Annotated in this window: 54 protein-coding genes and 1 pseudogene (1 of these 55 running past the window's edge); 26 read left to right on the top strand and 29 right to left on the bottom strand. The window is 70.2% G+C overall.

From position 1 onward, the window contains the following. Positions 1 to 513 carry the 3' portion of an ATP-binding protein gene (locus ACIBI9_RS27630; RefSeq protein WP_397225697.1) on the top strand. The gene continues 900 nt to the left of window position 1, outside the view, so only the last 513 of its 1,413 coding nucleotides appear in the window; its start codon lies off the left edge, out of view; the stop codon is at positions 511 to 513. A 128-nt stretch (positions 514 to 641) separates the two neighbouring features. Beyond that, complete coding sequence (locus ACIBI9_RS27625; RefSeq protein WP_397225695.1) at positions 642 to 1,130, top strand: hypothetical protein; 489 nt, start codon at positions 642 to 644, stop codon at positions 1,128 to 1,130. On the opposite strand, the gene ACIBI9_RS27620 is transcribed toward ACIBI9_RS27625, so the two are convergent. The 12 genes from ACIBI9_RS27620 to ACIBI9_RS27565 all read right to left on the bottom strand — a co-directional run bounded on the left by ACIBI9_RS27620 (position 1,131) and on the right by ACIBI9_RS27565 (position 12,790). After that, a complete protein-coding gene (locus tag ACIBI9_RS27620; RefSeq protein ID WP_397225693.1) occupies positions 1,131 to 2,450 on the bottom strand; it encodes a PhoH family protein in 1,320 nt (439 codons plus the stop codon). It abuts the gene before it with no gap. 207 nt (positions 2,451 to 2,657) lie between these two features. Next, the gene (locus tag ACIBI9_RS27615) at positions 2,658 to 3,419 is read right to left on the bottom strand and encodes an isoprenyl transferase (RefSeq protein WP_364844543.1); all 762 of its coding nucleotides are present in this window, start codon (positions 3,417 to 3,419) and stop codon (positions 2,658 to 2,660) included. A 51-nt stretch (positions 3,420 to 3,470) separates the two neighbouring features. Then, entirely contained in the window at positions 3,471 to 3,971 is a 501-nt protein-coding gene (locus tag ACIBI9_RS27610; RefSeq protein ID WP_397225691.1) for a hypothetical protein, read from the bottom strand. Positions 3,972 to 4,093: 122 nt separating this feature from the next. Then, the gene (locus ACIBI9_RS27605) at positions 4,094 to 4,498 is read right to left on the bottom strand and encodes a hypothetical protein (protein ID WP_397225689.1); all 405 of its coding nucleotides are present in this window, start codon (positions 4,496 to 4,498) and stop codon (positions 4,094 to 4,096) included. Then, positions 4,495 to 5,340 carry a DUF692 family multinuclear iron-containing protein gene (locus tag ACIBI9_RS27600; RefSeq protein WP_397225687.1) on the bottom strand — a complete coding sequence of 282 codons (846 nt, stop codon included), beginning with the start codon at positions 5,338 to 5,340 and terminating at the stop codon, positions 4,495 to 4,497. Before ACIBI9_RS27600 ends, ACIBI9_RS27605 begins: the two co-directional genes overlap by 4 nt. Before the next feature lies 1 nt (position 5,341). Further along, positions 5,342 to 6,235: a TIGR04222 domain-containing membrane protein gene (locus ACIBI9_RS27595; protein ID WP_397225685.1), complete on the bottom strand. Its 894-nt coding sequence runs from the start codon at positions 6,233 to 6,235 to the stop codon at positions 5,342 to 5,344. A 102-nt stretch (positions 6,236 to 6,337) separates the two neighbouring features. Then, entirely contained in the window at positions 6,338 to 7,324 is a 987-nt protein-coding gene (locus tag ACIBI9_RS27590; protein ID WP_397225683.1) for a TIGR04222 domain-containing membrane protein, read from the bottom strand. Positions 7,325 to 7,390: 66 nt separating this feature from the next. Beyond that, complete coding sequence (locus ACIBI9_RS27585) at positions 7,391 to 9,184, bottom strand: phosphoenolpyruvate carboxykinase (GTP) (RefSeq protein WP_397225681.1); 1,794 nt, start codon at positions 9,182 to 9,184, stop codon at positions 7,391 to 7,393. A 249-nt stretch (positions 9,185 to 9,433) separates the two neighbouring features. After that, positions 9,434 to 9,955, bottom strand: coding sequence for a hypothetical protein (locus tag ACIBI9_RS27580; RefSeq protein WP_397225679.1), 522 nt, complete (start codon positions 9,953 to 9,955; stop codon positions 9,434 to 9,436). 520 nt (positions 9,956 to 10,475) lie between these two features. Continuing rightward, on the bottom strand, positions 10,476 to 11,639 hold the full coding sequence (locus ACIBI9_RS27575) for a C40 family peptidase (RefSeq protein ID WP_397225677.1): 1,164 nt from the start codon (positions 11,637 to 11,639) through the stop codon (positions 10,476 to 10,478). Positions 11,640 to 11,761: 122 nt separating this feature from the next. Next, positions 11,762 to 12,262, bottom strand: coding sequence for a transcription elongation factor GreA (greA, locus tag ACIBI9_RS27570; protein WP_148437100.1), 501 nt, complete (start codon positions 12,260 to 12,262; stop codon positions 11,762 to 11,764). A 108-nt stretch (positions 12,263 to 12,370) separates the two neighbouring features. Beyond that, on the bottom strand, positions 12,371 to 12,790 hold the full coding sequence (locus ACIBI9_RS27565) for a DUF4307 domain-containing protein (RefSeq protein ID WP_397225675.1): 420 nt from the start codon (positions 12,788 to 12,790) through the stop codon (positions 12,371 to 12,373). Positions 12,791 to 12,925: 135 nt separating this feature from the next. On the opposite strand from ACIBI9_RS27565, the gene mca reads away from it, so the two are divergent. From mca to ACIBI9_RS27550, 3 genes are read left to right on the top strand one after another with little or no spacing between them, the layout of a single operon-like run. After that, positions 12,926 to 13,810, top strand: a complete 885-nt coding sequence (gene mca, locus ACIBI9_RS27560) for a mycothiol conjugate amidase Mca (RefSeq protein ID WP_397225673.1) — start codon at positions 12,926 to 12,928, stop codon at positions 13,808 to 13,810. Between the two features lie 34 nt (positions 13,811 to 13,844). After that, positions 13,845 to 14,009 (top strand): hypothetical protein, encoded by a 165-nt coding sequence (locus ACIBI9_RS27555; protein WP_364844576.1) that lies wholly within the window; start codon positions 13,845 to 13,847, stop codon positions 14,007 to 14,009. Then, on the top strand, positions 14,010 to 14,306 hold the full coding sequence (locus ACIBI9_RS27550) for a GNAT family N-acetyltransferase (protein ID WP_397225671.1): 297 nt from the start codon (positions 14,010 to 14,012) through the stop codon (positions 14,304 to 14,306). Here ACIBI9_RS27550 and ACIBI9_RS27545 read toward each other — a convergent pair. After that, the gene (locus tag ACIBI9_RS27545) at positions 14,289 to 15,437 is read right to left on the bottom strand and encodes a hypothetical protein (RefSeq protein WP_397226069.1); all 1,149 of its coding nucleotides are present in this window, start codon (positions 15,435 to 15,437) and stop codon (positions 14,289 to 14,291) included. The genes ACIBI9_RS27550 and ACIBI9_RS27545 overlap by 18 nt on opposite strands. Before the next feature lie 195 nt (positions 15,438 to 15,632). Here ACIBI9_RS27545 and ACIBI9_RS27540 point away from each other — a divergent pair, with 195 nt between their 5' ends. Next, positions 15,633 to 17,585: a thioredoxin domain-containing protein gene (locus tag ACIBI9_RS27540; RefSeq protein ID WP_397225669.1), complete on the top strand. Its 1,953-nt coding sequence runs from the start codon at positions 15,633 to 15,635 to the stop codon at positions 17,583 to 17,585. On the opposite strand, the gene ACIBI9_RS27535 is transcribed toward ACIBI9_RS27540, so the two are convergent. Together ACIBI9_RS27535 and ACIBI9_RS27530 are read right to left on the bottom strand one after the other, a co-directional pair. Then, on the bottom strand, positions 17,582 to 19,579 hold the full coding sequence (locus ACIBI9_RS27535) for a transglycosylase domain-containing protein (protein WP_397225667.1): 1,998 nt from the start codon (positions 19,577 to 19,579) through the stop codon (positions 17,582 to 17,584). The genes ACIBI9_RS27540 and ACIBI9_RS27535 overlap by 4 nt on opposite strands. Before the next feature lie 255 nt (positions 19,580 to 19,834). Next, on the bottom strand, positions 19,835 to 20,314 hold the full coding sequence (locus ACIBI9_RS27530) for an Lrp/AsnC family transcriptional regulator (RefSeq protein ID WP_397225665.1): 480 nt from the start codon (positions 20,312 to 20,314) through the stop codon (positions 19,835 to 19,837). 103 nt (positions 20,315 to 20,417) lie between these two features. Between ACIBI9_RS27530 and hppD the strand changes: the two genes are divergently transcribed. The 5 genes from hppD to ACIBI9_RS27505 all read left to right on the top strand — a co-directional run bounded on the left by hppD (position 20,418) and on the right by ACIBI9_RS27505 (position 24,837). Then, on the top strand, positions 20,418 to 21,527 hold the full coding sequence (hppD, locus tag ACIBI9_RS27525; RefSeq protein WP_397225663.1) for a 4-hydroxyphenylpyruvate dioxygenase: 1,110 nt from the start codon (positions 20,418 to 20,420) through the stop codon (positions 21,525 to 21,527). A 34-nt stretch (positions 21,528 to 21,561) separates the two neighbouring features. Beyond that, positions 21,562 to 22,002, top strand: coding sequence for an RDD family protein (locus ACIBI9_RS27520; protein WP_397225661.1), 441 nt, complete (start codon positions 21,562 to 21,564; stop codon positions 22,000 to 22,002). 45 nt (positions 22,003 to 22,047) lie between these two features. Then, positions 22,048 to 23,460 (top strand): M1 family metallopeptidase, encoded by a 1,413-nt coding sequence (locus ACIBI9_RS27515; RefSeq protein WP_397225659.1) that lies wholly within the window; start codon positions 22,048 to 22,050, stop codon positions 23,458 to 23,460. Between the two features lie 100 nt (positions 23,461 to 23,560). Next, a complete protein-coding gene (locus ACIBI9_RS27510) occupies positions 23,561 to 24,175 on the top strand; it encodes an RNA polymerase sigma factor (RefSeq protein WP_397225657.1) in 615 nt (204 codons plus the stop codon). After that, the gene (locus ACIBI9_RS27505; protein ID WP_397225655.1) at positions 24,172 to 24,837 is read left to right on the top strand and encodes a hypothetical protein; all 666 of its coding nucleotides are present in this window, start codon (positions 24,172 to 24,174) and stop codon (positions 24,835 to 24,837) included. The genes ACIBI9_RS27510 and ACIBI9_RS27505 overlap by 4 nt, the downstream gene beginning before the upstream one ends. 58 nt (positions 24,838 to 24,895) lie before the next feature. Here the strand turns inward: ACIBI9_RS27505 and ACIBI9_RS27500 are convergent, their stop codons facing one another. After that, complete coding sequence (locus tag ACIBI9_RS27500; protein WP_192793806.1) at positions 24,896 to 26,065, bottom strand: FIST N-terminal domain-containing protein; 1,170 nt, start codon at positions 26,063 to 26,065, stop codon at positions 24,896 to 24,898. A 171-nt stretch (positions 26,066 to 26,236) separates the two neighbouring features. Between ACIBI9_RS27500 and ACIBI9_RS27495 the strand changes: the two genes are divergently transcribed. The 4 genes from ACIBI9_RS27495 (at position 26,237) to ACIBI9_RS27480 (ending at position 30,944) form a co-directional block, all read left to right on the top strand. After that, positions 26,237 to 27,628, top strand: a complete 1,392-nt coding sequence (locus ACIBI9_RS27495) for a sigma 54-interacting transcriptional regulator (RefSeq protein ID WP_397225653.1) — start codon at positions 26,237 to 26,239, stop codon at positions 27,626 to 27,628. A 94-nt stretch (positions 27,629 to 27,722) separates the two neighbouring features. Next, positions 27,723 to 28,436 carry a hypothetical protein gene (locus ACIBI9_RS27490; RefSeq protein WP_397225651.1) on the top strand — a complete coding sequence of 238 codons (714 nt, stop codon included), beginning with the start codon at positions 27,723 to 27,725 and terminating at the stop codon, positions 28,434 to 28,436. 30 nt (positions 28,437 to 28,466) lie between these two features. Next, a complete protein-coding gene (locus ACIBI9_RS27485; RefSeq protein WP_397225649.1) occupies positions 28,467 to 30,443 on the top strand; it encodes a VWA domain-containing protein in 1,977 nt (658 codons plus the stop codon). Positions 30,444 to 30,476: 33 nt separating this feature from the next. Beyond that, positions 30,477 to 30,944, top strand: coding sequence for a GNAT family N-acetyltransferase (locus tag ACIBI9_RS27480; protein WP_397225647.1), 468 nt, complete (start codon positions 30,477 to 30,479; stop codon positions 30,942 to 30,944). A 10-nt stretch (positions 30,945 to 30,954) separates the two neighbouring features. Here ACIBI9_RS27480 and ACIBI9_RS27475 read toward each other — a convergent pair whose 3' ends face one another. Further along, a complete protein-coding gene (locus ACIBI9_RS27475; RefSeq protein WP_397225645.1) occupies positions 30,955 to 31,323 on the bottom strand; it encodes a hypothetical protein in 369 nt (122 codons plus the stop codon). Positions 31,324 to 31,399: 76 nt separating this feature from the next. Here ACIBI9_RS27475 and ACIBI9_RS27470 point away from each other — a divergent pair, with 76 nt between their 5' ends. Next, positions 31,400 to 32,005 carry a GNAT family N-acetyltransferase gene (locus ACIBI9_RS27470; protein WP_397225643.1) on the top strand — a complete coding sequence of 202 codons (606 nt, stop codon included), beginning with the start codon at positions 31,400 to 31,402 and terminating at the stop codon, positions 32,003 to 32,005. Here the strand turns inward: ACIBI9_RS27470 and ACIBI9_RS27465 are convergent. Then, on the bottom strand, positions 31,996 to 32,949 hold the full coding sequence (locus ACIBI9_RS27465) for a hypothetical protein (RefSeq protein ID WP_397225641.1): 954 nt from the start codon (positions 32,947 to 32,949) through the stop codon (positions 31,996 to 31,998). The genes ACIBI9_RS27470 and ACIBI9_RS27465 overlap by 10 nt on opposite strands. Positions 32,950 to 33,064: 115 nt before the next feature. Between ACIBI9_RS27465 and ACIBI9_RS27460 the strand changes: the two genes are divergently transcribed. After that, entirely contained in the window at positions 33,065 to 33,766 is a 702-nt protein-coding gene (locus tag ACIBI9_RS27460) for a hemerythrin domain-containing protein (RefSeq protein WP_397225639.1), read from the top strand. Here ACIBI9_RS27460 and ACIBI9_RS27455 read toward each other — a convergent pair. The 3 genes from ACIBI9_RS27455 to ACIBI9_RS27445 form a co-directional block, all read right to left on the bottom strand. Continuing rightward, a complete protein-coding gene (locus ACIBI9_RS27455) occupies positions 33,751 to 36,996 on the bottom strand; it encodes a BTAD domain-containing putative transcriptional regulator (protein ID WP_397225637.1) in 3,246 nt (1,081 codons plus the stop codon). The two genes, ACIBI9_RS27460 and ACIBI9_RS27455, sit on opposite strands and share 16 nt — an antisense overlap. Positions 36,997 to 37,487: 491 nt before the next feature. Beyond that, positions 37,488 to 37,709 (bottom strand): DUF397 domain-containing protein, encoded by a 222-nt coding sequence (locus ACIBI9_RS27450; RefSeq protein WP_397225635.1) that lies wholly within the window; start codon positions 37,707 to 37,709, stop codon positions 37,488 to 37,490. A 12-nt stretch (positions 37,710 to 37,721) separates the two neighbouring features. Continuing rightward, positions 37,722 to 38,615, bottom strand: coding sequence for a helix-turn-helix domain-containing protein (locus tag ACIBI9_RS27445; RefSeq protein WP_397225633.1), 894 nt, complete (start codon positions 38,613 to 38,615; stop codon positions 37,722 to 37,724). A gap of 284 nt (positions 38,616 to 38,899) precedes the next feature. Here ACIBI9_RS27445 and ACIBI9_RS27440 point away from each other — a divergent pair, with 284 nt between their 5' ends. Together ACIBI9_RS27440 and ACIBI9_RS27435 are read left to right on the top strand one after the other, a co-directional pair. Then, positions 38,900 to 39,199, top strand: a complete 300-nt coding sequence (locus ACIBI9_RS27440; RefSeq protein WP_397225631.1) for a hypothetical protein — start codon at positions 38,900 to 38,902, stop codon at positions 39,197 to 39,199. Then, complete coding sequence (locus ACIBI9_RS27435) at positions 39,196 to 39,675, top strand: ATP-binding protein (protein ID WP_397225629.1); 480 nt, start codon at positions 39,196 to 39,198, stop codon at positions 39,673 to 39,675. The genes ACIBI9_RS27440 and ACIBI9_RS27435 overlap by 4 nt, the downstream gene beginning before the upstream one ends. A gap of 1,183 nt (positions 39,676 to 40,858) precedes the next feature. Here ACIBI9_RS27435 and ACIBI9_RS27430 read toward each other — a convergent pair. Next, positions 40,859 to 41,281 (bottom strand): DUF6292 family protein, encoded by a 423-nt coding sequence (locus tag ACIBI9_RS27430; RefSeq protein ID WP_397225627.1) that lies wholly within the window; start codon positions 41,279 to 41,281, stop codon positions 40,859 to 40,861. Between the two features lie 139 nt (positions 41,282 to 41,420). On the opposite strand from ACIBI9_RS27430, the gene ACIBI9_RS27425 reads away from it, so the two are divergent. Beyond that, positions 41,421 to 41,546, top strand: coding sequence for a hypothetical protein (locus ACIBI9_RS27425; protein ID WP_397225625.1), 126 nt, complete (start codon positions 41,421 to 41,423; stop codon positions 41,544 to 41,546). A 10-nt stretch (positions 41,547 to 41,556) separates the two neighbouring features. Further along, positions 41,557 to 41,988, top strand: a complete 432-nt coding sequence (locus ACIBI9_RS27420) for a hypothetical protein (RefSeq protein WP_394496136.1) — start codon at positions 41,557 to 41,559, stop codon at positions 41,986 to 41,988. 15 nt (positions 41,989 to 42,003) lie between these two features. On the opposite strand, the gene ACIBI9_RS27415 is transcribed toward ACIBI9_RS27420, so the two are convergent. Beyond that, positions 42,004 to 43,143, bottom strand: coding sequence for a cystathionine gamma-synthase (locus ACIBI9_RS27415; RefSeq protein ID WP_397225623.1), 1,140 nt, complete (start codon positions 43,141 to 43,143; stop codon positions 42,004 to 42,006). A gap of 123 nt (positions 43,144 to 43,266) precedes the next feature. Then, positions 43,267 to 43,455, bottom strand: coding sequence for a hypothetical protein (locus tag ACIBI9_RS27410; RefSeq protein WP_397225621.1), 189 nt, complete (start codon positions 43,453 to 43,455; stop codon positions 43,267 to 43,269). Between the two features lie 108 nt (positions 43,456 to 43,563). Here ACIBI9_RS27410 and ACIBI9_RS27405 point away from each other — a divergent pair. Beyond that, positions 43,564 to 44,670 (top strand): annotated as a pseudogene (locus ACIBI9_RS27405) (sensor histidine kinase); the annotation flags it as partial. On the opposite strand, the gene ACIBI9_RS27400 reads toward ACIBI9_RS27405, so the two are convergent. Beyond that, on the bottom strand, positions 44,593 to 47,688 hold the full coding sequence (locus tag ACIBI9_RS27400) for a BTAD domain-containing putative transcriptional regulator (RefSeq protein WP_397225619.1): 3,096 nt from the start codon (positions 47,686 to 47,688) through the stop codon (positions 44,593 to 44,595). The pseudogene ACIBI9_RS27405 and the gene ACIBI9_RS27400 overlap by 78 nt on opposite strands. Positions 47,689 to 47,752: 64 nt before the next feature. Between ACIBI9_RS27400 and ACIBI9_RS27395 the strand changes: the two genes are divergently transcribed. Further along, positions 47,753 to 48,610, top strand: a complete 858-nt coding sequence (locus ACIBI9_RS27395; RefSeq protein ID WP_397225617.1) for an NAD(P)-dependent oxidoreductase — start codon at positions 47,753 to 47,755, stop codon at positions 48,608 to 48,610. On the opposite strand, the gene ACIBI9_RS27390 is transcribed toward ACIBI9_RS27395, so the two are convergent. Further along, a complete protein-coding gene (locus tag ACIBI9_RS27390) occupies positions 48,607 to 49,977 on the bottom strand; it encodes a cystathionine beta-synthase (protein ID WP_397225615.1) in 1,371 nt (456 codons plus the stop codon). The genes ACIBI9_RS27395 and ACIBI9_RS27390 overlap by 4 nt on opposite strands. Positions 49,978 to 50,123: 146 nt before the next feature. Between ACIBI9_RS27390 and ACIBI9_RS27385 the strand changes: the two genes are divergently transcribed. From ACIBI9_RS27385 to ACIBI9_RS27375, 3 genes are all read left to right on the top strand, one after another. Beyond that, positions 50,124 to 51,131 carry an SGNH/GDSL hydrolase family protein gene (locus tag ACIBI9_RS27385; RefSeq protein WP_397225613.1) on the top strand — a complete coding sequence of 336 codons (1,008 nt, stop codon included), beginning with the start codon at positions 50,124 to 50,126 and terminating at the stop codon, positions 51,129 to 51,131. A gap of 88 nt (positions 51,132 to 51,219) precedes the next feature. After that, positions 51,220 to 52,578, top strand: coding sequence for a PQQ-binding-like beta-propeller repeat protein (locus tag ACIBI9_RS27380; protein WP_397225611.1), 1,359 nt, complete (start codon positions 51,220 to 51,222; stop codon positions 52,576 to 52,578). A 45-nt stretch (positions 52,579 to 52,623) separates the two neighbouring features. Next, complete coding sequence (locus tag ACIBI9_RS27375; protein ID WP_397225609.1) at positions 52,624 to 53,838, top strand: acetyl-CoA C-acetyltransferase; 1,215 nt, start codon at positions 52,624 to 52,626, stop codon at positions 53,836 to 53,838. A 204-nt stretch (positions 53,839 to 54,042) separates the two neighbouring features. Here ACIBI9_RS27375 and ACIBI9_RS27370 read toward each other — a convergent pair whose 3' ends face one another. From ACIBI9_RS27370 to ACIBI9_RS27360, 3 genes are all read right to left on the bottom strand, one after another. After that, positions 54,043 to 54,450: a PPOX class F420-dependent oxidoreductase gene (locus ACIBI9_RS27370; RefSeq protein ID WP_397225607.1), complete on the bottom strand. Its 408-nt coding sequence runs from the start codon at positions 54,448 to 54,450 to the stop codon at positions 54,043 to 54,045. 66 nt (positions 54,451 to 54,516) lie between these two features. After that, on the bottom strand, positions 54,517 to 54,750 hold the full coding sequence (locus ACIBI9_RS27365) for a DUF4287 domain-containing protein (protein WP_185068609.1): 234 nt from the start codon (positions 54,748 to 54,750) through the stop codon (positions 54,517 to 54,519). Positions 54,751 to 54,918: 168 nt separating this feature from the next. Then, on the bottom strand, positions 54,919 to 55,710 hold the full coding sequence (locus tag ACIBI9_RS27360) for a Bax inhibitor-1/YccA family protein (RefSeq protein WP_397225605.1): 792 nt from the start codon (positions 55,708 to 55,710) through the stop codon (positions 54,919 to 54,921). Positions 55,711 to 55,845: the final 135 nt, after the last annotated feature.

Genomic DNA, 55,845 nt, shown 5'->3' with positions numbered 1-55,845 from the left:
CTCCGGGAGATCGAGCGCCTGCGCGAGCTGGTCGAGCACCTCATCGAGATCAGCCGCTTCGACGCGGGCACGGCCACGCTCAACGTCGAGCCGGTGAACGTGGCCGACGCCATCGCGGACTGCCTGGAGGTACGCGGCTGGACCGACCAGGTCGAGGTGAAGGCGTCCCAGGGCTTGACGGTGAACCTCGACCCGAGGAGGTTCGACGTCATCGTGGCCAACCTGGTCGGCAACGCGCTCAAGCACGGGCAGCGCCCCGTCATGGTGAGCGCCAGAGGCACGGAGAACGGCCTGGAGGTGAAGGTGCGCGACCACGGCAAGGGCATACCGCGCGAGGCGCTGCCGCACGTCTTCGACCGCTTCTTCAAGGCCGGCGCGGGCCGGGCCCGCAGTCAGGGCAGCGGCCTCGGCCTCGCCATCGCCCGGGCGAACGTCCACCTCCACGGCGGCACGATCTCCGTACGCCCGCAGAATCCCGGCACGCTCTTCACGGTCTGGCTCCCACACTCATGACCGCTTCCCTGTTCATGGCCTCCACTCCGCGGAGGCGCGCTCGGTCGCCTCGATGCCGCCGCCTTCCCCCGCTCTGGTCGCTGCGCTCCCGCCGCTCCTCCAGGCGACGGCACTCCCTCGCGGTGTTCATGGCGCTCGCTCTAGCGCTTACCCTGACGGCCTGCGGCATCTCGCCCACGGACGTCCAGGACCGGGGGAACGCGCCCACCATCAAGATCCCGCCGCCGTCCAAGACGATCTTCCTGATCAGGAACGGCAAGCTCGCCCTGGAGGCGGCCGACGTCGAGAACGACACCGTCGCCAGCCTGCTCGGCGCGCTCTTCGCGGCCTCCTCGCAACCTCTCGACGGCGGCCGGGACACCGCGCTGCGCGGGTTCACGTACCTGGGGATCAAGGACTCGCTGAACCCCGTGCAGCGCGACGAGGTCCAGCTGCCGCGCACCTCGACGCTGACCGTCTACATCAGGGGCGAGGGCACGCTCACCAGGCTCGGCATGGCGCAGATCGTCTGCACGGCCCAGCAGGACGCGGCGTACGAGATGGTGAAGATCGTCCGGGAGAACGTGAACCGCCCCTCCAGGTCGGAGGGGCAGCACACCTGCGGCGAGCTCAAGTGATCACATCGTGATGTCCTCGAGCATCTCCGTCACCAGCGCCGCGATCGGAGAGCGCTCCGACCTGGTCAGCGTGACGTGTGCGAAGAGCGGGTGGCCCTTCAGCTTCTCCACCACCGCGACCACGCCGTCGTGCCGGCCGACGCGGAGGTTGTCGCGCTGGGCCACGTCGTGGGTGAGCACCACCCGCGAGTTGGCGCCGATCCGGCTCAGCACGGTCAGCAGCACCCCGCGCTCCAGCGACTGGGCCTCGTCCACGATCACGAACGCGTCGTGCAGCGACCGGCCCCGGATGTGCGTCAGCGGGAGCACCTCCAGCATGCCCCTGTCGAGCACCTCCTCGATCACCTCGGGTGAGGTGATGGCGCCGAGCGTGTCGTAGACCGCCTGCGCCCACGGGCCCATCTTCTCGCCCTCGGTGCCCGGCAGGTAGCCGAGCTCCTGGCCGCCCACGGCGTAGAGGGGGCGGAAGACGACCACCTTGCGGTGCTGGCGGCGCTCCAGGACCGCCTCCAGGCCCGCGCAGAGCGCGAGCGCCGACTTGCCGGTGCCTGCCCGGCCGCCCAGCGAGACGATGCCGATCTCCGGGTCCATCAGCAGGTCGAGCGCGATGCGCTGCTCGGCGGAGCGGCCGTGCAGGCCGAACACCTCGCGGTCGCCGCGTACGAGCTTGACCGACTTGTCCGGCTGCACCCTGCCGAGCGCCGAGCCCTTGGCCGACAGCAGCCGCAGGCCGGTGTGCGCAGGCAGTTCCCTGGCCTCCTCGACGTCGGCGCTGCCCTGCTCGAAGAGCACCTCGACGTCCTCCGCGGTCACCTGGACCTCGGCCATCCCCGTCCAGCCCGACTCATGGACGAGCTCGGCGCGGTATTCCTCGGCCGCCAGGCCGATCGAGGCCGCCTTGACCCGCAGCGGCAGATCCTTGGAGACCAGGACCACGTCGCAGCCCTCGGCGGCCAGCGAGCGGGCCACGGTCAGGATGCGGGTGTCGTTGTCTCCCAGGCGGAACCCGACCGGCAGGATCGACGGATCGCTGTGATTGAGCTCAACCCTGATCGTGCCGTCCCCCGTGGGCATCGCCTCGTCGAGCCTGCCGTACTGGATCCGCAGGTCGTCGAGGTAGCGCAGGGCCTTCCTGGCGAAGTAGCCGAGCTCGGGATGATGCCGCTTCCCCTCCAGCTCGGTGATGACCACGATCGGAAGAACCACGTCGTGCTCGGCGAAGCGCGTCATTGCCGCCGGGTCGGCCAGCAGGACCGACGTGTCCAGCACGTACGTACGCTTGGCCGACAGGTGAGTAGGGTTGCTCGAGGACACTGCCACACGTTCTCCCCCGGGCGCCCATAAGCGCGAGCGCCCTGCAGACGAGGCGGGATTCGGACCGGACCCGCATCCCCGACCGCGAGCTGCCGTCGGCGCCGGGTACCGGCCCCCCTCGGCAGATCTTGGTGCAAAGGCGGGCCCTCTCCGAAATGTCCGGCCTGCGGTCGGACATTTACTACGTTACGTTCTGAATGCCCCGTTGTCGCGTCATGAACCGTAACGTCGGTGTCTCGCAGCGTAGTCGCGCAGCGCCCGCAGGAAATCCACCCTGCGGAAGTCAGGCCAGTAGGCCTCGTGGAAGTAGAACTCGGAGTGAGCGCTCTGCCAGAGCATGAAGCCGGACAGGCGCTGCTCGCCCGAGGTCCGGATGAGAAGGTCCGGGTCGGGTTGGCCGCGAGTGTAGAGATGCTCCGCGATGTGCTCCACATCGAGCACCTCAACGAGGTCCTCGATGCTCGCCCCTTTGCTCGCTTGCTCCTGGAGCAGTGAGCGCACCGCATCGGCAATCTCACGCCTTCCTCCATACCCAACTGCAACGTTCACAATCAGGCCTGGACGGTGTGATGATGCTTCCTTTGCGTTTTTTAGGACATTCGCCGTTCGGTCCGGCAGCAGATCCAGCGCGCCGACCGGGCTGATCCGCCAGCCCTCCTCCACCAGCTCCTGCGTCACGTCCTCGATGATGCGCAGCAGGGGCTCCAGCTCCTCCTTCGGCCGGTTGAGGTTGTCGTTGGACAGCATCCAGACCGTGACGACCTCGACGCCCGTCTCACGACACCAGTTGAGCAGCTCCGAGATCTTGTCCGCGCCCTTGCGGTGGCCGCTGGCGACGTCACGCATGCCCATCGCGCGTGCCCAGCGGCGGTTGCCGTCGATGATCACCCCGACGTGCCGGGGGATGATGTCCTTCGACAGCTTGGACTCCAGCCTGTGCTCATACAGCCGGTAGACCAGATCGCGCAGGCCCACGGAGTGCCTCCCCAGCGGTTGCCTTCGGTCGCATGACCCAACAGGCAATTATCACCGCGAATCGCCCGTGCCTGCTCCCTCTAGCGGATTCCTCGCCAGATCTCTACCTTCTAGACATCCTTCCGCCTCATCCACGAGGCTCCGGACGAACACCGACAGCTCCGACGACGTCAGCACCGCCCGCATGCCCACGCCCGTCGAGCCCCACGCCTCCACGTACGCCCTTCTGGTCAGCCGCCACTCGCCCTTGGCGGCCTGCCACACCGGGATGGTCCTGAGCTGGCAGCGCAGCTCCCCGCCGCCCACCAGGCCCGCTCGGGTGCGGTAGCGGAAGGAGAACAGCTCGCTGTCCGGCTCCTCGTCGGGGAACCTGTCGTCGGGATCGGTCCACCGCCTGGCCGCTCCGCGTCCCCGCCGGGCCTCGTCCACGCCGCGCGCCAGGCGCGCGAGCAGCCAGCCGCACCGCTCTCCGACGCTCCCGTACGGCGTGCCGTCGCGATGCAGCTCAAGGGTCACCTCGTACGGCGTGCCGACGCTGTCCTTGCATGCCACTGGCGTGACGGTCAGATAAGACCCGTCGACACAACGCAATCCCCCCATTCTCTGACGGTTTCCGGCCGAATGTCGGCTAAACCGGCTATGCCGGATCCGCCCCTGGCCGGTTGTGGCCAAGCTCAAGGCAGGAAACGCGACCACCAGCGGGGTTTGGGCGGCGGATCGGGCATGCGGCCGCGCTCGCGCAGCCAGGCGGCGAAGTCGTCCGCGTCGGTGCGATAGCCGGGCGGCGGCTCGCTGCGGGAGCGGGCGTAGGCGGCGAACTCCGCGGCCAGGTCGGGACCCGCCGCGGCGGCGGCGTCGGGCCGGATCCTGGCCACGATGCCGCGCCGCTTGGCGACCAGGCTCGACGCCTGCGCCCGCATCCGCTCCGGGTCGAACCCCCGGGGCAGCTCCGCGCCGGCGACGAGCGCGGCCACGAGGTCCCCCTGCGCCTCGGCCAGCCGCCGCCGCGCCTCCTCCACCCCCTCGGCATGGTGCCGGTCCGCCATCCGGACTCCCTCGGCATGGTGCCGGTCCGTCATCCGGACTCCCCGGCCGCGGACATCGCCGTACGGATCCTGGCCAGCTCGTTGCCCAGGGCGGCGTCGCTCGGGTACTCGTCGTCCCACTCCAGCAGCACTCCCGGCGGGGTGGCGCGGGCGCACAGCTCCGTGAGCAGGTCGAGCACCGGCTCCGGCGCGGACGTGGTGTGCGTGTCGTGCCAGATGCCGTGGTGCTCGTACCCGCCGGCCACGTGGACGTACGCGAGGTGCTCGAGCGGCAGCGCGTCGAGCGCGTCCGTGGCCGACAGCCCCAGGTTGAACTGGTTGGTGTAGAGGTTGGCCACGTCGATCAGCAGCCCGACCCCGGTGCGCTCGACCAGCTCGGCGAGGAACTGGGCCTCGGTCAGCTCGTCGTCCGGCCAGCCGAAGATGGCGGCGACGTTCTCCAGGGCGAGCGGCACGGGCAGCGCGTCCTGGGCCCTGCGCACGTTCTCGGTGATGACCTGCAGGGACTCGCGGGTGCGCGGCACGGGCAGCAGGTGCCCGGCCTCGATGCCGCCGCCCCGTACGAACGCCAGGTGCTCGCTGACCAGCGGCGAGTCCAGCGCCTCGGCGCAGGCGGCGAGGTGGGCGAGCCGGGCCGGGGAGGGCGGCTCGGCGCCGCCGACGCCGAGCGACACTCCGTGCGGGACCACCGGCAGGCCCCTGGTGCGCAGCACGCGTAACGACTCGGGGAGGTCGGCGGGCCTGATGTTCTCGGCGACGACCTCGAGGAAGTCGACGCCGGGCATCCGCTCGATGGACAGGTCCAGCTCGGCCCGCCAGCCGATCCCGACCCCCAGCTCGACCCCGGTACGCTGCCGGGCTCCCGGCTCGGCCATGTCAGCTTCCCCCTCCCCCGCAACCGCCGCCGCAGCCGCTCCCGCCGCCGCAGCCCGACGAGCCGCCGCCGTCTCCTCCGGTGCTGCATCCGTTGTTTGCGCTGTATCCGCCACCGTACGTCGGCCGCCGCCTGGACCGGCTGGCTGCCTTGGCCACACGCAGGTCGGCCTTCAACCGCGCGCTCGGGCCGTACAGCGCGGTGCGCACCCGCCCGTCCCCCGAGCCCAGCGTGTGCGTCTTCCTGGCGTTGCCGAGCCGCTCCACCCCGTGGGCGGTGAGCTTGTGCCGACGGGACTTCCTGCGGTTGGCGATCGCGGCGGCCGCGCTCGCGCCGGTGATCGCCAGGACGATCAGCGAGAACATCGGGAGCAGCTTCGTGCCCTCGGTGAGCACGGTGACCACGGCCGCCACGGCCCCCGCGAAGGCCAGCGCCGACACCACCTGAAGGCCGGCGGCCAGCCGGTTGAGCTGCCTGGCGCGGTCGTCGGGCAGGACCAGGCCGTCGTCCGTGAGGCGGCTCTTGAGCTCGCCCATCGCCAGGCTCCTGCGCACCTCGACCTTGAGCGCGGACGACGGGAGTCCGGAACGGTCGGCGACGGTGGCCAGCGCCACCTGCTCGACGGGGTCCCGCGACACCGATGGCGCGTGGACGCTGTGCACGTGCCCCCCGCGTGACACGCGCAGATCTCCCGAGCCGGTCAGGAGAGCGATGGCCGTGCCGGCCACCTGCTCCGGGCCGCCCGCCAGGTAGGCGAGCTCGTAATGGCTCAGTTTGTGGCCCATGGCGCGAGTACGGGACGTCGTCGGGACGGCGTGCTCGCGTTTGATTGTGGAGGCGGTGGTGATGGCTATCGCGGCCAGAGCCACCGAAAGGATCAGCAGGAACAGGTCCATTTAGGCCTCCCTCCGTACAGCCGAATCAGGCTGGTTATCGGAAGGACGCGTAAGGCAGAGGTAAAGGTTTCGTTCTGCTCATTTAGATTATTCGAATTTCCGTCAGCTGCTCCCGCCGCCGCAACTCGAACCGCCGCCCCCGCAACTCGAACCGCTGCCGCAACTCGACGAACTCCCGCCGCAACTCGACGATCCGCCGCCGAAGTCCATGCCGCCGAAACCGCCGGATGAATCGCTGCCGAACGTCGTGCCGTCGCCGCCGCCGTACGTCCCGCAGGCCCCGGCGCAGTCGCCTCCCGGGTCACCGGCCGACAGCTCGTCGCACAGGCTCTGGTCCCCGGCGTCCTGCAGCCCGTACAGCGCGACGGGTATCCCGACGGCCATGGCCAGGGAGCTCTGGTCGTACACGCCCCTCGGGTGGTGGCCGCGGGCCGACTGCAGGACCTCGCGCCCCTCCCTGGTGAGGACGTTGCGCAGCCTGCGACGCTGCCGGGCGAGCGCGGCGAGCGCCGAGAAGAGCGCGATCGCGGTGAAGAAGAGCACCCCGAGGAACACCGGCTCCTTCGCCGCCAGCCCGGCGGCGGCCAGCGCGACCACCAGCAACGCGAACCCGCCCGCGACGCCTATGGCCGCCTTCTGCAGCTTCCTGCGCCGCCACGCCGTCCCGAACGCCTGCTCCGGCACGATCAGGCCGCGCGCCTGGAGACTGCCGGCCAGCCCCACCAGTGCCGGATGCGTCTCCAGCGCACGCCGTAGCTCGCTCGCCCGGTAGCCGCCCGGCCGGGCGGCCAGCGTGTCCAGCACGGCCTGCTCGATCGGCACCGGCGAGGGCCGCGCGCCGTGGACGACGGTGACCTGCGACCCGCGTGACACGCGAACGGCGCCGGCCCTCGCGAGGACGGCCAGCGCCGTGTTGATCGTTCGCCGTGGCCCGCCGGACAGGTAGGTCAGCTCGTAATGGGACAGGTCGTGGCCGCGGCCGGTGGGCGCCGGCTCGCTGACGCGCCTGCGCTCCCGCTCGACGCTCTGTTCCGCCACGTTGACCAGGAAGACCACGCCCAGCGCGGCGAAGAGCAGGAAGTAATCCACGGCGGCCCCTCCTAGCGGTACGGCAGTCCGTCAAATTAGACGGAGCCGCCGTACCGCACAAGGGGGTCAGCCGAGCCGGTCCAGCAGGGCGTTGTACTCGTCCCACAGCTCCTTCGGCAGATGCGAGCCGAACTTGTCGAAGTGGGCCGGGATCAGCGACGCCTCCTCGCGCCACACTTCCTTGTCGACCGACAGGAGAGTGCGCAGGTCCTCCTCGGTGAGGTCCAGGCCCTTGGTGTCGAGGTCGGCCGGCAGCAGGCCGATCGCCGTCGGCACGGCCTTGGCCTCGCCGTTGAGCCGGTCGACGATCCACTTGAGCACGCGGCTGTTCTCGCCGAAGCCCGGCCAGATGAACTTGCCCTCGGCGTTCTTGCGGAACCAGTTGACGTAGTAGATCCGCGGCAGCTTGGCGCCCTTGCGGCGGCCGATCTCCAGCCAGTGGTCGAAGTAGTCGCCCATGTTGTAGCCGCAGAACGGCAGCATGGCGAACGGGTCGTAACGCAGCTCGCCGACCTTGCCCTCGGCCGCGGCGGTCTTCTCGGAGGCGACGTTGGCTCCGAGGAAGACGCCGTGCTCCCAGCTCAGCGACTCCGTGACCAGAGGCACGGCGGTGGCGCGGCGGCCGCCGAACAAGATCGCCGAGATGGGCACGCCCTTCGGGTCCTGCCATTCGGGTGCGATGGTCGGACACTGGGAGGCGGGAGTGGTGAAGCGGGCGTTCGGGTGGGCGGCCGGCTCGCCGCTGCCGGGCGTCCACGAACGGCCCTTCCAGTCGGTCAGGTGCGCCGGCGGCTCCTCGGTCAGCCCCTCCCACCACACGTCGCCGTCGTCGGTGAGCGCGACGTTGGTGAAGATGCTGTTGCCCCAGAGCGTCTTGATCGCATTGGCGTTGGTCACCTGGCCGGTGCCAGGGGCGACGCCGAAGAAGCCGGCCTCCGGGTTGATCGCGTAGAGGCGGCCGTCGTCGCCGAAGCGCATCCAGGCGATGTCGTCGCCGATCGTCTCGACCTTCCAGCCCGGGATCGTGGGCTGGAGCATGGCGAGGTTGGTCTTGCCGCAGGCGCTCGGGAAGGCGGCCGCGATGTAGCGGGTCTCGCCGGACGGCGGCGTGAGCTTGAGGATCAGCATGTGCTCGGCCATCCAGCCCTCGTCGCGGGCCATGGCGCTGGCGATGCGCAGGGCGTAGCACTTCTTGCCGAGCAGGGCGTTGCCGCCGTAGCCGGAGCCGTACGACCAGATCTCGCGGGTCTCGGGGAAGTGGCTGATGTACTTCGTCGAGCTGCACGGCCAGGGCACGTCCTGCTGACCGTGCTCCAGCGGCGCCCCGACGGAGTGGACCGCCTTGACGAACTCGCCCCGCTTTTCGATCAGGCGAAGCGCCTTGTCCCCCATCCTGGTCATGATCCGCATGGAGACGGCGACGTACGGAGAGTCGGTGATCTCGACGCCGAGCTGCGAGATCTCGCCGCCGAGCGGGCCCATGCAGAACGGCACGACGTACATCGTGCGGCCGCGCATGCAGCCCTTGAAGAGCTGCCGGAACGTCCGGCGCATCTCGTCGGGCGCGATCCAGTTGTTGGTCGGGCCCGCGTCCTCCTCGCGCTCGGAGCAGATGAACGTACGGTCCTCGACCCTGGCCACGTCGCTGGGGTCGGACTTGGCGTAGAAGCTGTTAGGCCGGGCGGCGAGCCGCGTGAACGTCCCCTGATCCACGAGCAGGTTGGTCAGGCGCGTCCACTCCTCCTCGGACCCGTCGCACCACTCGATCCGGTCTGGCTGGGTCAGGGCTGCGATCTCGTTCACCCACGCGGCCAATTCGCTATTGCTGGTCGGTGCGGGCACTTCCACGGAAACGGACACGACTGCGACTCCTCCACTCTCTCAGGGCCCAGTCATCATTAACGACGAAGCGGCATGAAAGCCAATTGGCATAGACCTGTTGGCTTTGACCGTCGCCGCAGGCAGCGGCCCTGACGATTGGGGGAGCCTACCCAGCCCGAGCAGATTTAAAAGAGAATTAACATGCAGTGGTCCAGTCCAATTCGGCTGGTCTAAACCAATTTCCCAAGTGGTTTAGTCCATTTCTGCGCCCGTTTCCGCTGCGTGGTCTCAGGAATTGACATCGGGTCCGGCGGAGCGAACGCGGTCGACGTGCTGGAGTGCGTCCCTCAGGTCGGCGAGCCAGGTGTCGGTGTGCTTGCCGACCAGACGTACGCACCAGGCGAGCGCGTCACTGCGGCTCCTGGCCACTCCCGCGGCCACGAGCGTGTCCAGAACCTGCCGCTCCGTCTGGCGCAGCCGGGTCATCACGGGCACGGAGAGTGTGGTGAACATCACAGTCTCGCCGCCGCAGACCACGCCCCAGGACACCTTCTGCCGGAACTTGCGCTCGGCCTCCCGGGCGATCTCGATCCGCCGCTCGCGCGTCTCCTCCCTGAACCTCCTGGCCAGCCCCTCGACCAGAGCGGCCCGCTCGGCCTCCGACACGTCGTCCGGGAGGTCGGGGAGGGCGCCGAGCACCGCGATCTCCTCGCGGTCCCTGACGATCTCGGGCGCACCGGTGAACCAGCCCTCTGGTAGCCGCCCGGTGAACCAGCCGTGAATCTGCGCGGTCTCGTCGTCTGTTGCCATGTAATCACCATTACACAGTTGCACGCCAAATGCACGCCTCGAAGGCCCCGTTTATGCCCCCCACCGGCCCCTTCCGCCCCATGCCCACCGCCCGCCACACGACCCCCGTGCTGAGGCAAGGGCGGCGCCCCGAGCGGCTGCAAGTACGAGCACAGCGGCGCGAGCACGGCCACAGCGGGCACGGCGCGGCGGCACAGCGCGGGTGCGCATCAGTGGCGAGCCGTCCGTCTTCTGAGCCTCGCGTGTGGGCCTGGGGGCTGCTCAGCGCGGCGCCCTCCGGAGTGCGCGCCGTCCGCTGCCCCGAGCGCGCCATGCCGCCATGCACTGCCCCATGCCGCCAACCGCCCGCAGCATCGTGGCGGGCTCCCATGCGGTGGGACGCCGTGCGCACGTCGGTGTCAGACGGCGCCAGACGGCGGGCGGCACCAGGCGGTGCGCGGCGGGCGGCCGGGCTGGGGGGCATCAGGCGGCGGGCGAGTCGGCAGGGGGCCGCCGAGGGCTGGCATGGGGCCAGCGGGGGCTAGCGGACCTTGGTGGCGGCGGCTGGGCTTACGCGGACGACGCCCGCCAGGTTGCGGGTGTGTACGGGCGAGATCTTGACGACGTCACCGGTGCGCGGCGCCTGGATCATCTTCCCGTTACCCCAATAAATCGCGACATGGGAGATGTAGTCGGGATTAGTAGGGTCAAGGCGCCAGAAGATCAGATCCCCCGGCTGGGCCTGCGACAGCGGAACCTGCGGCCCCGTCACCCACTGCTGGTGCGTCACCCGGGGCATCCGCACCCCCGCCTGCGCGAAGGCCCACTGGACCAGGCCGGAGCAGTCGAAGGTGTCGGGCCCCTCGGCGCCCCACACGTACGGCCGGCCGAGCTTGGAGGCGGCGGCCTTCAGCGCCACCGTGATCTGCTCGCCCGTCATGAACGACCCGGAAGGCCAGGTACGGGTCTGGGTCTGCGGCTGCGGGAGCACCGGGTTGACCATGGCCACCTGCGTGCCCTTGGGCAGCCGCCGGAGGATGGCCTTGCGCAGCGTCTCGGAGTTGGTGTCGGGGGCGCTCACGATGAGGGCGTTGTCGTGCGGCAGCCCCAGGGTCCGCCCCACGTTCTTGGACACGACGGCGTCCACCGCGCCGAACCCGGTGGTGGCGTACGCGCCGATCCGCAGCGTCCCCGCCGGGCTCGCCACCCGCCGGTGCAGCGCGAGCCCTCCGTCGTTGCCCAGCACGAACGACACCGCCACGTCGCCCGCCGCGACGTTCTGCCAGAGCGCGTCGGACGAAGCGGTCACCTTGGGCGTGTACGAGCGGAACGTGGACGGATTGACCGCCAGCGTCTGCACCCGCTTGCCGTCGAGCATGACGGACGCCGCGTCGGCCAGCTCCAGCGCCCGCACCCCGCGCAGCTTGGCCACCTTCCGTAACAGCTCGTTGGTGAACGGCTTGCGGGTCAGCACGAACAGGTTGGGCTTGTGCAGCTTCTTCAGCGGATCCACAGGCTGGACGCTGGTCACAGGCGGCTGTTGCTGCTGTCCTTGCTGCTGCTGTTGCGGCCGGCGCTGCTGCGCCAGCGGCGTCGGCTTGAGCGTGGCCTGGGCGCGTACGGGCCCGACGTCCTGCCCGGATCGCGCGAGCAGCAGCACGTCGGCGGTCAGCACCGCGACCAGCGCCACCACGATGAACGGCACCAGCTTGTACGTGTTGCGCCGCTTACGAGAGTTGACCAGGAAACTGAGATCCTGCCGGATCCCTGAGGCACGCGAAAAATCCGCCGGGCCAACGTGGGCCCGGCGGTCGTCCTGCGGGGGTGTCAGTTGCCGATGTACGGCACTGCCTCAAGGATCTCGACCGTGTTCTGGCGGCCGTTGGGCATGGAGTAGGTCGCCTTCTCCCCGATCTTCTTGCCGTTGATCGCCGCCCCGAGCGGGGACTTGGGCGAGTAGACGTCGATCGGAGCTCCGCTCTCCTCGCGGGAGGCGAGCAGGAAGGTGACCTCGTCGTCGTCGCCGACGAACCGGATGGTCACGGTCATGCCGGGGCCCACCACGCCCTCGGCCTTGGGGGCCTCTCCCACCTGGGCGTTGTCGAGGATCTGCCGGAGGTGGAAGATCCGGGCCTCCATCTTGCCCTGCTCGTCCTTGGCGGCGTGGTAGCCACCGTTCTCACGCAGGTCGCCCTCTTCGCGGGCGGCTTCGATCTTCTTGGCGATGTCGACGCGCCCGGGGCCAGAGAGATATTCGTACTCCGCCTTCAGGCGGTCGTACGCCTCCTGCGTCAGCCATGTGACGTTCTCATCGCGAGAGTCGGCCACGGGTTCTCCTTGCTTGCCTAGGGGGCCCTGAGATCACTTGAGGTTACGTGTGGTTGAATTGCGAAAGGCTAACAAGTCAACCGCTCCAACGCTTCCCCAAATGTCTCACTATACGAGATTGCAGTACTGGATGTGGACGGAAGTGGCCTGACCACTGGTGTCGAGGCTTTCCTTGATCTGCTTACTACCCCCGCCAGCCGAGATTCTTACTTCCTTGCTGCCCACTTCCGCGTGATAGACGTCCAGCGCCCTGATCCGGCAGACGGCCACCCTATCGTCTGGCTTGTACACCTCAAAGGTGATCTCCGCGCGATTCGCGCTGACGACGTTGAACGTCACCACCTGCGACGGCGCCTCCGAACCGCCCGCCGTCATCGACCACATCACGTAGCCCCAGCCGCCCGCGATGATGGCCACCAGCACGCCGATCACGACGTGGACGACCAGCCGCCCGCCTCGTTTGGGGCGATCGGCGAAGTCATCGGGTGTGCCGAGAACTGGCTGGTTCTCGACATCTCTGGTCGCCATGGCGGAATCTCCCTGCACTCCCTGAGCGTTATCCGAGACAATTGTCGCCCGCGGGGGGTGTGCCCTCGCGACCGCCCAGCAGAAACTAACCTCTCTGGGCGAGTGACCGGTCCCTACTGAGGAGACATCGAGCCCGTGAGTGCACCGCTGAGGCTGATGGCCGTCCACGCCCACCCCGATGACGAGTCGAGCAAGGGTGCCGCCACGATGGCGCGTTACGTGCGCGAAGGTGTGGAAGTGCTGGTCTGTACGCTCACGGGTGGTGAGCGGGGCTCCGTGCTCAACCCGAAGATGGACCGGCCCGAGATCGTGGCGAACATCGCCGCGGTGCGCAAGGCCGAGATGGACCGGGCCCGCGAGATCCTTGGCGTGCAGCAGCGTTTCATGGGCTTCGTCGACTCCGGGCTGCCGGAGAACGAGGACGAGGCGCTGCCCGAGGGCTGCTTCGCCTTGCAGAAGCTGGAGGACGCCTCGGCGCCGCTGGTGGCGGCCGTGCGGGAGTTCAGGCCGCACGTGATCATCACGTACGACGACGACGGCGGCTACCCCCACCCCGACCACATCATGACCAACAGGGTCTCGGTGGAGGCCTTCGAGGCGGCCGGCGACCCCGACCGCTACCCGGGCACGGGCGACCCGTGGCAGCCGCTGAAGCTCTACTACCAGATGGGCTTCACCAAGGAGCGGTTCGAGGCGCTGCACGAGGCGATGACCGCGCGGGGCCTCGGCTCGCCGTACGCCGACTGGATCGCCCGCTGGGAGGACCGCCCGGCCAAGTGGCCGGTCACCACGCGGGTGCCGTGCGGCGACTACTTCGAGATCCGCGACCAGGCCCTGATCGCCCACGCCACCCAGATCGACCCCGACAGCTGGTGGTTCGTCTGCCCGCGCGAGCTGCAGCAGGAGATCTGGCCGACCGAGGACTACCACCTGGCCCGCTCGCTGGTGGACACGGAGCTGCCGGAGGACGACCTGTTCGCGGGCATCCACGCCGAGGATGTCTCCCCCGCCTGCCACTGACGGGACCACGCTCCCCCAGTGGCAGACTGGAGCTGTGAACGTTCTAGCAGCAGGTGATGTGAGTCCGGGCCTGCTCGGCTTCGTCGTCGTGGCCTTCCTCGGCTTTGCCCTGTACTTTCTGATCAAGTCGATGAACAAGCAGATGTCGAAGATCCAGGTCCCCCACGAGGGCGACGTGGACGACAAGAAGGCCGAGTAGATGCCGATCGAAGTCGTCGACAACTCGACGGAAAGCCGGTTCGAGGTGCTCGTGGACGGCAAGGTCGCCGGGTTCGCCGACTATCGCCTGCTGCCCACCAAGATCGTCTTCACGCACACCGAGGTTCTGCCGGCGTACGAGGGGCAGGGGCTGGCGAGCAAGCTGGTCGCGTTCGCGCTGCAGGCGAGCGCCGACACCGGCCTGCGCGTCGTGCCGCTCTGCCCCTACGTGGCGAAGTACATCGAGCGCCACCCCGAGTTCCAGAGCCTGGTCGACAGCTCATTCGGCAGCGGGTGACCAGGCGCGTTCCAGGGCCTTGGGCAGGCCCCACCAGCCCAGCGGGGTGAGCACCTCGTCCTGGTCGACGATGCCGAGGTAGCCCCACAGGCTCACCACCGAGCCGAACAGGCTCTCGGTCGCGTTGAGGTCGTCGACGTCCTGCTCGTCGACGTCGATGTCCTCCGACTCGGCGATGAGCCGCGCCATCCGCTCGGGCGAGGCCAGCACCCCCGGGCCCAGCCTCGCCAGCGCCGCCACCCCTGCCAGCCAGTCGGCGTGCTGGATCGCGCAGAGGTTGGCCAGCGTCGCGTCCTCCAGGCTGAGCTCCCCGTCCAGGTCGACGAACTCCTCCAGCAGGTCCGCGCTCTCCGACAGGTCCGCGATCGGCCCCGCGATGCCCGCCGCCACCGCCAGCCACAGCTCGCCGTCGTCGTCCGGCATCGGGCCTTCCTCGAACCCGGCGCAGGCCCGCAGCACGTTCGCGGGGTAGCCGGGCAGGGCGAGCAGGGCGCGCAGGCGCGCCGCCGCCGCATCCAGCTCGCCGGCGGGCAGCTCGGGCTGCGTGGGCAGGCCGGCGACGATCCGCTGCAGCTCCGACAGCGCGAACGCCTCCTCCTCGTCCCAGATCGCGAACGACTCCTCGTCCTGCTCGTCGCTCACCGCGAAGCCGGGCACCCTGCCGTCGGGCAGCGGCGTGCTGAGCCAGCGCTCCTGCAGCTCCTCGTACGCGCTGCGGGCCGCCCGGTCGCCCGCCGCCAGCACGTCGGGGTCGATCTCACCGGCCTCGACCCGTTCCTCCAGGTACGCGACCAACCGGCCGAACATCTCCGTCGCCACGGGCCCGCGCTCGTCCTCCTCCGGCCAGACGAAGTAGCTGGGCGTCATGAGGATCGGCTCGGTGCCGGTTGACTCGACCCAGCGCTGCACGTCGCCGACCGTGGCGACACCCGCCTCGATCGAGCTGAGCGTGGCCTTGGCGGACTCCCAGAACGGGCGGGAGAGCGGGTTGCCCGCCGCCATCATGGCGCGCCGCAGGTCGGGCAGCGCCACCAGCGCGACCCCTGACGGGACGGCCAGCAGGGCGCGGGCCACGTCCCTGCGGGTGATGGCGCCGACCGGGCGGCCGGCGTGTGCGCAGACGAAGTCCATATCCACGCCCCGTAACCTACGCCGTCCCGGCCTCCCAAGTCAGCCGCCCCCCGTCTCTCCCGCCGCACACTGACGCCCCTTCGGGGCCGCGCGCCCGTCCGAGGCGCCTGGAAGGCACCCGGCAAGCGGTCACGGGCGGCCGGCGCCGAGGAGGTGTGTGGCGGGGGCGGACTAGGCTGATCGAGGGAGGTCCTGATGAACCGCTTGAAAGACGCCACGAGCCCCTACCTGCTGCAGCACGCGGACAACCCCGTGGACTGGCACCCATGGGGTGAGGAGGCGTTCGCGGAGGCCAGGCGGCGCGACGTGCCGCTGCTGATCAGCGTCGGTTACTCAGCGTGTCACTGGTGTCACGTGATGGCGCACGAGAGCTTCGAGGACCCCGGCACCGCGCGCCTCATGAACGAGCACTTCGTCAACATCAAGGTCGACCGCGAGGAGCGGCCGGACGTGGACGCCGTCTACATGGGCGCCACCCAGGCCATGACGCGCCAGGGCGGCTGGCCGATGACGGTGTTCGCGACGCCCGAGGGCCACCCGTTCTACTGCGGCACCTACTTCCCCCGCCCCCACTTCCAGCGCCTGCTCACCGAGGTGCACAACGTGTGGGTCGGCGACCGGGAGTCCGTGCTGCAGCAGGGCGCCAAGGTGGTGGAGGCACTCAACTCGAACACCACGCTGCCCAGCGGGCCCGTGCCCAAGGAGGAGACGCTGGCGCTGGCCGTGCGGAACCTGGGCCAGGAGTTCGATGGCGTGAACGGCGGGTTCGGCAGGGCGCCGAAGTTCCCGCCGTCCATGGCGCTGGAGTTCCTGCTGCGCTCCGGCGAGCGCGAGATGAGCGGCAAGACGCTCGAGTCGATGGCCCGCGGCGGCATGTACGACCAGCTCGGCGGCGGGTTCGCCCGCTACAGCGTCGACGCGGAATGGGTCGTGCCGCACTTCGAGAAGATGCTCTACGACAACGCGCTCCTGCTGCGCGTCTACACGCACTGGTGGAAGGCGGGTGGCGGCGAGCTGGCGCGGCGGGTGGCGCTGGAGACGGCCGACTGGCTGCTGCGGGAGATGCGCACCGAGCAGGGCGGGTTCGCCTCCGCGCTCGACGCCGACAGCGAAGGTGTGGAGGGCAAGTTCTACGTCTGGACCCCCGAGGAGCTCCGCGAGGTGCTCGGCGAGGACGACGGGCGCTGGGCGCAGGAGCTGTTCGAGGTGACCGGCACGTTCGAGCACGGCACGTCCGTGCTGCAGCTGCCGCGCGACCCCGGCGACCCGGTGCGCCACGCGAGCGTCCGCGAGCGGCTGCTGGCCGCCAGGGAGCAGCGTGTACGCCCGGGGCGCGACGACAAGGTCGTGGCCTCGTGGAACGGCCTGGCCATCGCGGCCCTGGCGGAGACCGGCGTGGTGTTCGAGCGGCCTGACCTCGTGGCGGCGGCCACGGCCGCGGCCGAGCTGCTCGCGAGCACGCACGTGGAGGACGGCAGACTGCTGCGCACCTCCAAGGACGGCAGGGCGGGCACCAACGCCGGGGTGCTCGAGGACTACGCCAACCTGGCCGAGGGCCTGATCTCCCTGTACGGCGTGACCGGCGAGGCCAGGTGGCTCCGGCTGGCAGGGTCGCTGCTGGACACGGTGCTCGACAGGTTCGCCGACGACACGGGCGGCTTCTACGACACGGCCGACGACGCCGAACGGCTCTTCCAGCGGCCGCAGGACCCCACGGACAACGCCACCCCGTCGGGCCAGTTCGCGGCCGCGGGCGCGCTGCTCTCCTACGGCGCCCTGACCGGCTCCGCGCGGCACAGGGAGGCCGCCCACGCCGCGCTCGGCACGGTGTCCGTGCTGGCCACGGGGCACGCCAGGTTCGCGGGCTGGGGGCTGGCCGTGGCGCGGGCGGCGCTGGACGGGCCCGTGGAGGTGGCCGTGATCGGCCCGGCCGACGACCCGCGTACGGCGGAGCTGCACAGGGCGGCGCTGCTGGCCGACGTGCCGGGGCTGGTGGTCGCCCGCGGCCCCGGCGACTTCCCTGAGCTGCTGGAGGGCCGCGGGCTGGTCGGCGGGGCGCCTGCCGCGTACGTGTGCAAGGGGTTCACCTGCCGCCTGCCCGTGACGACGGTCGATGACCTGCGGGCCGAGCTGGGCGCAGCGGGCTAGCCCGTCTGCGGGCGGCCCGTGTTGCCGTCGTTGATCGTGTCGCCCCCGGTCGTGGGCTGGTCGGGCGTCTGCTGCTGCGTGGACGGCGGGCCGGTCTGCTCGGGCTGCTGCTGGTCCTGCTGCTGCCCGTCGTCGCTCGGCTGATCCGTCACCGGCGGGTCATCCGTGGACGAGGGCGCGGTGATGTCGGGCTCGGGCGTGTTGTCGAACCAGTCGTCCGGGTCGGACGGCGGCGTGTACTGCTGCTGGGGAACGTCCTGGTTCTGGTCGGGCGACGAGTAGTCGGGGCCCCAGCCGTAGTCGGACGGCTCGGGGAACTCCTCGACCGGCTTGCCCGCCATGGCCTCGGTCATGAACGCCCGCCAGATCTGCGCCGGCAGCTGGCCGCCGAACTGCGTGCCGTACCCGGGGATCGTGACGGTGGCGTTGTCGTCCCTGAACATGTCGACGGCGACGGCGAGCTGCGGCGTGAAGCCGTTGAACCAGACGCTCTTCGACTTGTCCGTGGTGCCCGTCTTGCCGGCCACCGGGCGGTCGTAGAGCCGGGCGGCGGTGCCGGTGCCGTACTTGACGACCTGCTGCATCGCGTACGTGGTGTCCGCGGCGGCCTGCTCGCCGACCACCCGCGTCGAGACCGGCTCGACGGTCTTCTTCTTGCCCTCGGCGTCGGTGACCGACATCACCACGTGGGCTTCCATGTGCACGCCCTTGTTGGCGAACGTGGAGAAGCCCGAGGCGTTCTGGACGGCGCTGACCGAGGAGACGCCGAGCGGGAAGGACGCGTAGCTCTGCTGCTTCTCGAGCTGCGCCTTGGGGATGCCCGCCTTCTCGGCGACGGCGGCGACCTTGTCCAGGCCGACCTTCTGGCCGAGGTCCACGAACGCGGTGTTGACCGAGTTTTGAGTGGCCCGCACCAGGTTGATCTCGCCGTAGGAGCGGTCGCTGTCGTTGGGGATCGGCTTCGGGTCGGACGCCACGCGCATCGGCGAGTTGCCGTTGACCCTCGTGGACAGGTCGAAGCCGTTGTCGAGCGCCGCCGCCAGCGTGTACGGCTTGAACGTCGAGCCGGCCATGACCTTGGCCGAGAACGCGCTGTCGTACTGGGACTGCGCCGGACTGCCGCCGTAGAACGCGACGATCTCGCCGGTGGCCGGATCGACGGCCGCCAGCCCCGTGTGGACCTTCTTGGGCGTGGCGTCGGGCAGCACGTCCTTGACGGCCCGCTGGGCGGCCTGCATGAGCTTCTTGTCGAACGTCGTGACGACCTTCAGCCCGCCGCCGTTGATGTCCTCGTCGGTGTAGCCGCGCCGGTTGAGCTCGGCCGTCACCTGCTCCAGCATGTACTGGGCCTGGCCCTTGAGCTCGAACGGCTTCTTCGGCGCGGCGAGCTTGGGGAAGCGCTGGGCGGCGACCTGGGCGGGTGTCAGCGCGCCGGTCTGGCCCATCGCGTCGATCACCGACTTCCAGCGCTCCTGGGCCGCCGCCAGGTCGGGGCCCTGGGGATCGGCGAAGCGGCTGGGCTGCTGGATCACCGCCGCGAGGTACGCGCCCTCGGCCACGCTGAGCTTGTCGACGTCCTTGCCGAAGTAGGCGCGGGCGGCCGACTGGACGCCGTTGGCGCCGCGGCCGAAGTAGATCGTGTTGAGGTACTGCTCGAGCACCCAGTCCTTCGACTTGGACTGGTCGACCTTGATCGCGATGAGGATCTCTTTGAACTTCCGGGTGACGGAACGTTCCTGGCTGAGGCCGCTGTAGTAGTTGCGCACGAGTTGCTGGGTGATCGTCGAACCGCCCTGGAGCTGCTGCCCGGTGATGGTGGACCAGACGGCCCGCGCGGTGCCCTTGGCCGAGACGCCGCCGTCCTCGTAGAAGGAGCGGTTCTCGGCCGCGATGACCGCGTCCTGCACGTGCTTGGGCACCTTGGCCAGCTCGACGATCTTGCGGTCGATGCCTCGGCGGGCGAGCACGGTCTTGCCGTCGCGGTAATAGATCACCGAACCCTGCGCGGTGGCCTGCTTCTGCGTGGAATCGGGAATGGGGGTCAGGGCCCATGCGACCGCGAAAAGCCCGACGAGTACGAGGATTCCCGCGCCAAATGAAATCAGTAGAAGTCGGAGAACTCGCCGCTTTCGCATCCCGTTACCACCACCGCTCCGCACCCTCGACCCCCTTGTCCACCCCCGATGCGCTGGGCGAATGTCAAGGCTAAACGATCGATAACGGTGCCTCGTCCCCTAGCGATAGTACGGCTACCGGTCGCCGCGGCGCGGAACATCGGCGACCAACGGCAGCACTCGATAGGGAACCGGGGTGTCCAGGGCGATGATCGAATTAGTCCGGAGCACACCCTGTACATCGACGATTCGGTCGATAACCCGCTGCAAATCGGCATTTGTCCGCGCGACCACGCGGCAGAGAAGATCACTGTCGCCGGTGATCGTGTACACCTCCAGCACCTCCGGAATGGCGGCCAGCCGGTCGGCCACCGGGTCGTGCCCGGCGACCTGCCTTATCTCCATGCTGACGAACGCGGTGACGTCGTAGCCGAGCGCCTCCGGCGACACGTCCGGCCCGAACCCGGTGATCACGCCCCTGGCGATCAACCGGTCCAGCCTGGCCTGAACGGTGCCGCGGGCCACGCCGAGCCGGCGCGAGCACTCGAGCACCCCGAGGCGGGGCTCCTCCGTCATAAGGGAGATCAATCTGGCGTCCAGCTCATCGATCGTCATACTGTACAGATTTACCGGATATTTCCGAGGGCTGCTAGGCAGAGTGTCCACTGATTGAAGTAACTCTTGCGCACTGAGCCCAGAGATATCGAGAGTTGCCGGTATGAATGATGTCTTTCCGGTCAACGGCATGGACGCCGTCGTGTTCGCCGTCGGCAACGCCAAGCAGGCCGCCCACTACTACTCGACCGCGTTCGGCATGAGGTTGGTGGCCTACCGCGGGCCCGAGAACGGCAGCCGGGACGAGGTCGCGTACGTGCTGGTCTCGGGCGGCGCCACGTTCGAGTTCCGGGCCGCGGTGCGCCCGGGCACGGACCTGGCCAGGCACGTCGCCGAGCACGGCGACGGGGTGATCGACCTGGCGATCCAGGTGCCCGACGTGGAGGCGGAGTACGCGTACGCGGTCGCCCACGGGGCCAAGGGGCTGGCGGAGCCGTACACGATGGAGGACGAGCACGGCAAGGTGCAGGTCGCGGCCATCGCCACCTACGGCGAGACCCGCCACACGCTGGTCGACAGGTCCAACTACGGCGGCCCCTACCTGCCCGGCTACGTGGCCGCCGAGCCGCTGGTGGCGCCGCCGGCGACGAAGGGCGGGCGGCTCTTCCAGGCGATCGACCACTGCGTCGGCAACGTCGAGCTGGGCAAGATGGACGACTGGGTGGAGTTCTACCGGAAGGTGATGGGCTTCACGAACATGGCGGAGTTCGTCGGTGACGACATCGCCACCGAGTACTCGGCGCTCATGTCCAAGGTCGTCGCCGACGGCACGCGCAAGGTCAAGTTCCCGCTGAACGAGCCGGCCGTCAGCCGCAGGAAGTCGCAGATCGACGAGTTCCTGGAGTTCTACGGCGGCCCGGGGGTGCAGCACATCGCCCTGGCCACCAACGACATCCTGACGACGGTCGACCACATGCGGGCGGCCGGCGTGCAGTTCCTGGACACGCCCGACTCCTACTACGACGACCCCGAGCTGCGGGAGCGCATCGGGAAGGTGCGTGCGCCGATCGAGGAGCTGAAGCGGCGCAAGATCCTCGTGGACCGCGACGAGGACGGCTACCTGCTGCAGATCTTCACCAAGCCGGTGCAGGACAGGCCCACGGTCTTCTTCGAGTTGATCGAACGGCACGGCTCGCTCGGGTTCGGCAAGGGCAACTTCAAGGCGCTGTTCGAGGCGATCGAGCGGGAGCAGGAACGAAGGGGCAACCTTTAGTTTGTCCCGACTTAGTGGTGGTCATCAGGACATCATGGGATCACCACCGGGGCTGGCGGGACGCTGGCGACGGTTGTTCGCCGGCGTCCTCGACTGGCTCATTGTCAACGTCATCTCCGCCCCCTTCAGCTGGTCGAGCTGGGAGTACGTCTGGGACCGGAGCAGAGGTGCCTGGGACCGTTACCCGGTGGAGCACACCTTCCTGGCCGGACTCGTGGCCTTCCTGTACTTCTGGCTCCTGCACGCCTTCTGGAACGGCCAGACCCTCGGCAAGCGACTGTTCGGCATGCGGGTCGTGCAGGAGAACGGCGCGCGGATCACCGTGGCGCAGGCCGCGGTGAGGCAGCTCGTGGAGACCGCGCTCGCGTGGGTCTGCTGCATAGGCTCGCTGGTGGACCTCGGCTGGATCCTTTTCGACCCTCGGAAACAGGCGGTACACGACAAGGCCGCCAGGACGGTCGTGGTGAATGCCTGACTCAGCGTAAGATTTTGGTCACGATCCGAAGGGGGCGCGTTGCCGATGCGTATCGACAAGCGCGGGGTGGCACTGCTGGCGACGCTGAGCGTGCTGGCCTGTGCGCCCACCGATGGCCAAGCGGCGCACGCGGACGACCCGCCCGCCGTCACCGACTACCGACCGGGCGCCGCCGGCATCGGCGACGTCGACTTCCCCAAGGACGGCAACGGCGGCTACGACGTCTCTCACTACGATCTGGCCGTCGACTACACCCCGAAGACCAAGCAGCTCGAGGGGCGGACCACGATCCAGGCCGCCGCCACCCAAAACCTGTCGAGCTTCAACCTCGACCTGGCCGGCTACACCGTCCGCCAGGTCACCGTCGACAACGCGGCGGCGAGGTTCAGGCGCGAGGGCGACGAGCTCACCGTGACCCCCTCCCGCCCGCTCGGCAACCGGTCCCGCTTCACCGTCAAGGTCGTCTACGCGGGGCGGCCCAGGGCCGCTCAGGACAGCGCCAACCTGGGCACGTACGGGTTCATCCCGACCCCGGACGGCGCGTTCGTGGCCTCCGAGCCCAACGGCTCCAAGACCTGGTTCCCCAACAACGACCACCCGGCCGACAAGGCCACCTTCAACTTCGCGATCACCGTGCCCGCCGGGCTGACGGCCCTGGCCAACGGGGAGCTCCAGGGGCGGCCCACGACCACCGGCGGCAAGACCACCTACCGGTGGCGTGAGCTCCACCCGATGGCGACCTACCTGGCCACGGCCACGCTCGGCAAGTTCGACCTGCGCCAGGGCCGCACCCCGGGCGGCATCCCGGAGTTCGCCGCCGTCGATCCCAAGTTCAAGGGCTCGCTCGACAAGCTCTACAAGATCTCCGGCGAGGTCACCGACTACTGGTCGACCGTCTTCGGCCCCTACCCGTTCTCCTCGACCGGCGGCGTCATCGACGACTACGCGGCCGGCTACGCGCTGGAAAACCAGACCAAGCCGCTCTACGGAGGCTTCGAGCCCGACGCGACCATCATCGCGCACGAGCTGGCCCACCAGTGGTTCGGCGACAGCCTGACCCTCAAGCGCTGGAAGGACCTCTGGCTCAACGAGGGCTTCGCCACGTACGCGGAGTGGCTGTGGCAGGAGCACAAGGGCACGAAGACCGCTGAGGCCATCTTCAACGAGTTCCACGCCCGCCCGGCCGACGACCCGATGTGGGCCTACCCGCCGGGGCGGGCCAAGCCCGGCGACCTGTTCAACGCGTCGGTCTACACGCGCGGCGGCATGACGCTGCAGGCCCTGCGCAAGGCGATCGGCGACGACACCTTCTTCAGGCTGCTCAAGACGTGGACCGCCGAGCACCGCTACGGTCACGTCACGACGGAGGAGTTCATCGGCCTCGCCGAGCAGCTGTCGGGCAAGGATCTCCGCCCGCTCTTCGACGCCTGGCTCTTCCAACCGCGCCGCCCTGCCTGATCCGCCGGGCCTGATCCGCCGGGCCTGACCTGCGCGGAAACGCTTCTCGTCGCTCGGTCCAAGTACGGATGTAAGGCGAACGACGAAGGGAGCGAGGCCAGTGCGCCTCAACGAAGACCCCGCGGCCTTTGAGGCCTTCTATCGCCGCCACGTCGATGCCGTCATGCGTTTCGTGGTCCGGCGGGTGAGCGACCCTCACCTCGCCGCCGACCTGACGGCGGACATCTTCCTGGCGGCCCTTGACTCGGCGCACACCTACGTGCCGGGCCGGGGCACCGAGATCGCCTGGCTGTACGGCGTCGCGCGCAACGTCGTGTCGGCCCAGCACCGGCAGGCGGCCAGGGAGGCGCGGGCGACCGGCCGCGTCGCCGGCCGCCGGCTGATGGACGACGACGACCTCGTGCGGATGGAGGAGCGGATCGACGCCGAGCGCCGGATGCGCGGCTCCCTGGAGGCCATGCGCGGCCTGCCCGAGGGCGAGCGCGCCGTGCTGGAGCTCGTCGCGGTCGACCAGCTCACCGTCGCCGAGGTCGCCGCGGCCCTGGGGATCAGGCAGGTGACCGTACGAGTCAGATTGCACCGGGCAAGACGGGCTTTAGGACGCGTCGCTGAGATGGATCCGCAGCGACGCGAGGAGATCCATCTCAGCCCGCCGAGCGGAGCTCGGCCGGAAAGCACGCCGTCGGCACCTGTGTACGTGGAGGGACAGGCATGAGCAATTTCGAAGAGCGCCTTCTCAGTGCACTCAAGGAAGAGATCGCGACGAGAACGGCGGAGGACGACGTGACGATGACCGTGACACCGGCCAGGCGCGGCGGCTCCCGGCGCCGCTACGTGGGGCTGGCCGCCGCGCTGGCGGGGGTCGCGGCGGCCGCCACCGCGACGGTGGTGGTGCTGCCCGGGATCAGTGGCAGCCCGGCGTACGCGGTGACCACCGGAGCCAACGGGGTGATCACCGTGCAGATCAACAAGTTCGACGACCCCGAGGGGCTGCAGGCCGACCTGGCCGACGCGGGGGTCAAGGCGATCGTCGATTACCTGCCCGAGGGGCAGACCTGCAAGGAGCCGCGTGGCGCGAACGGCAACGGTCCGGGAGAGTTCTCCGTGAGCTTCGAGCGATCGAGCGGCGTGACCTCGTTCATGATCGAGAAGGGGGAGGTGCCGGAGGATTCGACGCTGGTGATGGCCGTCTCGAAGAGCAAGGCCGGCGACGACCGGCCGCCGTCCGGGTTGTCGCTCACCATCGTCAAGGGGCCGGTCGCGCCCTGCGAGCCGACCGCGATGCCCGGCCCCGGCGCCCAGGACGGCGGGGGCGGCCTCCACACCAACCCCGGGGACCCGAGCCAGGGTCCCAGCAACGACTCGGTGACGGAGTAACGCTCCAGGCCCGGCGGCCCTCCCGAGCAGACGGGGCAGCCGGGCCTTCAGGCGCGTGTCAGGGCCCGGGGCTGGAGAACACCAGGACGGACGCCGTGAACCCGTGCACATGGTTGTGGCCGGCCACCGGCCCGACCTCGCCGGCGGCGAAGAAACCGGCCATGCCGATGGGCCCCAGCGTGTCGCGCAGGGCGACCGGGTCGTGGTCGGCCGTGCCGAACATGGCCGAGCCCCGCCCGTTGCACGAGAACAGCAGCGCCCCGTCCACCTTGCCGAGCTGCTCGCGGTGGGCGTCCAGCAGGTCGTACAGGTCCTCGTCGGCGGTGGCCGCGTCGCGTACCTGGAAGCGCACGGTCCTGCCGATCTCCACGATGTCGCCGATGGCCACGGCCTCGCGTTCGGGGTCGATGCCGATGACTCCCCTGATGAGGAAGTCGCCGCGTTCGTGGCGCTCGGCGTACTCGTCCATGGCCACGCCGATCTGCAGGCCGGAGGCGACCAGCTCGCGGTCGTCCTCGTCCAGCTCGCTGACGATGTCCTCCAGCCGGGCCAGCGCGGGCTGCCCGGCCAGCTCCAGCAGCAGGTTGTCCTCCGACGCGGTGACGACCATGCTGGGGCCGATCGGGCGGCAGCCCTGGCTGACGACGGTGCTGATCCTGACCGGGCCGCTGATCAGCACGCCGATCGCGCCCTCGGTGTAGACCTCGCCGTCGGCGAACAGCCGTACGGAGCCCCGTCCCTGCAACCCGTTGGCCAGCCCGCCGATCAACGGCAGGTCGCCGAGCACATCGACGGAGCGCTCGACGAAGGCGTCGGTCGGAAACGTGTACGGGTCGGCCAGCAGGATCGCCACATGATCGTCCGCGCCCCGCTCGGGCAGCCCGACCACCACGAACCTGTCCTCGGCCGCCAGCGTCTCCAGCTGGAAGGTCGTCAGCCTGGCGCCGTCCAAGGTCGCCGCCCACGCGCTCACCGCGGGCAGCAGCTCGACCCCTTGTCCGTCGCCGATCACCCCCGTGGCACTGCATCCGACCACGTGCGCGTCGGGCGCGAGCCTCATAGCGGCCTCACCGGCCCGCGCGACGTCCTCGGGATCATCGCCGCAGATGAAGAAACAGACCAGGTCGGCCCGCCCACTGAGCCTCGACAGGGCCTGGCCGACGGCGGTCTCCGCGGCCCCCACCAGGTCGGAACCCACGGCGAGGCCGTCGGCGAAGCGGCTAGTCATAACGGCCACGAGTCTCGCCTCCCTCGACATGTCAAAGTTCCCTAGGCCCGATTCTCCCCACTAAAAGGACAAGCACGCGCACGAAACGTCACGCAATGGTCGAGATCCGAAATCTGCGCCAGATGCGAAACTCTCTGCCGCATTGCTCGCGGGGGACGTAGTCTCGATCCCGTGCATCAGCCACGTATTCTCCGCGAGTTGCGAGAGAGCGGCCACGTTCATCGCACCGTCAAAGCCGAAGTCCGGGAGAACCTGCTGGCCAAGCTGCGGGCAGGCGAGCCACGATTCCCCGGCATCGTGGGCTTCGACGACTCCGTCCTGCCACACCTGGAGCGAGCCCTGCTCGCCGGGCACGACCTGGTCCTCCTCGGTGAGCGCGGCCAGGGCAAGACCCGGCTCATCCGCACCATCACAGGTCTGCTGGACGAATGGACCCCAGTCGTCGAAGGTTGCGAGATCAACGACCATCCGTACGCGCCGGCCTGCACGCGCTGTCAGGCCCTCGCGCGGGAGCTGGGGGACGAGCTGCCGGTCGCGTGGAAGCACCGCGACGAGCGCTACGGCGAGAAACTCGCCACGCCCGACACCTCCGTGGGCGACCTGATCGGCGACGTCGACCCGATCAAGATCGCTGAGGGGCGCACCCTCGGCGACCCCGAGACCGTCCACTACGGCCTCGTCCCCCGCACCAACCGCGGCGTCTTCTCCGTCAACGAGCTGCCCGACCTGGCCGAGCGCATCCAGGTGTCGCTGCTCAACGTGCTGGAGGAGCGCGACATCCAGGTACGCGGCTACAACCTGCGGCTCCCGCTCGACATCCTGCTCATCGCCAGCGCCAACCCCGAGGACTACACCAACAGGGGCCGGATCATCACCCCGCTGAAGGACCGCTTCGGCGCCGAGATCCGCACCCACTACCCGCTGACCGTCGAGGACGAGCTGACGCTCATCCGCCAGGAGTCCGTGCCGGACATCGGGGCCGACGTCCCCGAACACCTGATCGAGGTCATCGCCAGGTTCACCCGGCTGGTACGCGAGTCCACGGCCGTGGACGCCCGTTCCGGCGTGTCGGCGCGCTTCTCGATCGCCGCCGCCGAGACCGCCGCGGCCTCGGCCGTGCGCAGGGCGGCGCTGGCGGGCGAGGAGCAGGCCGTCACGCGCGTGGTCGACCTGGCCTCGGTGGTCCACAGCCTGCGGGGCAAGGTGGAGTTCGAGGTGAGCGAGGAGGGCAGGGAGACCGAGATCCTGGCCCACCTGCTGCGCCGGGCCACGGCGGAGACGTTCAGGACCCGGCTGGGCGGCATGGACCTGTCGGCGATCATCGACAAGTTCTCCGAGGGCGCCCAGGTGGAGTCGGGCGAGCTGGTCCCCGCCGGCGAGCTGCTCCACCGGATGGGCCCGGTCACGGGCCTGGCCAAGGTCATGTCCAAGCTGGGCATGGGCGCGGGCGAGGAGTCGCCGGGGCACGCGGCAGCAGCCCTGGAGTTCGCGCTGGAGGGTCTTTACCTCATGCGGCGTCTGTCCAAGGAAGACCTTGACGGAGTGAGCGTCTACCGCACGTGAACATACCGGCGGTCTTCCGCGTCATAGTGGATAGCTGATCACGCCGACCGGGAGACCGCCCATGCGCCTGCTTGCCTGTGCCACCGCTCTTGCCATGGGTTTCATCGCCGTGCCCGCCTCCGGCGAGGCCGCCGCGGCCAAGGTCGTGTACGGGTACGCCTGGGCCGACGGGAAGGGGCACCTGCGGATCGTCCCCAAGGCGGCCACTTTCGTGCGGAAGGGTGAGTTCCGGAGTTACCGGCTCAAGCCGGTGGCGGGGGCCGAGGAGGTGCGCCTCGACTACACCGGCGCCTCCTTCGGCCGGGTCACGGTGGCGTGCGACCTGAAGGAGACCGAGGGCCAGGTGGCCCTCGACGCCAAGGGGCTGGGCCGGACGGCCTGCGAGCCCGGGGATCTGGCCGACGGGCTGGCCCGCGGCCCCGTGCCGCTCCGCGTCGAGTACCGGGGCACGGACGCCGTCAGGATCAACGAGTTCCTGGTCACCGAGTGGCCGGGCTCGCGGACCGCCCGCGGCACGCTCAAGCGCGTCAACGACACGACGGTCCTGTTCACTACCGGCACGAAGACCGTCAAGCTCGGTTACACGCACGCCACGAGCTTCTACCGGACCACCGCGCGCTGCCGGGACGGGTGGCTGGCGGGCAGGCCGGTCAACGCCGACAAGCACGGACTCGGCAAGAAGCCGTGCACCTCGGCGGACCTGACCAAGGCGCTCAAGGCCGTGCAGCACCCCGTACTGGTGAAGATCGACTACACGCCGGAGGCCGGGGGCGTCAACGAGGTGTGGGAGGTCTTCGGGGACGCGTAAACGGGCGGATCGGGTTAGCGTGGGTGCGTGATGGCCTTTCGCTATGGTGAGTACCACGACGGCCCCGACCCCCTCGCCCCGCCCTACGACGTGCGGGCGGCTCTCGACGAGATGGGCGACGCGATCCTGTCCGGTTCGACGCCGGTCCACGCCCTGCGCGACCTGCTCAAGCGCGGCCTGCCCGGCGCGCAGGACCGCCGCGGGCTGGACGACATGCTCAGGGAGGTGCGCCGGCGCCGGCGCGACCTGCGCGAGCGCGGGCGGCTCGACGGCACGCTGGAGAAGGCGCGGGCGCTGCTCGACAAGGCCATCGGGCAGGAGCGGGCCGAGCTGTTCCCCGACCCGTCCGACGACGCGCGGCTGCGGGAGGCCGGGCTCGACGCGCTGCCCGAGGACACGGCCAGCGCGATCCAGGAGCTGAGCACGTACGAGTGGCGCTCGTCGGCGGCGCGCCAGACGTTCGAGGAGCTGCGCGACCTGCTGCGGCGCGAGGTCCTGGACAGCCAGTTCAGGGGCCTGCGGGACGCCCTCGCCAACCCCGACCCCGAGGCGATGGAACGCGTCCGCCAGATGATGGCGGACCTGAACGACATGCTGGACAAGGACTCCCGCGGCCAGCACACCCAGGCCGACTTTGACACTTTTATGGGGAAATATGGCGATTTGTTCCCCGAAAAGCCGCGCAACCTCGAGGAGCTCGTCGACATCCTGGCCCGCCGCGCCGCCGCCACGCAGCGCATGCTGGCCTCGATGACCCCGCGCCAGCGCGAGGAGCTCGCCGGCCTGATCAACCAGACCCTCGACCAGGCCGGGCTCTCCGACGAGATGCGCCGCCTCGGCGAGGCCCTCTACGCCCGCCGGCCCGATCTGGCGTGGAACGCCCCCGAACGCCTCACCGGCGAAGAGCCCCTGGGCATGGGCGACGCCGTCACGGCCCTGGAGGAGCTGGCCGACCTCACCCAGCTGGAGACCGCCCTGCGCCAGGACTACCCGGGCGCGAGGCTGGACGACATCGACGAGTCCGCCGTACGCCGCGCGCTCGGCCGCTCGGCCGTGGACGACCTGGAGGCGCTCAAGCGCATCGAGCGCGAACTGGAGGAGCAGGGCTACCTCCTGCGCCGCCGGGGCAAGCTGGAGCTCACCCCCAAGGCGGTCCGCCGCCTGGGCGAGACGGCGCTGCGCCGCGTGTTCTCCTCCCTCGACGCGGGCCGCCGCGGCGACCACGACCAGCACGACGCGGGCTCGGCCGGGGAGCTGACGGGCTCGTCCCGGCCGTGGCGCTTCGGCGACGAGCAGCCCATCGACGTGGTCCGCACGCTGGTGAACGGCGTGCGCAGCGGCGGCGTGGCCGCCCCGGGCACCGCCGGTTCCGGTGGGCGCGTCGGGGTCCGCCTCTCGGTGGACGACTTCGAGGTGGCCGAGACCGAGCGCCGCACCGCTGCGGCCGTCTGCCTCCTGGTGGACCTGTCGTACTCGATGGCCCTGCGGGGCACCTGGGCCGCCGCCAAGCAGACGGCACTGGCGCTCCAGGCCCTGGTGGCCTCCAAGTTCCCGCAGGACGCCGTCCAGATCATCGGCTTCTCCAACTACGCCAGGGTGCTGCAGCCCGACGAGCTGGCGGGCCTCGACTGGGACATGGTCCAGGGCACCAACCTGCACCACGCCCTCCTGATCGCCGGGCGCCACCTCGACCGCCACCCCGACTTCGAGCCGGTGGTGCTGGTGGTCACGGACGGCGAGCCCACGGCCCACCTCATGCGCAACGGCAGGTCGGCGTTCGAGTGGCCGCCGTCGCACGAGACGCTGGAGCTCACGCTGGCCGAGGTCGACAAGATGACCCGGCGGCGGGCGACGATCAACGTCTTCATGCTGGCGGCCGACGACCGGCTGAAGGAGTTCGTGGACGAGGTGGCCCGCAGGAACGGCGGCCGCGTCTTCTCACCGAGCGCCGACCGGCTGGGCGAGTACGTGGTCAGCGACTTCCTCCGCCTCCGCCGCGCCCGCTGAGTTTGTCGGTGCCATCTGCCAGACTCGCTCGCCATGAGCGGTGATGTGCGGTTGAGAGACGTTGTGGAGGCCGATCTGGAGGTCTTCCTGGCGCAGGAGCACGACCCGGAGGCGGCCCGGAGGTCCAGGTTCCCTCCCCGCCCCCGGGAGCGCTTCCTCCACCACTGGGCCACCCGGATCCTGGCCGACCCCACCGTCTTCGTGCAGGCGGTCATCGTCGACGGCGAGCTGGCCGGAAACATCGTGGCCTGGTGGGAGGAGGAGCGGCGCTTCATCGGCTACTGGTTCGGCCGCGAGTTCTGGGGCCGCGGCATCGGCACCCGGGCCCTGACGCTCTTCCTCCAGCAGGAGAAGGCCCGTCCCCTCTACGCCGACCCGTACGAAGGCAACACCGGCTCGGTCCGGCTCCTGGAGAAGGTCGGCTTCGAGCGGTCCGGCACGGTGCGGCACGGCGAGGACCAGCACATCATGCTGACCCTCCAGGCCCCGCCGACGGCCTGAATGCCGGTGCTCAGCCGCCGTCGGGGCACCCGGCCTGGGCGTCGCGGTACCACGGCGTGCCCTCAGCCTGCTGGGGGCCGGCCCAGATGACGACCTTGGTGCGCCCCCTCAAGGTCACATCTGACGGCCACCACGCATCGGGAACGTTCGGGCGGACTTCTCTCTTGGGCCCCACGCGGAAGGAGTCGATCTCCAGCCCGCGCTTGGCGAGCTCACCGCGGAGCTGCCCGATCGTCATGCGCAGGTAGGGCACGCAGTGCAGCACCTCTCCGGGGGCGCTGATCTCGCCGGTGGTGGCGTAGTCCTCACCCGCCCTGGCGGGTCTGCCCAGGGTCACGCCGGCGGGTCCCGCCAGATCGGCCGGGATCCTGAGCTTCACCGTGCAAGGGTCTTCGAAGGCCGGGCAATCGGGGTCGGGGATCGGCTCGATCTGCGGGGTCGCTCCCTTGCCCGACGTGCCCCGACCGCCGACCACCTTGCCCACCAGGCTCGGTGACACCGGCGGGGAAGCGGGGCCGGTCCGGCTGGAGACCGAGTCGGTGACCCAGGAGGCCCACGCGCTCTTCCTCTCGCGCGGGCTCCGGCAGACGTTCGCCGAGGACGTCTACCGCCGCGACCTGGCCCGCCCGCTCCCGGCGGTCCCCCTCCCGCCGGAGCTGGAGATCGAGGAATGGTCGCAGGACACTGAAGGGGCCTTCTACGCGGCCTACTCCGCGTCGTTCGCCGACCGTCCCGGCTTCCCCGGCTGGTCGCGGGAGGAGTGGGTCGGCTGGCTGGTCGACGACGAGTTCCTGCCCGGCTGTTCGCTGGTGGCGCGCGAAGCGGGCGGCCCCGCCGGCTTCGTGGCGTGCGCGGAAGGGTTCCTGATCCAGGTCGGCGCCGTGCCCGGGTGGCGGCGGCACGGCCTGGCGAGGGCGCTCGCGGCCGCCGCGCTCGACCGCATGCGCACCCGCGGGGCGACGGAGGTCTTCCTGGACGTCAACGTCAACAACCCGGCCTCGGCCGCCCTCTTCCGCGGTCTCGGATTCGAGGTGATCGCCCGCCGGGCGCGCTATGAATGATCCGCCCGCGTGCGAACTACCGGCACCTGCTGGGTGCGGCGGGCGGCCTCGGCCCGGAGCCGGCGCCTCAGCTGCTTGCCGTGGCCGAGAAAGGAACGGGTCCGCAGGCGACGGTCCTCGGGCAGGCTCCAGTCGGGCAGCGCGCGGTCGATCGCCACGGTGAGCCGGTCGTCGCCGTGGGTGGTGGCGGTGCCGAGCAGCACGACGTTCTCCTGCCAGCGCATGCCGGGATCGTGCCGGTGGAAGGTCAGGCAGACCGGCCCTGGCACGGCGGCCACACCGGCGGGCAGGTGCAGCTCGTACCCGGTCGTGGTGAGAGAGAAGGCACGCGCGGGCACGGTCACGGGCCGGCCGTCCGCCACCGTCGACACGATCGGCCGGCCCAGGTCACGGGCCCGGCGGGCGTACGGGCGCCAGTCAGCGGGCGGCGCGGAGCGGCCGGGCAGGCGGGGACCCGACGGGGCCGGGTCTGAGGCGGGGGCCGTGGTGCCGGGCGGGCAGGTCCAGGTCAGCGGGTCGCGGGTCAGGTCGCCGCCGGGCCACCAGGTGATCCGCTCGGGGGTCACCTCGATGTAGATCCGCGCGAAGTACCAGGCCAGGCGCTTGACCAGGAACCACGGCAGCCCCGCGAAGGCGTCCGGGATCTTGGCCAGGGACTCGCGCACGTACCGGTCGGTGTTGGCCTGCAGATCGGCGTCGCGGACGGTGGCGTGGCCCTGCACCAGCACCACCGGATCGCCCTCGAACAGCAGCGCGACGCGCGGATCACGGCGCGCCCGCTCGGCTTTGTCGGGATAGGTCAGGCCGGTGCTGACGTCGATCGTGCCGCGGGGCCCGGTGTACGGGGTGACGGGCCAGGTGATGGGCCTCTCGTCGCGGGTGAGCGAGGTGTAGGCGCACACCACTGAGCTCCGGAACGTCGTGGTGGGGAGTGTGAGGGTCATGCCCGCGCACGCTAATGACGGTGTCTTGGGCCGCTCTTGGAGCCGATCTTCAAGAACCGCCCAAGACCGGGAGTCCACGATGACGGCACCCTGACAAACCAGAAGGAGTACGACCATGCGCACCGCCGCACACCCGAACCTGCCGCAGATCACGCTCCCCGGTCAGGCCGCCGCCGCGCCGGGACCGCTCGACATGACCAACATGTACCTGGCGCACTACGGCTTCCGACGCGACCTCGGCCACCTGATCACCGCGATCGGCCGGGTCCGCCTCGGCGACCGCCGGCGCATCACCGCACTGCGCGAGCACCACGCGTGGGTGCTGTTCGTGCTGCACCACCACCACACCGCCGAGGACGAGACGGTCTGGCCGCGGCTGCGGGAGCGGGCGCCGCAGGCGGTCGACACGATCGACGCGCTGGAGGCCGAACACGAGAGCTGCGACCACTGGATCCACGAGAGCACCGAGACCTTCCAGGCGTTCGACGCCGGCCCTTCCGAGCAGCGGCGCGAGCGGCTCATGGCCGCCCTGCGCGCGCTGGCCGACACCCTCGGCGCGCACCTGGCGCACGAGGAGACCGACGGGATCCCGCTGATGATGGCCCACATCACGCCGGAGGAGGACGCGGAGGGGCACAAGGCGATCATGAAGCAGTACGGTTTCCGCAAGCTGATCACGCTGCTCGGCTGGATCACCTCCGAGCTGCCGCCCGACGTCGAGGCCCACCTGCGCAGGACCTCGCCCAGGCCGCTGCTGCTGCTCAGCACCCTGGCCAGGGGTCGCTACCAGCGGCGCATGGCCTACCTTTGGGGGTGAGCCAGCTCCCGCTCCACGCCCTCGGCGTGCTCGGCGTGCCGCCGCGCCGCCTCGGCATCGCCCAGTGCCTCGGCCAGCTGCGCCAGCGACCGGCTGACCGGCCACATCAGCATGCTCAGCCCGGCGATCCCCATGCGGTCGGCGTATGGGGACGCCTCCTCGTACAGGTCGGCGCAGGCCTGCCGGTCACCCAGCCCCGCCCAGGTCTCGCAGCGGATGACCAGCCAGAACAGGTAGACGAACGTGCGCGGGATCGGCGACTGCCGCCCCCACGGCCCGAGCGCCCGCCGCGCCTCCTCCAGCCGGCCGCTGACCACCAGGTAGTGGGCGTACCCGTCCAGGTTGAACTGGTCGAGCTGATCGTGCGAGATGTCCTGCGGCGGCTGCGCCGCATCCGCCGTCCCGCGCCGCAGCCGCATGAGCGCGACCTGGTAGACGGCGCCGGCCGTGGTGGTCTCCGCACCCCACATCGAGGTGGCGCGCTGCTCGGCGGCGGTGGCCGCGAGCAGCGACTCGGCCGCCTCCAGGTCGTCGCGGTGGACGAGGACGCCGAGCCGCAGCCAGTCCAGGATGATCCGCAGATACGGCATGTGCGTACGGCCGATCAGCCGCCCCGCCTCGGCCAGCACGTCCAGGGCCTCCCGCACCCGGCACAGCTCCAGCAGCGTGCCGCCCTGGCAGGTGAGCCCGATCGTGCGCAGCTCGTCGTCGCCCGCCTCCAGCCCGGCGCGGGCCATCTCCTCCCCCGCCTCCAGCCGCTGACACACCGAGTCCGGGTCGAGCATCGCGTAGTAGCGGGCGAACAGCACCCGGCCCAGCAGCGTCGCGTCGTTCTCCTGGCGGGCCAGCCTCGCCGCCTCGGCGCTCCACCTGTCCCGCTCCGCGGGCTCGCACCCCGGCTGGTAGTACGCCTGGAGCGCCAGGCAGGCCAGCACCCGGGCCCGGGCCGACGGCTCCAGCCCTTCGTCGGCGGCCAGCTCCATCAGGTCGGCCAGCAGATCGGCGTCGTAGTCGCCGTAGACCTTCCACGGTTGCAGGATGCGGCCGCCGTACCCGGTCGCGGCCTCGATCCAGCGCCGCCGGTCGCCCTCCTGCTTGGCCAGGCGGCGGATCCGCGTCAGCTCGGCCTCCTGCCCCACCGAGTCGCCCGCCCCGAACCTGGCCTCGGCCAGCGCGAACAGCAGGTCCATCCGCTCGGCCGGGCCCAGCTCGGGGTCGTCCTCGGCCACCCGGTCGGCCCGCTCCAGCAGCTCGACGGCCACGTCGTACGCGCGCAGCCGTTTGGCCTCCTCGGCCGCCCGCCACGCCGCCCTCCAGGCCCGTGCGGTGTGGCCCGCGGGAATCGCCTGGAACCAGTGGTGGGCGGCGGTGGCCAGCCGGTCGGAGGCCGAGCCGCCGGTACGTGACTCGATCGCGGCGGCCACGGCGGCGTGCAGCCGGGCCCGCCGCAGCACGGGCACCACCTCGGTGAGCGCCTCCTGCACCAGCGCGTGCACGAACCGGAACCGGCCGGGCCGCCCCTCCGCGACCAGGGCGGCGGCCATGGCCGGCTCCAGCCGGTCCAGCGCCGCGTCCAGGTCGAGCCCGGCGGCCTCGGCCACGATCGTCACGTCGAACTCCCGCCCGGCCACCGCCGCCACCCGCAGCAACTCGGCGGACGGCTCGGGCAGCCGGTTCACCCGGCCGAGCACGACATCCCGCACGCCCAGCGGCAGCGTGCCACGGCCCGCCGATCCGGCTTCCAGGTAACGCATCAGCTCCGTGACGAAGAACGGATTGCCGTTCGTACGGTCCCTGAGCGCCCGCACGTCCGTGCCCGCCGGGGTCAGCTCGGCCAGGTCGGACGCCGAAAGGCCGGACAGCGGCAGCCGCACCGCCTGCCGGCGCGACAGCGCCTCGAAAGCCTCGGCCAGCGCGCCCTCCGGCGTCGGCCAGTCGCGGGCCGTGCCCACCACGGCCAGCCTGCCGTCCAGCACGTACTCGGCCAGGTAGCTCAGCAACCGCAGCGAGGACCGGTCCGCCCAGTGCAGGTCGTCCAGCACCACCAGCACCGGCCGCCGGCCCGCGGTCAGCGCCCGTGCCGCCGCTCCGTAGGTGCGGAACCTCGCGCCCTCGGGGTCGGTCCCGGTCGCGGAGCCGACTCCGGGCAGGTTCGCCCGCACGTCGGCGGGCAGGGGCGGCAGCGTGTCGGCCAGCCGCTCCAGCACCGTCACCCACGGCCAGAACGCCGGCGCGCCCTCCGTCGCCGCGCACCGCCCCACCGCGACCGTGAAACCCCTGGCACGGGCCCGGCTCACCAGCTCCTCGGCGAGCCGCGTCTTGCCGATCCCCGGCTCCCCGGTGATCAGCGAGAACCCCGTCCGCCCCGCCGCCGCCGCTTCCAGCAGCCCGTCCAGCGCGGCCAGCTCCTCCTGCCGGCCCGTGATCCCCCGCTCGGCCACCCGCGGCTCGGGCGGCTGCGGCGGCCGGTGGGGGAACAGCGCGGGCGACTGGTCGAGGATGTCACGTTCCAGCGCGCGCAACTCCTCGCCCGGGTCGATGCCGAGCTCCTCGGCCAGGATCCGGCGGGCCGTGCGCAGCGTCTCCAGCGCCTCGCCCTGGCGTCCGCTCCGGTAGAGCGCCAGTGCCCGCAACGCCCACAGCCGTTCGCGCAGCGGGTGCTCGCAGGTCAGGGCCTCCAGCTCGCCCAGCAACTCGCCGTGGCGGTCCTGCTGGATGACCGCGCTCACCCGCAGCTCGCGGGCCCGCTCCCGGGCCTCGCTGAGCCGCGCCCTGACGGCGGTCACATACGCCTGATCGTCCAGATCCTGGTACGGCTCGCCGCGCCACAGCGCCAGCGCCTCGCCCGCCAGCCGCTCCGCCTCGGCGGGCTCGGCCGCCTGCTCGGCCTGCCCGACCAGGCGCAGGAACCGCGTCGAGTCCACCTGCTCCGGCTCGATCGCCAGCGTGTACCCCACCGGCCCGAACGTCAGCAACCGGCTCTGCGCCCTGGCCCGGCGTCCGGGCTCCAGCAGGCGGCGCAGGTTGGACACGTACGAGTGCAGGGACGCCATCGCCTCGGCCGGCGGCTCCTCGCCCCACAACCGGTCGATCAACGCACCCGGGGCCACCGGCCGGCCCTCCGCCAGCACCAGCACGCTCACCAGCGCCCGCATCTTCAGCGAGCCGATCTGACACGACCGCCCGTCGTCGCCGACGACCTCCAGCGGGCCCAGCACACGGATGTCCACAGCCCTACCACTCTCACGAAGTCGCCTGATCCTACGACAAGGGGGAGGCTGATGTGGTTCACCACGGTGCTGCCTCGGCCCTCGGGTGGCGGCTCCGTCGGGGCACGCCCAGGCCCGGGGGCAGCGCGGGTCCTTGGCGCCCGATCCGGCACGGTGGCGATGCCGGCGCGTATCGCGGGCTCAGGAGCGTCCTCTGAAGTGCTCAGTTCGCGCCTGCCTGGCGATCGGGGTGCTCCACCTTCAGGGAGGGCGCCGGCGATGGTGACGGCCGGCGCCGATCGTGGTGCGGGCGTTGGCTACGACCTGGGCGATCTGCCAGCGCGCCCACCCTTCAACGGTCAATCACCTCGACCATAGGGAAGCTGGCCCACCGCCTGGGGTCGGAAGACCTCCGGTAAGAGGGCTCGGGAGAGCTTGGCTCCCCCGCGAGAGGAGCCCGTAGCCGCATCCGCGCGACGCGTGTTCACCCCGCGAAGGGCCCGTGCAGTTGGTCAGTGCGCGTCGGCGGCTTTGGTGAGATCAAACTCGCCGTGACGCACACCATCAAGGAAAGCGTCCCACTCATCAGGCCTAAAGGTGAGAAAGCCGCCTTCCCGGTCCTTGGTGTCTCGTACGGCAACCATGGTTGCGGTAATCGCGACCTCGACACAGCTCTGCCCGTTGCCGCTGAAGGTGCTGGTACGCCATGGGAGGTCGGAAACGTCCGGCTGCATCGGGGGCTCCTCTCAATCTGGATCTTCGCTGAGAGATGTGAGTAGCGCAGCCGTGTCCGATGGGCTGAGCGCGTCGGCGCGAAGATGTTCGAAAACCATGTTATGTCTGATTAGCTCGGCTTCCTCCTCTAGGAAGAGGTCGCCGCCCATGCTGTCGATGTAGACAATGTCGGGGGCGATGGGGCCGAAGCGAAGGATCACGAAGCTGCCGGGCATGCCGGGGTGGGCACCGGCCTTGAACGGAACCACTTGGATCGTGATGTGAGGGACGCGTGCTTGGTCAGCGAGGTGACGAAGCTGATCGCGCATGACGGCCGAGCCGCCAACGAGGCGGCGCAAGGCGGACTCGTCGATGACGACCCACAGGCGCGGACTATCAGGGCCTACGAGTAGTTGCTGCCGGTTGAGCCGCGCGTCAACGCGGCGCTGTACTTCCTCTTCTGTGGCAGTGGGCAGGACACCTGCGATGACCGCCCTGGCGTAGTCGGGGGTCTGGAGAAGGCCGGGAATGAAGATGGTCTCGAAGTTGAGGATCTCCCGCGCCTCTGCCTCAAAGTTGATGTACGCCGTGTACTGCTCGGGGAGTCCGGAGTCTGAGGGATTCAGCCAGCCACGCTTTCCGGCGTCCTTGAGGAGAAGGATCAACTCGTCGCGCTTGAAGCCGGTGACGCCGTAGGCGTCAAGGAGAGCGGCGAGAGTTCTGGGCTGGGGCTTGGTGCGGCCGGTCTCGATCCGATAGAGGGTGGCGACGTTGACCTTGGTGTCCTTGGCCACGTCTTCCTGCGAGAGACCAGCACCTTCACGAAGGTGACGAAGCACGGCAGCCAACTGGCGCATGCGCACAGTAGGTGGCTGTCGTTTGATCGGCACGGAGACATCATCGCGCATCCGGGGTTCGTCCTGCATCTCGGTTAGCCCTCTCGTCATTTGCAAGGTATGCATTCTCACACTTTGCATTCGCATAGCCACTAGGTGCACACTAGGCATGCTTGCAAGCCTCCCAGTCAGGTACGCGAGATGGAGACAGAAGCAAGGCTTTCCCCCGAAGAGAGCACTGCTCCGGGCCCCCTGCGCTTACGTGCTCGGCCACGCATCCGTGAATGCCTCGCGCCGGACTGAGATGGGCCCGCAAAGCCGTGAATGCATGGTCTGCATTCAGATGGACCAGGTGTGCGCGAAAGGGCGGAGCAATGAGAACCAAGGCGAAGCAGAGACCCCAGACAACGGTGCCGAACGTCAGTGAGCGGCAAGAGCAGTACCTACGGCTGGCTCGGCTGGCGTGGGAACTGCGCGAGTTGGGGTTAATCGTGCGCTTGGAACTGATGCCCGGTCAGGATGTGAGAGCGATCGTTCCTGGGGCCAGAAACGATCTCAAGCTGATGGCGAGGCGGATCGAAAGGCGCTGGTACATCGTCTGGGGGCGCGGGCGGGACCAGCGGGACCTCGCGGAAGAGGGCATCGCGCTGCGAGTAGCGGAGGTGGCGCGGTGACGGCGGAGAGCTACGTCCGATTCTTTCCGGATGCCTTGGCGGTACCCCGAGCGCGTCAGCACGTGGAGAAAGAGCTACGTACGTGGGGACTCGCGAATCTAGTAGACGACGATGTTCTCGTCGTCAGCGAGTTGGTGACGAACAGCGTCACCGAAACGGTGCGATGGATGCGGGAGCGTGAGTGCGGGGTTGCGGGAGAGGGCGAAGACGCGCTCATTGAGGCAGTCTTCGGGCGGTGGAGTTGGCCTTGGACGATCGCCTTTGCGGTGTATCGCTTCGGTAGCGGGGCGGTGGTGGTAGAGGCGTGGGATTGCAGCCGGAAGCCGCCAATACCGGTTCCGAAGACAGACGACTGGACGTTGCAAGGCGGCCGGGGACTACACATCGTCGATGAGGTCAGCAAGCGGTGGGGCTATCGCTGGCCACGGAGCGGCGGGAAGGTCGTTTACGCAGTGCTAGGGCGTGCCGAGCGATGACAGAGTCACGCAAAGTCTGCCCGATCAGCCGGGAGAAACTGCGCAGACGGTACGCGACTGAGGTGCGGAAGCGGCTGGCCGACGCGGGAATAGGGATCCAGGCACGCGCGCGGCCTCGGAAGCGGCGGAGCGGCAAAGGACTGGGACGCGAAACGTGCCGTGAGCCAGGGTGAGGCGAGAAAGGAAGGCAAGGCAGCGGCCAGGCGATGTGGGGCTGTCGCTTGAGGACGTCGTAGGGCGGTACCAGGAAGGGGGCTCCGTAGCCGACGTCACCAAGTGGGCGGGTGTGTCCTGGCACGTGGCACGGAAGTGGTTGGCAGAGAAAGGCGTAAAAGTAAGAGGGAATGAGCGACGGGAACTGGGGGCGAGCGATGCGGAGATCGCCGCTCGCTGGGAGGCGGGTGAGTCACCAGAGAAGTTGGCGAAGGAGTATGACTGCTAACCAGGCATGATCCGTCGGCGAGTGTACTTCGCACAGGCGAAGAGAGGAGAAGAAGAGGAGCGGGTAGACGGGCGTGCCGGGAAAGTGCGGGCGGTTTATGTGCTGGCGATGGCAGGGGTGGGACGTGACTGTCTGGTGGCGCTGCGGTCTGAGGGAGAGATGGCTGACCGGATGCGGGCGGTCTGTGGACGAGAAAATGTGATGGTGAGGCGGGTCCGGGGATGGTATGTCTGGGATCACCTACAGGACACAGTGTGTGAGACGTGTGAGCGGCTGGCCATGGCGACGTGGCGGTGAATGGCGAGGCTCAAGAGCAGGGCCTCCGCTTCCAGCCCCGTCGATGCCCCCGACATCGCGGCCCGCCTCGTGAAGTTCACTCTCAGCCGCCCGCCGATCTGGCCAGGCCCGACGGTGCACGGATGGACGAGCTGGACCGCAATCCGCCCTCGCCGTTGTCCAGACGGCCGGCGACGTGCCTGCTCAGCCGGTAGGGCGGGCTCCAGCAGGTTGACCACCCGATCGGTCAACGGGTGGGAGAGCGGCCTTACCCACCAGGCCGACATCGGGCGTGGTGCTTCCAGGGTGACACCACGACCGGACGGTAACCGGCCGACCGCCGAGGGTCCGGGGGTCGGGAGACCTCCGGCAAGGGGGCTCGGGGGAGCTTGGCTCCCCCGTTAGAGGAGCCCGGAGCCGACTCTGCGCGTAGCGCCCCCACGCGGAGGCCCATGCAGTTGGGGGTCAGGCGTCGATGAGGCGGGAGTAGAAGTCGAGGGCCACGTCGAAGCCGTCGTGGCAGTTGCGGTGGGATCGGTAGCAGGGCCGCCAGGCCGAGCTGGCGCCGACTCCCGCCCTGGCGTCGCTGAGGGCCGAGGGGACGCGTTCCGGTTTGGGGAGGAGGCCGTGGCCCAGGTAGCGGACGCCGGTCAGCTCGCTGTGCGCCCCGCGGCCACCTGAGACGAACGTCCCCAGGCGCCAGCCGCTCTCCTCGTCCCAGACCAGTGCGGCCCCGTCCGCGAGTTTCAGCGTCGCGTCACGCGGATCGCACGGGCCCTCCCACCAGTCCGCCACCTCAGGTCCCAGTACGCCGATGACCTGCCGCACATAGCTGGTCGGCTGCTGCAGCCACTCGTCGGAGTACGGCTTGACGTGCCTGATGGCCACGGACGGCACCCCCTTGTGCCCTAACGGTAAGAAAAAAATGACAGGGATCAACCATACCCGCGCCGAACTTATTCCGTTGCGCAGCCGTCTAGTCATTACGGACGATATTCACGTCCGATACGGGGAAGGAGGGGTGCCCATGATAGCCACGGTTCTGCTCATCGTCCTGATGGTCGTCGCCGTCGCGACCACAGAAATGATCATGTGGTGCTCCGAGAAGAGCAAAGAGAGTGTCGAGTCCACTGCCGAGATCACCGGGGACTAGTCTCTCGGGCATGTCGTCCCTGCTTCTCTGGCTGCACATCGGCTTCGCGATCTTCACCATCGGACCGGTCACCGCCGCGACGATGACCGCGCCGCGCGTCATCCGCACCAAGAACGTGCCCGCGCTGCAGATCATCCAGCGCATGACGAGGATCTACAGCCTCGGCACTCTGGGCGTGTTCGTGTTCGGGCTGGCGCTCGGCGCGGTGCTCGGCGGCGGGCTGCTCGGCAAGTGGTACATGACGGCCTCGATGACGCTGTTCATCGTGGCCGCCGTGCTGCTCGTCATCATCGACCGCGACCTGCGCACCGCCCTGCGGGCGCTCTCCAGCGAGAGCGCCGAGGACGACGCGAAGGTGCAGATCGGCAGGATCGCCGCGATCAGCGGGCTCGTGTCCGTGATCTGGCTGGTGATCCTGTTCCTGATGGTGGTCCCTGGCTGAGGCCGGGGCAGCCGCTTACGCGAGCGCCTGAGTGAGGTCGGCGAGCAGGTCGTCGATGGTCTCGATGCCGACCGACAGCCGCACCAGGTCGGCGGGCACCTCCAGCGGCGATCCGGCCGCCGAGGCATGCGTCATCCTGCCCGGGTGCTCGATCAGCGACTCCACCCCGCCCAGCGACTCGCCCAGCGTGAAGAGCTTCGCCCGGTTGCAGACCTCCACGGCCTCCGCCTCGCCACCGGCGACGCGGAACGACACCATGCCGCCGAACCGCCGCATCTGCTTGGCCGCCACCTCGTGCCCCGAGTGCTCGGGCAGCCCCGGGTAGAGGACCTGGGTCACCCGCGGATGCGCGAGCAGCAGGTCGACGACGCGTTCGGCGTTGTCGCAGTGGCGGTCCATGCGTACGCCCAGGGTCTTGAGCCCGCGCAGCGTCAGCCACGCGTCGAACGGCCCGGCCACCGCGCCCATCGCGTTCTGGTGGTAGGCCAGCTCCTCCCCGAGCCCGCGGTCGACGGTCACCAGCGCCCCGCCGACCACGTCGGAGTGCCCGCCCACGTACTTGGTGGTCGAGTGGACGACGACGTCCGCCCCCAGCTGGAGCGGCTGCTGCAGGTATGGCGACGCGAAGGTGTTGTCCACCACCAGCAGCGACCCGTTGTCGTGGGCCAGCTGCGCCAGCGCGGCGATGTCGGCGATGCCGAGCAACGGGTTGGTGGGCGTCTCGACCCAGACGACCTTGGTCTTCTGCGTCATCGCCGCGGCGACGGCGTCGAGGTCGTGCAGCGGGACCGGGTCGTAGTGCAGGTCCCAGCGCTGGTGCACCTTGGCGAACAGCCGGTACGTGCCGCCGTACGCGTCGTTGGGGATGATGACGTGATCCTGCGGCTTGCACACCGTGCGCAGCAGGGTGTCCTCGGCGGCCAGCCCCGAGGCGAACGCCAGCCCGCGCACGCCGCCCTCCACCGCCGCCAGCGCCTCTTCGAGCGCGGTCCTGGTGGGGTTGGCCGAACGGCTGTACTCATATCCGGAACGCAGACCGCCCACGCCGTCCTGCTTGTAGGTGGAGGTCGCGTAAATCGGCGGCACCACCGCACCCGTTGTGGGGTCGGGCTCCTGACCAGCGTGGATGGCCAGCGTCTCAAAACCGTTGCTCATACACGCCACGTTAATGGAAGTCGGCCCGCGATCCGTCCCCTCCGGATCGCGGGCCGCTCGCGGGCACCGTCCCCCAACGGCCCCCGCGATGGCTCGCGCACCATGCCCGCGCGAGCCGGGTCCTCAGGCCGCCTTGGACTCGTGGCCCTCTGAGCGAGGCGGGAGCCGTACGACCTCCGCCTCGATGAACCGGCCGCTGCCGCCCTGCGCGGGTTCCCCGTTGATGCGGGAGAGCAGCACCGGGTCGGCCAGCGCGAGCAGCACCCCCACCAGCAGCCCGACACCCAGCAGCACGAACCCGATGGCAACCATTTCCTGTCCCCTTCCGACATATCCCAGCATCGGTGACAGCCCATGGCCTGCGCCTCCGCTGAAGGACTGGTCTCCGGCGACCCGTCTCGGCCGAACGGTTGATACGAGATGTCCGACTTCCGGCCTAGGCTCGGGGCCGTGGTGGAGAGCAAGCGCATCGTGTACTGGATCCGGCGGCTGAGCGAGATCGCGATGCTCGGCTGGCTGGGCATGATGCTGCTGCTCGACCTCGTGCTCGCCGGCGTCACCGGAGGCGTCCAGTGGCTGGTGCCCTTCTGCGGCGCGGCCGGCATCGCGGCCGTGGTGCTGCGGCGCCGCTACCGGATCGAGGGGTTCAGCATCATGCTGGCCCTGTCGTTCAGCACGTCGATCGTCATCGGCAGCATTGACACGACGGGCGTGCCCGGCATGGCGGAGACGGGATCGCTGCTCATCCTGATCATCGGGGTGCTGCGGCACGTGGAGCCGGTGCGGCGGGCGGCGGTGCTCGCGTGCGTGGGCCTGATCGTGCTGCTGGCCGAGGCCGTCGGGCGCAGGTACAACAACGCGGGGCTGGCGTTCTCGTTCCTGCTGTTCGCGGGGTGGTCGACGGCGGCCGGGGTCGGCGGTTACCTCCGCTTCCAGCAGGAGCGCCGCACGGAGGCCGTCCATTCGGTACGGCGGGCGGAACGCCTGGAGCTGGCCAGGGAGCTGCACGACCTGGTCGCCCACTACATCACGGGCATCGTCGTCCAGGCCCAGGCCGCGCGCACGGTCGCCGAGACCAAGCCGGAGGCGGTGGCGCCCGCGCTCGACGCGATCGCCACGGCCGGGTCAGAGGCGCTGACCTCGATGCGGCGCATGGTCACGGTGCTGCGCACCGAGGACGACGCGGCCCGCAAACCCGGCGTCACGCTGGCCGACCTGCGGATGCTGACCGAGCGGTTCTCCGCCGAAGGGCCGAAGGTGGCGTTCGAGATCGGGCAGGGGCTGGACGATCGCACGCTGCCGCCCGAGGTCATGACCACCCTGCACCGGGTGCTCCAGGAGTCGCTGACCAACATCCGCAAGCACGCCTCCCGTACCGCCTGGGTCGAGGCGGGTCTGCGGCGCTTCGAGAAGGTGGTGGTGCTGCGGGTGCGGAACTTCGGGTCGGGGTCAGATCCGAAGGTGTCGCGCCTCGGCGGCGGGTTCGGGCTGGTCGGGATGGCCGAGCGGGTGGAGGCGCTGGGCGGCAGGCTCTACGCGGGCCCGTCCGCCGAGGGGGCCTGGGAGGTGGTCGCCGAGTTCCCCCTCCCGTAGGGCCTGCTCGAACGCCTCGCCGCCCAGGACGGCACGCAGCCGGCCGCCGATCCGCTCCACGTCCAGCCGCTCGCCCACCGGCAGGGGCGCCCCCACCGCCTGCCGCATGGCCGTGGCCGCCCCGATCAGCCTGGCCGCCTCCACGTGCCTGCCCTTCTGGTCGAGCGACAGGGCACCAGCCAGGCCCTCGAGCGCCAGCGCGACCGCACGGGGATCGCCGCTCGCCCGCGCGGCCTCGTACCCCTCGCGATGCCTGGCCAGCGCGAGCGCCGCGGCTCCGCGCTGCTCGGCCGCGAAGCCCAGCTCCGCCATGACGAACGCGATCCCGGGCGTCCCCCGCACCTGCCGCAGCCAGTCGAGCAGGGACAGCAGGTACGACTCCGCCTCCTCGTACCTGCCCTGCCGCCGGGCGCTCAGGGCCAGGCCGAGCACGGCGTTCTCCTCTGCGGACTTGTACGACTGCTCGACCGCCAGCCGCCTGGCGCGCTCGTGGCGGTCATCGGCCAGCGCGTAGTCGCCGGACAACATCGCGATCCGGCCCAGGGCGGCCACCCTGAACGACACCTCGAACCCCAGCTCCTCCGCCAGCCGCAGCGCCTCCTCCCGCAGCCGGGCGGCCCCGGCGTAGTCGCCGCGGATCTCCGCCGCCCGGTCGAGCACGTCCATGGCCTCGATCTGCCCCCACTCGTCCCCGAGCTCCCGGAAGATCGCCAGGCCCCGCTCGCCGTCGCGTTCCATCGCCGCCAGGTCGGCCCGGCCGACGGCCAGCTTCCCCCGCAGGCAGAGCGCCGCCGCCGCACCCCATTGATCGCCCAGCTCCCGGTAGGCCGCCAGCGCGCGCTCCGCCGCCACCTCGTGCGCCCGCCGGTCGCCGTAGGCCCACCGGACGTGGCTCAGGAACCAGTCGGCCAGTGCCGCGCCCGCCGGGTCGAGCTCGGCCCGCCGGACCGGCGAGGCGGGCTCGCCGATCAGCAGCTCGATCCCGGCCAGCCAGACCGACGCCCGCGCCGCCTTCGCCCCGGAGGCGGCGTGCGTCCCCAGGGCCGCCGACAGGGAGCGGCGGGCCTCGCGCAGGCGCCCGCGCAGGAACCAGTACCAGGCCAGGGCGTTGACCAGGCGCAGCGGCTCCGGTCCCGCGAGGGCGAGCCGGAGGTTGGCGCTCTCGGCGTCGAGCCGGGCGAGCCACTCCCGCTGCCCCGGCCCCTTGAGGTCCGCCCGTTCGGCCAGGGCCGTGTAGTGGCGGGCGTGGCGCTCCCTGATCGCGTCGTACTCGCCCGCCTCCCGCAGCCTCTCCACGCAGTACGCCGTCACGGACTCCAGCAGCCGGTAGCGCGGCCCGGCCACGCGCACCACCAGCGACCGGTCCACCAGCCTGGCCACGGTGTCGAGCACGTCGACGCCGGGCTCGGCGCACACCTCCTCGGCCGCGTCCAGCGTGCACCCGTCGGCGTGCACGGCCAGCCGCCGCAGCACGACGCGCTCGGGTTCGGTCAGCAGCTCCCAGCTCCAGTCGATCATCGCCCGGAGCGTGCGCTGCCGCGCCGGCGCGTCCCGCATGCCCGCGCTGAGCAGCCTGAACCGGTCGTCCAGCCGGTCGGCCAGCTCCCGCACCCCGAGGGCGCGCACGCGGGTGGCGGCCAGTTCGAGGGCCAGCGGGATGCCGTCGAGGCGCCGGCAGATGGTGGCCACGGTCTCGCTCGGCGGGACGTTCGCCCGGGCCGTGAAGAGCCGTACGGCCTCGGGTTCGGGCAGGGGCGGCACCACGCGTACGGACTCGCCCGTCACGCCCAGCGGCTCCTGGCTCGTGGCCAGCACGCGGAGCCCCGGGGCGGCGCGCAGGAGGGTGGCGACCAGCTCGGCCGCCTGCTCCACCAGGTGCTCGCAGTTGTCGAGGACGAGCAGCATGCGCTTGCCCGCCAGAGCACCGGCCAGCCTGGGCGCGAGCGGGGCGGCGTCGTCGTCCCGCACGCCGAGCACGGCCGCGACCGCTTCGGCGGCCTCGGCCGCCCCCGCCAGCTCGGCCAGCCACACCCCGTCGGGGAAGTCCGGCCCCGCGTCCGAGGCGGCGGCCAGGGCGAGCCGGGTCTTGCCGACGCCGCCCGGCCCGGTGAGCGTCACCAGGCGGGAGGCGGCCAGCAGCGCGCGGACCTCGGCCAGCTCCCCCTCCCGGCCGATCAGGTCGGTGAGGGGCGCGGGCAGGTTGGTGGCGGGCACCGCCGCGGAGGCGGGCGGCCGGGGCGTCAGGCCGGTGTCCTGGCGCAGGATGGCCTGGTGGAGGCCGGCCAGCGCGGGTGACGGGTCGAGCCCCAGGTCCTCCCCCAGCCGCCTGCGCAGGCCCTCGTAGGCGGCCAGGGCCTCGCTCTGCCGCCCACCCCGGTAGAGCGCCTTCATGTGGGCGGCGACCAGCCGTTCGCGCAGCGGGTGGCGGGCCACCAGGTCGCCCAGGTCCACGGGTTCGCCCAGCTCGAGGCGTACCTCCGCCTGCTCCTCCAGCGCCGTGAGGCGCGTCTCCTCCAGGCGCGCGGCCTCCGGGAGCGCGAAGGCGGCGTCGGCGAAGTCGGCGTACGCGGGCCCGCGCCACAGCGCCAGCGCCTGCTCCAGCTCGGCCGCGCGCGTGCGCAGATCAGGGGACCGGCGCTCCACGAGGGAGCGGAATCGCCGGGCGTCGCAGTCGTGGGAGGCCAGGCGGTACCCGGCGGGCCCGTGCACGACCAGGCTGGGGTCGCCGAGGGCGCGGCGCAGCTGGGAGACGCGGGCCTGGAGGGTGCCGACCGGGTTGCGCCCGGCCGCGGCGCCCCAGAGGTCGTCGATCAGCCGGTCCACCGAGACCGGCCCGCCCCCGTGCGCCAGCAGGTCGGCGAGGAGCGCGCGTACTTTGGGCTCGGCCACCGGGACGGACGAGCCGTCCTCGGCCCAGACCTCCAGCGGCCCCAGCACCCCGAATCGCACCACGTCAGTACCCAACCCGTGGCGGGGCCGAAGGATTTCCGTAGCGGCGTGCCCGAGGGTGTCGGGCATGAGTCAAGTGACAGTTGTGGGGATGGGCCCGATGGGCTCGACGATGGCCGAGACGTTCCTGGCCGCCGGGCACGAGGTGGCGGTCTGGAACCGTACGGCGAGCAAGACCGCGCCGCTGGTCGCCAAGGGCGCCAGGCAGGCGGCGAGCGCGGCGGACGGCGACCTGCTGGTGGTCAGCCAGATCAGCTACCAGGCGATGTACGACAGCCTCGGCGACGCCCGGCTGGACGGGAAGGTGGTGGTCAACCTCAGCTCCGACACCCCGGAGGCGCTGCGCCGAGCGGCCCGGTGGGTGGAGGAGCGCGGCGGCACGCTGATCACGGCGGGCATCATGGTCCCGCCGCCGGGGATCGGCCGGCCGGGCGCGTACACCTTCTACAGCGGCCCCAAGGACGTCCTCGACCGGCACGCCGGGACGCTGGAGGCGCTGAGCGAGGTCACCTACGTCGGGCAGGACCGGGCGCTGGCGATGATGTACTACCAGGCCCAGCTCCTGATCTTCTGGTCGAGCCTGACCAGCTTCATGCACGCCATGGCGATGCTGCGCACGGCGGGGACCGCGCCGGCGGAGTTCCTGCCGTTCGCCCAGGACCTGTTCACCCAGCTGGGCGGTGACGGGCCCATGGGGTACGCCAGGATCCTGGCCGAGGAGTTCGCGGCCGGGAAGTATCCGGGCGAGCTCAACTCCCTGCACATGCAGGCCGTCGGCCTCGGCCACGCCGTGGAGGCACTGGCCGACGCCGGGCTGGAGACCACGGTGCCGGGCGCGCTCAAGACGTTGTTCGAGCGCGCCGACGCCGAGGGCCGGGGCCACGAGGGGCTCGGCACCGTGATCGAGTCGATCAAAAAACCCTAGTGATTCGCGAGGAAGGCGAGCAGGTCCTGGCGGGTGATCATGCCCGAGGGCTTGCCGTCTTCCAGCACAACGGCCGCATCGGCCTTCTCCAGCGCTTCCACCGCACGGGCCACAGGTTCACCACTGCCGATCATGGGTAGTGGCGCCGACATGTGATCGCCGATCGGGTCGTCGGAGGAGAGTCTGCCGTGGTAGAGGGCTTCGAGGAGATCACGTTCGACGATGGAGCCGACCACCTCGGCCGCCATGACCGGCGGCTCCTCCTTCATCACCGGGAGCTGGGACACCGAGTATTCGCGCATGATCGAGATGGCCGTGCCCACCGACTCGTGCGGATGCGCGTGCACGAACTCCGGCAGCCCCGCCCCCTTCCGCGCCAGCACGTCGGCGACCAGCCCCTCCTCGGAGGACGTGGTCAGGAAGCCGTAGTCGGCCATCCAGTCGTCGTTGAAGATCTTGGACAGGTAGCCGCGCCCGCCGTCGGGAAGCAGCACGACGATCACGTCGTCGGGCGCGGCCGTGGCCGCCACCCGCAGCGCCGCCACGACCGCCATCCCGCAGGAGCCGCCGACCAGCAGCCCCTCCTCGCGGGCGAGCCTGCGGGTCATGGTGAACGAGTCCTTGTCGGACACCGCGATGATCTCGTCGCAGATCTTGGTGTCGTACGTGGCGGGCCAGATGTCCTCGCCCACCCCTTCCACCAGGTACGGCCGGCCGGTGCCGCCGGAGTAGACCGAGCCCTCCGGGTCGGCTCCGATGATCTTCACGCGGCCGCCGGAGACCTCCTTGAGATAGCGGCCGGTGCCGCTGATCGTGCCGCCGGTGCCGATGCCCGCGACGAAGTGGGTGATCCGGCCCTCGGTCTGCTCCCAGATCTCCGGACCCGTCGAGTGGTAGTGGGAGTCGGGGTTGTTGACGTTGGAGTACTGGTCGGGCTTCCAGGCGTTCGGCACCTCGCGGGCCAGCCGGTCGGAGACCGAGTAGTACGAGTCGGGGTGGTCGGGCGAGACGGCGGTCGGGCAGACCACGACCTCGGCACCGTACGCCCTGAGGACCGCGATCTTGTCCTGGGCCACCTTGTCCGGCACCACGAACAGGCACCGGTAACCCTTCTGCTGAGCCACGATCGCCAGGCCCACCCCCGTGTTGCCGGAGGTCGGCTCGACGATCACGCTACCCGGACGCAGCTCGCCGGACGCCTCCGCGGCCTCGATCATCCGGACGGCGATGCGGTCCTTGACCGAGCCACCCGGGTTGAAGTACTCGACCTTGGCCAGCACCTGTGCGGACAGCCCCGCGTTGACCTTGTGCAGCCGGACGAGCGGAGTGTTCCCCATGAGATCAACCAGGGAATCGTAAACGCGCACCGAGGTGTTCACCTTCTTTACCGAAGCTTGGTCAGCTTGCCTGTGGCCGAGATCCAGTGGGGGTGGCCGGCACTCAGCTAGTTTTCAAGCAAACGCTACCGCTGAGTTCGACTAGGAGGGCACGCACCGTGGTCTGGCCAGCTGGTATGGCGCGCGCGGCACGCAAGATAGCCACGGCCGCCGCGCTCGGAGGCGGTGGGCTGACGGCCCTCGGCGCGACGGCGTACGGATTGCTGATCGCCGAAGGACTGCTCGCGCGCAGGGCCATCGGGCAGCCGCACGGCCTGGACGGGCCGCCTTCCGACGGCACGTACGGGGACTTCCCCGGCGAGCCGCTCAAGATCGTCATGCTCGGCGACTCCACCTCGGTCGGGCTCGGCATGACCGACCCCGCCCAGACCCCCGGCGGGCTGCTCGCGTACGGCCTGGCCTCGGTCGCCGAACGCCCGGTACGCCTGCTCGTCGTCGGCAAGTCGGGCGCCCCCTCCTCCGAACTGGGCGACCAGGTGGACAAGGCCCTGGCCGTGGAGCCCGACATCGCGGTGATCTTCGTGGGGGCCAACGACATCATCACGCAGACGGCGCCCGCGACCGCCGTACGCCATCTGGCCAAGGCCGTGCGGCGGTTGCGTGACGCGGGGGTCGAGGTGGTCGTGGGCACCTGTCCCGACCTCGGCACGGTGCGGCCGATCGGGCAGCCGCTGCGCTGGGTGGCGCGGCGATGGAGCCGCCAGCTAGCGGCGGCGCAGACGGTGGCGGTGGTGGACGCGGGCGGCCGTACGGTGGCGTTCGCCGACCTCCTGGGCCCCGAGTTCGCTACAAATCCGACAGAAATGTTCGGACCGGATCGTTTCCATCCATCTGCCCGAGGTTACGCGCAGGCCGCTTACGCGGTGCTACCGTCAGTGTGCGCTGCGTTGGGGCTGTGGCCTGAGCCGCGTCCCGCACGCGGCGAAGCACTACAACCGATCTACCTTGCGGCGGCTACGGCCGCGGAGGAGCCCGGCACCGAGGTCACCGCGACCCGGGTCGACGGACGGGCGACGGGCCTGCACGGAAAGTGGGCGACGTTGTTCCGCCGGCGGCTCGGCGAGACGTTCAACGACGCCCGGCGTCTGACGTCCCGGCTCGGCGAGACGCTCGACGACGCCTGACGTCCCCCGTCAAGGCCCGCCGAGCCGAATGTCGGTTACTCTGCGCGCCCGCGTCGCCACTCCTCGTCCCCTTTGGAGTGGATTGCCCGTGCAGCGACCCCTCTGGAAACCGTCCGTCGCCCTCGCCGGAACCCTCGTCGGAGTCCTCGCCGCGGCCGCCTGCTCCGGCAGCGACGCGGCCACCACCCCGAACTTCCCGACCTGGCAGAACACCCAGGTCAACGCCGTCAGCCGGATGGCGGTGGCGGGCGGGGTCGTCGCCGCCACCTCCATGAAGCCCGACGGCTCGCTGGAGACCGTCGCGGTCGGCCTGCGCGACGGCAAGCGGCTGTGGGCCTACCCGGCCACGATGGCCGGCCGACTGCCCGGCATGGGCGTCTCGGCCCCGGCGATCGTCGAGACGTCCCAGGGCCAGGGCGTGGTCGTCGCGCTCGACCCGGCCAAGAACGGCCGCTGGAACGCCACGCTCATCGCCCGCGACGCGCGCTCGGGGGCGCAGAAGTGGAGCAGGCCGGTGCACTCGACGTTCGGGCCGCAGCGGTGCGGGCCGTACGTGTGCGTGTCGGAGCACACCGCCCTGACCAAGGCCCGCATGGTGGTGCTCGACCCGGCCACCGGGAAGACCCTGTGGAAGCTGCCGGGGATCTCGGAGGTGGAGTGGTCGGACCCGAGCCGGGTCCTGCTGCTCAGGCTGGCCGCCAACCCCATGATCGAGTCGTACGAGCTCAAGACCGGCAAGCTCCGGTGGCAGCAGCCGATCGAGCAGGCGCTCGGCCCGGGGATCGACATGTCGGGCGGGTGGGCGTTCGGAGCGGCCGGCGACAATCTGGTCGGCTACGTCGCCCCCTACACGAACCCCCAGACGAAGAAGGTCTCCACCTTCGGCCTCTTCTCCGTCAAGATCGCCGACGGGACGATCAACTGGATGCGGCCCTCGGTCGTACGCGTCTATCCGAGCGGCAACCCCGGCTACGCCCCCGTCGTACGCCCCGTCGACCGCCAGGGGGCCTACGGCGGCTTCGCCCGGCTGGACTCGGAGAGCGGCCGGGTGGTCGGGCAGGTCAGCGCGGCCGACGTGCCCGGGTCCGGCTGGTGGCTGGCCTTCCCCGACCGGATGGACAAGCTGGGCTTCCTCAAGCACGACGCCAAGGGCACGGCGTTCGACCTGGTCTCGGGCAAGCCGGTGCCGGTGGAGGAGCAGCACGGCTGGTCCTTCTGCGTCACCGACCCCAAGCCGCTGCCGCTGCGCGGGCAGGCGCCGGGCTTCTACTCGACGGCCGCCGTCTGCGAGTACGACCTCGCCACCGGCAAGCGGGTCAAGGGCACGGTCGTGCCGCCGCCGTGGTTCACGGGCAGCCAGGACGGGTGGCGGCTGTGGCGCGACGAGAAGGGGGCCATCCACGCCATCAACGACCAAACCTCCACCGCGCCGGGTATGTACGGATAGGACCGGAATATAGTTCTATCGGTAGCACCCGACAAAGGAGGGGCCATGCCCGAGGCAGTCATCGTCGCGACCGCGCGTTCCCCGATCGGCCGGGCCTTCAAGGGCTCGCTCCAGGACATCCGCCCCGACGACCTGACCGTGCAGATGATCCAGGCGGCGCTGGCCAAGGTGCCCCAGCTCGATCCCTCGTCCATCGACGACATCATGCTGGGGTGCGGGCTGCCCGGGGGCGAGCAGGGGTTCAACATGGCCCGGGTGGTGTCGGTGATGCTCGGGCTGGACAACGTGCCCGGCACCACCGTGACGCGCTACTGCTCCTCGTCGCTGCAGACCACGCGGATGGCCTTCCACGCGATCAAGGCGGGCGAGGGGGACGTGTTCGTGTCGGCCGGGGTGGAGACCGTGTCCCGGTTCACGAAGGGCAACTCCGACTCGCTGCCCGACACGCACAACCCCCTCTTCCTGGACGCTCTGGCGCGTACCAAGTCCTTCACCGAGGGCGGGAAGGTGTGGCACGACCCGCGCGAGGACGGCGCCGTGCCTGACATCTACATCGCGATGGGGCAGACCGCCGAGAACCTCGCCCAGCTCAAGGGGGTCACCCGCCAGGAGCAGGACGAGTTCGGGGTGCGCTCGCAGAACCTGGCGGAGAAGGCGCTGGCCGACGGGTTCTGGGCCAAGGACATCACGCCGGTGACGCTGCCGGACGGGACGGTGGTGGAGAAGGACGACGGGCCGCGGGCGGGAACGACGTACGAGAAGGTCGCCACCCTCCAGCCGGTCTTCCGGCCCGACGGGACCGTGACCGCCGGCAACTGCTGCCCGCTGAACGACGGGGCGGCGGCCGTGATCGTGATTAGCGACGTGAAGGCGGCCGAACTCGGAATCACACCGCTGGCCCGCATCGTCTCGACCGGGGTCACCGGGCTCTCCCCGGAGATCATGGGACTGGGGCCGGTGGAGGCCTCGAAGCAGGCGCTCGCGCGGGCGGGGATGGCGATCGAGGACGTCGACCTCGTGGAGATCAACGAGGCGTTCGCCGCCCAGGTGATCCCGTCCTACCGGGATCTGGGGATCCCGCTGGACCGGCTCAACGTCAACGGCGGGGCGATCGCGGTGGGGCACCCGTTCGGGATGACGGGGGCGCGCATCACGTCCACGCTGATCAACAGCCTGCAGCACCACGACAAGAGCATCGGCCTCGAAACCATGTGCGTGGGCGGCGGCCAGGGCATGGCCATGATCCTCGAACGCCTCTGACGATTGGTCGTCTCTTTTTACGCGGTGCCCGGGCAACCACCCACCGCACTCCGGCTGAGGGCCTTCCAGGAAACGGCCTCTGACCCTTCACCGGCTGAGCGCCGTTACGCGAGCCCACGGTTGCCCGGTTACGTCCCCCACCGCCTCCCTTGCGCCCGAACACCACCGCCCCGGCGCCCAGTGCCGTGTGAGGCGGTCTGGGGGTCAGCCGTGGGTGTCGGGGCCGGCGTGGTGGGGGGTGATGCGGAGGAGGACGCGGCGTTCGCGGGTCATGGCGGCGCGGTAGTCGTCCCAGTCCGGGTGCTCGCCGGAGATGTCGCGATAGTAGGAGACCAGGCCGTCCATGGCCTCAGGGAGCGACAGGATGTCGGCCGTGCCGTCCACCTGGATCCACTCGCCGTAGAAGCCGTCGGTGAAGGCGCACAGCGAGACGTGCGGGTCGCGGCGGGCGTTGCGGACTTTGGCGGCCGTTTCCCGGGTGCTGACGATGATCTGGCCGCCCGAGACGCCGACGACCACCGGGGACATCTGCGGGCGCCCGTCGCGATGCCTGGTGAGCAGGACGGCGTGGTGGTGGGTACGAAGGAAGGCGAGTGCCTTGTCGAGGTCCATCCCCTCATGATGACGCCCATGAGGACGCGCCCGCGCTTTAGGGCACGGGCGCGGGGATGGATGGGCTTAGATGAAGCCCATGCGGTTACGGCGGTGCCGCTCGTGTTCGTGCACGATCGCGGCGGCGTAGCCGTGGGATAGCCCGTGCTCGTCGGCAAGCCAGTTGGCCCGCTCGTCGCACCTCAGGAAAGCCGGGCCGTTGTCGATGGCTTGGAACCACTCGGGGAGTTCGCGCCCCGTTATGGACGGGACCCTTGCGATCAGCTTTGTCTGCGTCTCCGGTGAGTGGTTCAAGGACATGGGCACCTCCGCGGATAACGGTCCTTTGCTCGACACTGCAACACCAGCGTCCGAATGGCAAGCCCCTAACCAGGCATCATTTCGTGACGGCACGTAGATTTTCGGTCGCACACGGAGAGGGCCCCGCCTGAACGGCGAGGCCCTCCATGGTGACGCAGACGTTAACGATCAGTCACTACTGGTGAAATAGCTGACGAACCGCAGCACCTCGAGGTAGATCCAGACCAGGCTCAGCGTCAGACCGAACGCGCACTGCCAGGCGAACTTCTCCGGCGCCCCCTGCCGCACGCCCTGCTCGATCGAGTCGAAGTCGAGCAGCAGGAAGAAGCAGCCGATCAGGATCATGACGATGCTGAACACCCAGCCGATCGGGCTGTCGGTGCGCAGGCCGAGGCCTCCGTCGACGAAGAAGCCGAGGATCAGGTTGACGAGCAGCAGCCCGAGCGCCGCGATGCCGGCCGCGAGGCCGAACTTCACGAGCTTGGGTGTGACGCGGATGATCCGCAACGAGTAGACCGTCAGCACCGCGCCGAACGCGAACGCCGTGCCGAGCACGGCCTGCAGGACGATGCCGCTGACGAGGCCCTCGAAGACGGAGCTGATCTTGCCGAGGAACACGCCCTCGAAGACGGCGTACCCCAGGATGAGCGCCGGGTTGGTGCTCTGGGTGAACGAGGCGATCAGCCCGAGGATCAGTGCGACGACCGCGGCGCCGATGGCGACCCCGGGCGGGACGTTGAGGACCCAGGCCGCGGCAGCGGCCGCGACGAGAGCCCCGAGGGTGAGAAACCCGCGCACGACGACGTCGTCTAGCGTCATGGTGCGGTACGCGGGCCGAGTGGGTTGCGCGTACGACGGCGCGTCGTACATGTTCTGCAGCTGGTCGGGGGACGGGGCCGGTCCGGCCCAGCCCGCGGACTGCTGCCGCGACCTGCTGAAAACGGGGTTCTTGCTCTCCATCGCTGCCTCCTGTGACGCCGAGCCTACGGGGCGCGGCGGCACCTTGGTCAACTGACGTGTTAGATCGATGTTCATTCGGGACTTCGGCAGCTTCCCAACGAACGTGCCCGGCCGAGAGTTCCCAAGGTCATCGAG

This window comes from Nonomuraea sp. NPDC050451, from assembly GCF_044458585.1.
The sequence above is the reverse complement of the archived record's forward strand: the minus strand, read 5'-3'. Positions and strand labels throughout refer to the sequence as shown.

Bases quoted from the DNA above. Each gene is read 5' to 3' on its own strand.
- ACIBI9_RS27395 (WP_397225617.1), top strand. From the start codon at position 47,753: ATGAGTCAAGTGACAGTTGTGGGGATGGGCCCGATGGGCTCGACGATG.
- ACIBI9_RS27580 (WP_397225679.1), bottom strand. From the start codon at position 9,955: ATGGCAACAGACGACGAGACCGCGCAGATTCACGGCTGGTTCACCGGG.
- ACIBI9_RS27605 (WP_397225689.1), bottom strand. From the start codon at position 4,498: ATGACGGACCGGCACCATGCCGAGGGAGTCCGGATGGCGGACCGGCAC.
- ACIBI9_RS27450 (WP_397225635.1), bottom strand. From the start codon at position 37,709: ATGCAGCCGGACGTTTCCGACCTCCCATGGCGTACCAGCACCTTCAGC.
- ACIBI9_RS27565 (WP_397225675.1), bottom strand. From the start codon at position 12,790: ATGGCGACCAGAGATGTCGAGAACCAGCCAGTTCTCGGCACACCCGAT.
- ACIBI9_RS27375 (WP_397225609.1), top strand. From the start codon at position 52,624: ATGCCCGAGGCAGTCATCGTCGCGACCGCGCGTTCCCCGATCGGCCGG.
- ACIBI9_RS27480 (WP_397225647.1), top strand. From the start codon at position 30,477: ATGAGCGGTGATGTGCGGTTGAGAGACGTTGTGGAGGCCGATCTGGAG.
- ACIBI9_RS27465 (WP_397225641.1), bottom strand. From the start codon at position 32,949: ATGACCCTCACACTCCCCACCACGACGTTCCGGAGCTCAGTGGTGTGC.
- ACIBI9_RS27550 (WP_397225671.1), top strand. From the start codon at position 14,010: ATGCCGATCGAAGTCGTCGACAACTCGACGGAAAGCCGGTTCGAGGTG.
- ACIBI9_RS27515 (WP_397225659.1), top strand. From the start codon at position 22,048: ATGCGTATCGACAAGCGCGGGGTGGCACTGCTGGCGACGCTGAGCGTG.
- ACIBI9_RS27595 (WP_397225685.1), bottom strand. From the start codon at position 6,235: ATGGACCTGTTCCTGCTGATCCTTTCGGTGGCTCTGGCCGCGATAGCC.
- ACIBI9_RS27600 (WP_397225687.1), bottom strand. From the start codon at position 5,340: ATGGCCGAGCCGGGAGCCCGGCAGCGTACCGGGGTCGAGCTGGGGGTC.
- ACIBI9_RS27500 (WP_192793806.1), bottom strand. From the start codon at position 26,065: ATGACTAGCCGCTTCGCCGACGGCCTCGCCGTGGGTTCCGACCTGGTG.
- ACIBI9_RS27410 (WP_397225621.1), bottom strand. From the start codon at position 43,455: ATGGTTGCCATCGGGTTCGTGCTGCTGGGTGTCGGGCTGCTGGTGGGG.
- ACIBI9_RS27420 (WP_394496136.1), top strand. From the start codon at position 41,557: ATGTCGTCCCTGCTTCTCTGGCTGCACATCGGCTTCGCGATCTTCACC.
- ACIBI9_RS27385 (WP_397225613.1), top strand. From the start codon at position 50,124: ATGGCGCGCGCGGCACGCAAGATAGCCACGGCCGCCGCGCTCGGAGGC.
- ACIBI9_RS27490 (WP_397225651.1), top strand. From the start codon at position 27,723: ATGGGTTTCATCGCCGTGCCCGCCTCCGGCGAGGCCGCCGCGGCCAAG.
- ACIBI9_RS27625 (WP_397225695.1), top strand. From the start codon at position 642: ATGGCGCTCGCTCTAGCGCTTACCCTGACGGCCTGCGGCATCTCGCCC.
- ACIBI9_RS27540 (WP_397225669.1), top strand. From the start codon at position 15,633: ATGAACCGCTTGAAAGACGCCACGAGCCCCTACCTGCTGCAGCACGCG.
- ACIBI9_RS27505 (WP_397225655.1), top strand. From the start codon at position 24,172: ATGAGCAATTTCGAAGAGCGCCTTCTCAGTGCACTCAAGGAAGAGATC.
- ACIBI9_RS27440 (WP_397225631.1), top strand. From the start codon at position 38,900: ATGAGAACCAAGGCGAAGCAGAGACCCCAGACAACGGTGCCGAACGTC.
- ACIBI9_RS27460 (WP_397225639.1), top strand. From the start codon at position 33,065: ATGCGCACCGCCGCACACCCGAACCTGCCGCAGATCACGCTCCCCGGT.
- ACIBI9_RS27365 (WP_185068609.1), bottom strand. From the start codon at position 54,750: ATGTCCTTGAACCACTCACCGGAGACGCAGACAAAGCTGATCGCAAGG.
- ACIBI9_RS27445 (WP_397225633.1), bottom strand. From the start codon at position 38,615: ATGCAGGACGAACCCCGGATGCGCGATGATGTCTCCGTGCCGATCAAA.
- hppD (WP_397225663.1), top strand. From the start codon at position 20,418: ATGAATGATGTCTTTCCGGTCAACGGCATGGACGCCGTCGTGTTCGCC.
- ACIBI9_RS27415 (WP_397225623.1), bottom strand. From the start codon at position 43,143: ATGAGCAACGGTTTTGAGACGCTGGCCATCCACGCTGGTCAGGAGCCC.
- ACIBI9_RS27545 (WP_397226069.1), bottom strand. From the start codon at position 15,437: ATGGACTTCGTCTGCGCACACGCCGGCCGCCCGGTCGGCGCCATCACC.
- ACIBI9_RS27370 (WP_397225607.1), bottom strand. From the start codon at position 54,450: ATGGACCTCGACAAGGCACTCGCCTTCCTTCGTACCCACCACCACGCC.
- ACIBI9_RS27520 (WP_397225661.1), top strand. From the start codon at position 21,562: ATGGGATCACCACCGGGGCTGGCGGGACGCTGGCGACGGTTGTTCGCC.
- ACIBI9_RS27485 (WP_397225649.1), top strand. From the start codon at position 28,467: ATGGCCTTTCGCTATGGTGAGTACCACGACGGCCCCGACCCCCTCGCC.
- ACIBI9_RS27360 (WP_397225605.1), bottom strand. From the start codon at position 55,710: ATGGAGAGCAAGAACCCCGTTTTCAGCAGGTCGCGGCAGCAGTCCGCG.
- ACIBI9_RS27530 (WP_397225665.1), bottom strand. From the start codon at position 20,314: ATGACGATCGATGAGCTGGACGCCAGATTGATCTCCCTTATGACGGAG.
- ACIBI9_RS27425 (WP_397225625.1), top strand. From the start codon at position 41,421: ATGATAGCCACGGTTCTGCTCATCGTCCTGATGGTCGTCGCCGTCGCG.